The sequence below is a fragment of the Streptomyces sp. NPDC046931 genome, assembly GCF_040644655.1.
Taxonomy (GTDB): Bacteria; Actinomycetota; Actinomycetes; order Streptomycetales; family Streptomycetaceae; genus Streptomyces.
This window is the reverse complement of record NZ_JBEYWX010000029.1, coordinates 1-53,599: the sequence shown is the minus strand read 5'-3', so window position 1 is coordinate 53,599 and position 53,599 is coordinate 1. Positions and strand designations below refer to the sequence as shown.

Sequence of the window (53,599 nt, the reverse complement as noted above, 5' to 3'; positions counted from 1 at the left end):
GGTATGCGCCGTGGCTCACGGCACGGCTGCGCGGCCGCTGCGCCGACCCCGGGGTCGTGGACGACGTCGTGCAGGAGACGTTCCTGGCGGTCTGGCACGGCACCGCGCGGTACCGCGAGGACGGCGACGTGGCCGGCTGGCTCTGGCGCATCGGCGCCCGACGGCTGGTGGACGCGCTGCGCGGCGACGGCGCACGCGGCCGGCTGCGTCAGACGCTGGCACGGCTGCGCCACCGGCACGAGGCCTCCGCGGAGGAGCGGGTCCTGGCCGGAGTGGAGCACGGCGACCTGGCGGGAGCACTGATACGGCTCTCGCCCGAGCTGAGGGCCGTTCTCCAGGCGACGGTGATCGACGGACTCACGACCAGGGAGGCGGCCGTCCTGCTCGGCATTCCCCCCGGCACGGTCAAGACACGGGCGCTGCGGGCGCGCAAGCGGTTGCGGGAGGAGCTGGCATGAGGGATGCGAAGAGCGACGGCGCCACATGGCACGCGGATGCCGAGGACCTCCGCGCCTATGCGCGCGGAGAGCTGGAGGCGCCCCGGCTGTGGTCCGTGGACACGCACCTGGCCGCCTGCGCACTCTGCCGCCAGGCACTCGCCGAGGCCGGCGACCCGCTCGCCCTGGACCTCGGCTGGGAGCGGCTCGACGCCGAGCTGGACGCACCCCGGCCGGGCCTCTTCGAGGCGCTGCTGACCCGGTTCGGGGTGGCCGACCACATCGCGCGGCTGCTCGCCGCGACCCCCGTGCTGCGCGCCTCCTGGCTCGGCGCGGTCATGCTGGTCCTGGTCATGACCGTGGCGAGTGTGTACGCGATGGACTCGCCGACGGTGTTCCTCGCCCTGGCACCGCTGCTCCCTCTCGCGGGCGTCGCCCTGTCGTACGGGCCGGCTCTCGACCCGACCTACGAGATGACGGTGGTCGCCCCGCTGCACGGCTTCCGCCTGCTGATGATCCGCACGGTCGCGGTGCTGGTGGCGAGCCTCGGGCTGAACGGCCTGGCGACGCTCGCCCTCCCGGTCTACGGAGTGCGTGCCCTGTCCTGGCTGCTGCCCGGCCTCGCCCTGACCGCGACGGGGCTCGCGCTGACCGCCCGGCTGGGTCCGGTCCTTGCCCCGGCCCTGGTCAGCGGCGCCTGGGTCGCCCTGCTGGTGGTGGCCGAGGCGACCGTTCACGGGACGCCCCTGCCGTTCACGGCTCCGGGCCAGGGGGTGGCCGCGGTGGTCGCGGTCGTCTCGGCCGTCCTGCTGCACCGCCTGCGTGACCGCTTCGACGCCTCGCCGGCCCACGCCCCGTTCACCGACTTCGCCCACAGGAGCACCCCATGACGACCGCACCCACCGTCTCGGCCGCCGGCCTTACCGTGCGCTACGGCGGCACGGCCGCTCTGGACGACGTCTCCCTGCGCCTCCATGAGGGCGTCACCGGCCTGCTCGGGCCCAACGGCGCGGGCAAGACGACCCTGCTGCGGGTGCTCGCCACCGCCGTGCCCGCCGACCGCGGCGCGTTCACCGTCCTCGGGCACGACCCGGGCACGGCAGCCGGCCGTCAGGAGGTGCGGCGCCGGCTCGGCTATCTGCCGCAGACCCCGGGTTTCCACCCGGACTTCACGGCCTTCGCGTTCGTCGACTACGTGGCGATCCTCAAGGAGCTCACGGACCGGGCCGGACGGCACCGGGAGGTGCGGCGCGTGATCGAGGCCGTCGGTCTCTCGGATGTACGGGGCAGACGCATCAAGCGCTTGTCCGGCGGTATGCGCCAGCGCGTCGCCCTGGCCGCGGCGCTCGTCGGCGACCCGCGCCTGCTGCTCCTCGACGAACCGACCGTCGGTCTCGACCCCGAACAACGCATGCGCTTCAGGGAGGTGATCGCCGTGGCGGGTGAGGGCCGGACGGTGCTGCTGTCCACCCATCAGACCGATGACGTGGCGATGCTCTGCCACCGCGTGATCGTGATGGCTCACGGCCGGATCCGCTTCGAGGGCACCCCGGCCGAGCTGACCGCACGAGCCGCGGGCCGGGTGTGGAGCAGTACGGAGCGTGACCCGGGCGCCCGCGCCGGCTGGCGTACGGGCATGGGCACGTTCCGCAATGTCGGCGACCCGCCCAAGGGCGCCGACCTTCTCGAACCGACCCTGGAGGACGGCTACTTGCTGGTCCTCGACGGCGAGCCGGCGGAGGTGGCGTCCGTATGAGCACGGTCATCGACAAGGCCCCGGCGGTCGCCCCGCCCGTGCGGACCGGCCGCCACTCGGCCGCAGCCGTCCTGGCGCTCGCCCGGTTCGAGGCACGCGAACTCCTGCTCCAGATCCCGGTGTTCGTGTTCTTCCTGCTGTACATCGGGCACGCCCTGTGGAAGCTGTTCCTGCCCGGGGACGGCATGGACGACTATCCGGTCCTGCAGAGCACCGACCGTGGTTCCCAGTCCGTCCTGCCCTTCCTGGCCGTCGCGGTCCTCATGTGTGTGAACGTCGCCGCCCTGCGCTCCCGGCGCCACGGAACGGACCGGCACTTCGACGTCCTGGTCATGGAGCCCTGGCGGCGTACGGTGGCGCACGCCCTGTCCGTGGTGCCCTTCGCGGCGGTCACCGCGCTGGTCGTCGCCGTCCAGTTCGGCCGGGCGGCCCTGAAGCCGGGGGCGGCGGGTCATGGATCGGTGGCGGAACTGGCGGTGGGACCGCTGGTGGTGCTGCTGGCCGGGGTGCTGGGGGTGCTGATCGCGCGCCTCTGCCCCAGCATCGTCGGGGGTCCGCTGTTCATAGTCGTCGGATTCGCCGGGCTCCTGGTCGCCTCCGCGGTCACGGGGGAGAAGGAGCACTGGCTGAACTGGTTGTACCCGGTCGTCTCCGAGAACGGCGCCGATCCGATCCCCTCCGATCTCCTGGGCCGTCCGGCCGCCTGGCACGCTCTGTACCTGGCGGGTCTTACCGCGCTGCTGCTGTGTGCCGCCGCGCTGGTGAGCGGGGGACGCACTCGCCTGCTGAAGGCGCTCACGGTGGTCGCGCTCGGCGCCACGGCCGTGGGGATCGCCGGTCAGTCCCCGGGCCACGAGGCCGGGCTGACCGCGGCGCGCACGGAGGTGAACCGCACGCCGGCGCGGTTCCAGTCGTGCGTGGTGTACGGCCGCTCGACGTACTGCTCGTTCCCGGAGTGGACCGGCTGGCGGGACGACTGGGCGCGGGTCGCCGACCGTGTCCAGCGTCTCGCGGGCGGCGGCGCCGGCGGGGAACGGCTGACGGTCCGGCAGCGGATACCCCTGATCTACGACCTGAGCAGTGATGCCGCGCTGACGCCCCTGAGCACTCCGGGTGAGGTGACCGTCGGCACGCGGTGGGGCGGCAACCGGATCCCCGAGTTCGCCGTCGGTGTCGCGGCGGTCCTTGTCGCCGGGGACGAGCGGACGGTGTCCCGTATGTGCGACGCCCGCACGGTCACCGTCATGTGGCTGGCGCTGGCTGCTCAGGACGATCCGGCGGCCGCGTTCCGCGACGTCCGCCTGGGCGACAGCACGTCGGGCTCCGCTCTCGCGCTGGCCCTCACGGAACCGGTCTCCATGAGTGCCGAACAGACCCGGATCGTCCGGGAACTGCTCAAGCAGCCGCGCTACAGCGTCACGGCCAGGGTGAAGGCCCACTGGACGGAGCTGACGTCCCCGAAGACGTCGGAGGCCCGGGTGGCGGAACTGCTGGGTGTGCCGGGGGCGGCCGAAGGGGCTCGCAACGGGGCCGGCAAGGGTGCCGACGAAGGTGCCGGCAAGGGGGAGTGGTGTCAGGACTAGCCGACAGGTGCCGGCGGGTCCGGGTCCTTCTCCCGCCGGTGTGGCGCGCTCTGCCCTGGCGGGTGCTGGGTGTGGCGGCCGGGGCGGGCCTGGCTCCTGCCGCGGTCGCACGGCTGGTGCCCGGGGGGCACGACTCGGCGTTCGCCCTGGTCCTGCTGCGGTGCGCCGCGGTCGCCTTCGCGCTGGGCCTGGCGTTCCTGCTGGACGATCCGGCACGGCACGTCACCGCGGCAGTGCCGACCCGGCGGACGGTGCGGACCGGACTGAGGATGGCACTGGTCGTCCCGCTCGCCGCGGTGTGCTGGACGGTGGCCCTGCTGCTGATACCGGGCCGGATACGGCCCCCGGCCGGCGACGTCACGCTCGAGGCGGCGTTGCTCGCGGCGCTGGCGCTCGCCGGCGCCGCGGCCGCCGTGCGGTACACCGATGAGCCGCAGCCGGGAGCGGCCGTGGCGGTGACGCCGCTGGCCGGTGCGGCGCTCGCGTTTCTGCTTCCCGAGCGCTGGGCCCTGTTCGTCGCGGCGGCCTCCCCCGACTGGGCGGTGGCGCATCAGCGGTGGGCCGCACTGCTGGCACTGACCGTGGCGGCGGGGACGGCACTGCTGCCGGAACCCCTGCGCAGAGGGCGTCGGCCGGCACTCCGGCCCCGTCACTGAGCGGGTCACCCCCGGCAGGATCCCAGCTCCCCGGCCCACCCCACCGGCCCACCTCACCGGTCCCTGCGGCCCCTCGGGCCCCTCAGGTCTCCGTGCGGTACATCAGATCCGTCTCGTACGTAGAGAAGCCCAACCGCTCGTACACCGTGAGCGCGGCCGCGTTGTCCGCGTCGACGTAGAGCATGGCGGTCGGCAGGCCCTGGGCGGTCAGGTACCGCAGGCCGATCGTGGTCAGGGCACGGCCGAGGCCGCCGCCCTGTGCGCCGGGCCGGACGCCGAGGACGTACACCTCGCCGAGCTGTTCCTCGGCGTGGACCTTGGTCCAGTGGAAGCCGATGAGTTCGAGGCCGTGCTCGCCCTCGCGTTCCGCGAGGAAGAAGCCCCGAGGGTCGAACCACGGCTCGGCCTTGCGGTCGTCGAGATCGCGCTGGGTGAGGGAGCCCTGCTCGGGGTGGTGGGCGAAGGCCTCGGCGTTGACGGCGAGCCAGGCCGCGTCGTCCTGGCCGGGGACGAAGGTACGGACGGTGACACCGTCGGGCAGCTTCGGCTCGACCAGTTCGAGCTGGTCCAACGGGCGGCGCAGCTGGCGCAGTTCACGGAAGAGGGTGAGGCCGAGGACCTGGGCGAGGTGCCGGGCCGCCGAGTGGCCGCCGTGCGCCCATACCCGCAGCCGCTTGCCGGAAGCGGCCAGGAGCGCGGAGCCCAGCGCCCGGCCGTGCCCATGACCGCGGTGCGAGGGGTGCACGACCATTTCGGCGGCCGGGGCCTCCACCGGGTCGGTGTCCTCCAGCTGGGCGTATCCGACGAGTGTCTCCCCGACCGTCAGCAGCAGATGGGAGACGCCCTCACGCTCACCGCCGCGCAGTTGCAACCGCCCCTGCTCGGACACCGCCTGTTGTCCGTCGACCCGCGCGGCGTCGGCGAGCAGCTCTAGCACGGCCTCGGCCTGCGTGGGCGAGAGTGCGGTGACGGTCTCCATGGAGCGGGTCAGTGCCGGGCGGGCGGCGTCGTCGCTGGTCATGGATACGAGGGTAAGGGGCGGGCCGGGGGGAGGGGAGGAGATGGAGGAAGGGAGGAGATATCCATCGAAGGCGGAACCGGCCGAGGCGGGGAAGACCGGGGTGGTCGCCCGGTTCCGAGGACCCCTGGGCGGGTGAGGCCGGCCGTCTACCCGCCCGGACTCGGCGGCGGTGTCGGTGCCCCCGGCAGCCGTACCGTCGCCACCGTGCCCCCGCCCTCCGCCGGCCGCAGGGACACCTCGCCACCGGCCTGCTGGACCGTGCGGGCCACGATGGACAGGCCCAGGCCGGAGCCGGGCAGCGCGCGGGCCGAGGGGGAGCGCCAGAAGCGGTCGAAGACGTGCGGGAGTTCCTCGGCCGCGATGCCGGGGCCGTGGTCGCGGACCGTCAGCACGCCGTCCGTGAGGGCGACCTCGATCGTGCCGCCCGCGGGGCTGAACTTCACCGCGTTGTCGAGGATGTTCACGACCGCCCGTTCCAGCGCGGACGGCTCCGCCTGTACGTACCAGGGCTGGAGGCCCGCAGTGATCGTCAGCTCGGGACCGCGCAGCCGGGCGCGGCGCAGGGCGTTCTCGACGGTGTCCTGCAACTCCACCACCTGGGTCTTGCCGGCGTGCAGGCCCTTCTCGGGACGGGACAGCTCCTGAAGGTCACCGATCAGCGAGGCCAGTTCCGTCATCTGTGCCTTCACCGAGGCGAGGAGTGCTCTGCGGTCCTCCGCGGGCAGCGGACGGCCCGTCTCCTCGCTGCGGGTGAGGAGTTCGATGTTCGTCCGCAGGGAGGTGAGCGGCGTGCGCAGCTCGTGGCCCGCGTCCGCGATCAGCTGCTGCTGTAGTTCGCGGGAACTGGCGAGGGCCGAGGTCATCGAGTTGAAGGAGCGGGACAGACGGGCGATCTCGTCCTCGCTTTCCTCGTCCACCGGGATCCGTGTGGTCAGGTCCTCCGTGCGGGCGATGTGTTCGACGGCCTCCGTCAGCTTGTCGACGGGGCGCAGACCCGCGCGGGCCACGGCCAGACCGACGGCACCGGCGCCCACGACGCCGAGGCCGGAGACGATGAGGAGGATCACGGCGAGGTCGTTGAGCGTCTTGTTGGTGTCCTTCAGCGGGTACGCCAGGGTCAGGGCGTAGCCCTGGTAGACCGTCGGGTCGCCCGGAGTGTCGCCGAGCAGGGGCGTCGTCAGCACCCGTACCGGCTGGCCCTTGCTGTCGACGCTGTTGTGGAGGACGCCGCGGATCGGGTTCCGCGCGATCTCGGTGTCGTCGCGGGTGGGTCTGACGAGGCCGCTCGAGTTCGGAAAGATGCACACCTGGCCTTCGGCATTGACCACCTGCACATAGTGGGTGCTGAGCTCGGGGCCCCGGTCGTCCGGCGGGGAGGGCGTGGTCGAGCAGTCGCCCAGGACGCGCGCCAGGCCCCCCGGCCGGATCGGCCCGCTGGAATTCTTCAGGTCGCTGTCGACCTGGCCGTACAGCTTGCCCTGGACGATGAACCAGCAGCTCACCGACACCGCCGCCACCCCGAACGCCACCGCCGCCGCCACCAGCAGGGCGAGCCGGGAGCGCAGCGGCAGAGAGCGGAAACGCTTGATCACTCGGCGCCGCCCTGGCGCAGGACATACCCCACACCGCGCACCGTGTGCACCAGACGGGGTTCGCCGCCCGCCTCCGTCTTGCGGCGCAGGTACATGACGTACACGTCGAGGGAGTTCGACGACGGCTCGAAGTCGAAGCCCCAGACCGCCTTGAGGATCTGCTCACGGGTCAGCACCTGGCGCGGATGTGCCATGAACATCTCCAGCAGGGTGAATTCGGTGCGGGTCAGTTCCACGGCCCGCCCGCCGCGTGTGACCTCGCGTGTCGCCAGGTCCATCCGGAGGTCGGCGAAGGTCAGTGCCTCGTTGTCCGGGCTGCCGACCGCCGTGGCCGCGTAGGAGCTGCGGCGGAGCAGGGCGCGGATGCGGGCGAACAGCTCGTCCAGTTCGAACGGTTTGACCAGGTAGTCGTCGGCTCCGGCGTCGAGACCGGTGACACGGTCGCCGACCGTGTCACGGGCCGTGAGCATGAGGATGGGGGTGGTGGTGCCCGCCCCGCGCATCCGGCGGGCGGCGGTGAGACCGTCCATCCGGGGCATCTGGATGTCCAGGACGACCAGATCGGGCTGGTACGCCGTCGCCTTCTCCAGCGCGTCCGCGCCGTCCACGGCGACCTCGGTCTCGTAGCCCTCGAAGGCGAGGCTGCGCTGGAGTGCTTCCCGGACCGCCGGCTCGTCGTCGACGATCAGGATGCGCTGGAGTTCACGGTCGCCTTCGGCGGGGCTCATGGAGTGAGTTCCTAGGGGTGCGACGGGACGGGGGCTGAACGTCTTCAGCCTCGCACGTTTCCCGTCGGGGACGGAAAGGGCCGGACGGGTGCCGACGCCGGGTTCGTACGCCGTACGGATGGCCAGGGCCGGTACCGGGGCATGTGCTGCGTGTGTGGACAGGGCGGGTGTGGGTGGGGGTGGGGTTCGGCTGCGGGTGCGGTGGGGGTGGGGGTTCGGCTGCGGGTGCGGTGGGGGTGGGGGTTCGGCTGCGGGTGCGGTGGGGGTGGACCGGGCGGGTGCCGGCGCCGGGGGCTGTGCGGTGTGCGGGTCAGTTCAGTGCCAGGGTGAGACGGCTCAGCGGTACCACCTTGCTGCGGTGCGGGCGCACGGCGTTGGTGCGCCGCAGACCCATCAGCTGGGGGACCGGAACCACCGGGATCCGCGTGCCCGGTGCGCGCAGCTCGTACGTCTTCCACGCGGGCGCAGTGAAGCTCACGACGGTACGGAGCTCGTACGCCTCCGGGGCGGGGGCCGCCGGGGTGTGGAGTTCGAAGGCCACGGCCAGGGCCAGGGAGACCCCGGAGGGGCCGACGGGGGCGGTCGTCTCGTGGAGTACCTGCTTGATCATGTCGTGCTCCTTACCAGCCGCCCTACCGGGCGCCCGCTCAGCTCCGGGATCCGGAGCGGAGCGTCGCCAGGTCGGACTTGACGGTGTTGATCGGGATGGCGAAGCCGAGGCCCACGCTGCCGGCGCTCGACGAGGTGGAGTCCGAACCGGCGGAGTACATGGCCGAGTTGATGCCGATGACATTGCCGTTCATGTCGATGAGGGCGCCGCCGGAGTTGCCCGGGTTGAGGGACGCGTCCGTCTGGATCGCCTTGTACGTGGTGGTGGAGGGCCCGGTGTCGCCGTTGAACTGGCGGCCGCCGAACTCGAACGGCCACTGGCCGTTGCCCTGGCCCTGGTTCTCTTCGGTCGAGACGGTGACGTCGCGGTTGAGGGAGGAGACGATGCCGCTGGTGACCGTACCGGTGAGGCCCTCGGGGGAACCGATCGCCACGACCTGGTCGCCGACCTGGATGCCGTCGGAGTTGCCCAGCGTGGCGGCCTTCAGCTTCGAGGCGCCCCCCGCCTTGATGAGTGCGAGGTCCTTCTTGCTGTCGGTGCCGACGACCTGGGCGGTGTAGGACCTGCCGCTGCTCGTGGTCACCTTGATCGAGGACGCGCCGGCGATGACGTGGTTGTTGGTGATGATCTCGCCGTCGCCGGTGACGATCACGCCGGAGCCGGTCGACTCGCCGGTGTTGGAGGTGGCGCTGATCTCCACGATGCTCGGACTGACCGCGGAGGCCACTCCCGCCACCGTGCCCTTCTTGCTCGACGGCACGACGGTGGTGCTGGTCGAGCTCGAGGGGACGGTGTTCTTGCCGGTGAGTTCCTGGATGCCGTACGCCGTGCCGCCCCCGATGGCCGCGGCGACGATCGCCACGGCGGCGAGGAGGGCGAGCGGCCCCTTCGCACGCTTCCTCGGCGCGGCCGACGGGCCCGGCCCGAACGCCGGCGGGGGCGGCCACTCGGAGTTCACCGGGGAAGAGACGTGCTGCTGCCGGGGGTACGCGGACTGGTGCCCGTCACCCTGGGGGTACTGGTCCTCGCCGCTGCGGCGGAAGCTCTCGGTCATGTAAGAGAGAGTGTCCCGCGATCATGAGAGCCAGCTGAGTCGCCGCTGAGAAGCCCGACAGAACCGCGTATGCCCGTTATAAAGACGCCTCGGGGGTCGAGGGGCTAGGGGCGCCAGAGGGCTTAGGGGCCAGAGGGGCAAAGGAAACCTCAGGTGTCCCTGAGGCGAGGGTACGGGGAGCGGAGGCCGAACGTTTGTCTGAGGCGTGTGAGGCCGGTGTGCCGGAAGGGCGCCCAAGGCTACGATCACGGCCACCGGAGCGGGGCTCCGCGGTTTCGCCCGACTGTGCTGCGCGGTTTTCCTGCCGCGCCGCGTCGGGCCGGTGCGTCGTACGCCGTTCCCGGGCCCTTGCCTACGACACACCCAGGAGCCCTGAGTGTTACGTGCCCTGCGCGGCCGCGATGCTGGGCCGCTCCACCGACGGCACCCTGTGGCTGTACCGGGGAACCCAGCAGGAGCGCACCCCGTGGTCGACCAGGATCAAGGCGCGTACGGGCTGGAACTTCACCTCGAACGTCGCGAACGGCGATGTGACGGGCGACGGTATCGCCGACGTCATCACCCGCGACTCCGGCGGCACGCTGTGGCTGTACCCCGGCACCGACAGGCGTCCTCGTCCCCGTTCGGCTCGCGGATCAAGCTCGGCACCGACTACAACCAGTACAACCTGTTGTTCTGAGCAGCCTCGGCATCATCGCATGAGCGACGGCCCGCCGGCGATCCGGCGGGCCGCCGCCTTCCCGGCACCCGGCACCCGGCGCGGGGACGGGCTGCCTCGCGAGAACCGGCGGTCAAACCGGCCGTCCCCGGCCCTCGGGGTCAGGACGGGCCGTTTCCCGTGGTCCGGAGGCAGGCGGGCTCCCATGGTCCGGTGTCAGGGCCGGACGTCTCCCGGGGCAGGACCGGACGTCTCCGGGGCTGGTAGGCATGGTGTGCCGTCTCCCGGGGCCCGGAGGCAGGACGGGCTGTCATCCGAGGTGTGGGGGCCTGACCCGCCGTCCCCCGTGATCGGGCTGCTAGCCGTGGCAGCCGCAGGACCGGCGCACCACCAGCCGCGACGGGAACTGCTTGACCCGTTCGCGGCGTGAGCCGGCCACGCGCAGGCCGTCGTCGAGGACGAGGTCCACGGCCGCCCGGGCCATCGCCGACCGGTCCGAGGCCACCGTCGTCAGCGGCGGATCCGTGAGCGCCGCCTCCTTGACATCGTCGAAGCCCGCCACGGCCAGCTCGCCCGGCACGTCGATGCGCAGCTCGCGCGCCGCGCGCAGCACGCCGATCGCCTGGTCGTCGGTGGAGCAGAAGATGGCCGGCGGACGGTTCGGCCCGGACAGCAGCTCCAGGCCCACCTGGTACGCGTCGTAGCGGTTGTACGGCGCCTCGAACAGCCGGCCCTCCGTCGGAAGCCCGGCCTCCCGCATCGCTCGCCGCCAGCCCTCGACGTGATCGGAGACCGGGTCGCCGACCGCCGGGGTCTCCGCGGTGCCGCCCATACAGGCGACGTACTCATAGCCGTGCTCCAGCAGGTGGCGCACGGCGAGCTGGGCGCCGCCGAGGTCATCGGTGACGACGGCGACGTCGTCGATCGCCTCGGGCCGCTCGTGCAGCAGTACCACCCGGGCGTCCCAGGCGTCGATCTCGGCGGCGGCGTGGTCGTTGAGCGCGTGGCTGACCAGGATCAGCCCGGAGACGCGCATACCGAGGAAGGCCCGCAGATAGTGGACCTCGCGCTCGGCCACGTAGTCGGTGTTGCCGACCAGCACCATCTTTCCCCGCTCGGCGGCGGCCTGCTCGACCGCGTGCGTCATCTCGCCGAAGAAGGGCTGGCGCGCATCGGGGACGATCATGCCTATGAGGTCCGTGCGCCGCGACGCCATCGCCTGGGCGACCCGGTCGGGCCGGTACCCCAGTTCCTTGATCGCGGCGAGGACACGCTCGCGCGTGGCCGGGGCGACCGGCCGGGGTCCGTTGTTGATGACGTAGCTCACGACCGCCGTGGAAGTTCCAGCCAGCCGCGCCACATCGTCCCGAGTCACCTTGGCCACGCGCGGAGTCTACGCGGATGGAACGCCTCTGGGCAGGGCTTACGCGGTTCTATGCCTCAGCCGTGACCTCGGCCGCGGGCACGGCAGCCGTGTCGCCCGTGTCCGTGGCCTTCGCCCGGCCCGCCTTGGCCTTCGCCTCCTCGGCCGTGCGGTCCGCCTTCTCCGGAGTCACGAACCGGTAGCCGACGTTCCGGACGGTGCCGATCAGCGACTCGTGCTCGGGGCCGAGCTTGGCGCGCAGCCGTCGTACATGGACGTCGACCGTGCGCGTACCGCCGAAGTAGTCGTAGCCCCAGACCTCCTGGAGCAGCTGGGCACGGGTGAAGACGCGGCCCGGGTGCTGCGCGAGGTACTTCAGCAGCTCGAACTCCTTGAAGGTGAGGTCGAGCACCCGGCCCTTGAGCTTGGCGCTGTAGGTCGCCTCGTCCACGGACAGGTCGCCGTTGCGGATCTCCATCGGGGAGTCGTCGTTGACGATCTGCTGGCGGCCCATGGCCAGCCGCAGCCGCGCCTCCACCTCGGCCGGTCCCGCGGTGTCCAGCAGGACGTCGTCGATGCCCCAGTCGGCGGTGACCGCGGCGAGACCGCCCTCGGTGACGACGAGGACCAGGGGACAGCCGGGGCCGGTCGAGCGCAGCAGCTGGCACAGGCTGCGGACCTGCGGGAGGTCCCGTCGCCCGTCGACCAGGATCACGTCGGCGCCCGGGGTGTCGACGAGAGCAGGGCCTTCCGCGGGAGCCACTCGCACGTTGTGCAGGAGCAGGCCGAGCGCGGGAAGCACCTCCGTCGACGGCTGAAGTGCATTGGTCAGAAGCAGCAGAGCACTCATCGCGCCTCTCCCGCCTTGGTCGTCATACGTCCGTGCACGGTTCGCTCGCCCATAACGTCTGGTTCCTCCTCGGTCCCTTCGAGGACGTATGCGGCACTGCTTCGTACGGTGCGAGTCCCGCGCACTGGGGCCCGCTATGCGTTCGACAACCCGTACACCTGCGGTTTCCCGCTTCGTATACAACGCTTCCGAAAGCACAAAAGGACCCGGGGGCTACACTGCCCGAGTCCTCTGCCCAGCAGAATAGCCCACATGAGCACTGGTCGGGCAGGTCACACGGCACGATTCCGGGTCCGTCCGGACTCCGAGACGGCGCATCGACTGCCTTCGCGAACCTTTCTGCGCACGGTCGACGGGGTCTCGATCGATGCCGCACACAATCCGGGCTCCTCCGTATACGACTCCGGACGTACATCCGCCGGCCATCTGAAGGATCTTGTGTTCGTCGTCGCGCACGGCTTCACCGGCGATCTGGAGCGGCCTCATGTGCGCCGGATCTCGGGCGTCCTCGCCGGTCACGGAGCGGTGGTCACCTTCTCCTTCCGCGGGCACGGGGCGTCGGGGGGACGCTCGACGGTCGGCGACCGGGAGGTGCACGACCTCGCGGCCGCGGTGCGCTGGGCACGCGAGCTGGGGCACTCCCGGGTGGTCACCGTCGGCTTCTCGATGGGCGGATCGGTGGTGCTGCGGCACGCGGCGCAGCACCCGGAGGGCACGGAACCGGACGCGGTGGTGGCCGTCAGCGCCCCCGCCCGCTGGTACTACCGCGGTACGGCCCCCATGCGGCGGCTGCACTGGCTGGTGACCCGGCCCGCGGGCCGCCTGGTGGGCCGCTACGGCCTGCGTACCCGTATCCACCACCGGGACTGGGACCCGGTTCCGCTCTCCCCGGTGGAGTCCGTCCCGCTGATCGCGCCGACCCCGCTGCTGATCGTGCACGGCGACCGGGACGGCTATTTCCCCGTCGACCACCCGCGGATGCTGGCGAACGCCGCGCCCGGCCACGCCGAACTGTGGCTGGAGCCCGGCATGGGCCATGCCGAGCATGCCAGCGACGACGCCCTGATGGCCCGGATCGGGGCGTGGGCGGTCTCGCGCGCGGGCTAGCCTGACGGTGTTCACCACGACCGAGCTGAGGAAGCAGATGGCAAAGGGCACGGTGCGCTACTGGGCCGCCGCCAAGGCCGCGGCCGGCACCGCCGAGGAGCCGTACGACGCGACCACGCTCGCGGGGGCGCTCGACGCGGCCCGCGAGCGACACCCCGGCGAACTCGTCCGTGTCCTGCGGCGATGCTCCTTCCTCGTCGACGGTGACCCCGTCGGGACCCGCGCGCATGAGACGGTACGGCTGGCCGAGGGCGGCACGGTCGAGGTGCTCCCGCCGTTCGCAGGAGGATGAGCGATGAGCAACCAGCCCCATGAGGGGTACGACCCGGGCTACGACGCCTACGGGCAGCAGGGGCATCAGCAGCAGGGGCGTCAGCAGCAGGGCTATCCGCACCAGGCGCAGCAGCCGGGATACCAGCAGCAGGCGGGTCAGCAGCCGGGATATCAGCAGGAGGGATACCCCCAGCAGGCGCAGCAGCAGGGGTGGTACGACCCGAACGCGGCCGCGTATCCCCACCAGCAGCAGCCGTACCCGCAGCAGCAGCACCAGCAGCACCCTGAGCAGCAACCGCAGCAGCCGCAGCAGCAGCAGTGGGACGGACAGTGGCAGGGACCGGCCTACGGGCAGCCGCTGCCGCAGGAGGCGCCGGTGTACGAGTCCCACGGCTACGCGGTGCCCGACACCGGCGGTCACGCCGCCACGGCGACGGCCGCGCACCCCGCGGCCGTCGACCTCTCCGCGCTTCCCGCGAACCAGCGGGCCCGGCTCGAGGGCCGTTCGCCGATCATCGAGCCCGGACTCCAGCCCGCCGCGCTCACCGCGGGCCTCGCGGTGCTGATCGCCGGTGCCGCGGCTCTCGGGATCTACGCCCTCGTCGTACCGCTCGTGGTACTCCAGGCCGTGACGGCCGCCGGATGGTTCCGGCTGAACGGAATGTGGCCCGCCCGGCAGGGCATCGCTCTGGCGTTCCTCGGCGCGGTCACGGCGGACGTGGCGCTGCTCGTGGCGGGCCGGGAGAACGCGCCCGCCGCGATCCTGGGCACCCTCGGCGTCTGGGTGCTGCTGTCCCTCGTCCTGCAACTGCGGTCGCACGCCGATCCGGACACACGGATGTACGGCCTGATGGCGACGGTCGCCTCGGCCGCGCTGTCGATCGTCGCGGCCGGGCACCTCGCGGCCCCGCCGCACGCCGTCACGGTGAGCGCCCTCGCGGTCGCCGCCGCCGTTCTGGCGCGTGCGCTGCCGCTGCCGACCGCGGCCTCGGTGGTCGTGGCCCTGCTGGCGGCGGCGGGTGCCGGCATCGCGATGGGCGGGGCGACGGGCCTCGGCACATCCGGTGCCTTCCTGGGCCTCGGCGCGGGCGTCTGCGCCCTGATCGGCCACCGGGCCGCCTCCTACGACTACCCGTCCCGCTTCGTCCACTTCACGGCGGGCGTCGCCCTGCCGCTCACTGCGGCGGCACCGGTGGTCTGGGTGCTGGGGCGAGCTCTCGGCTAGCGGCACCTTCGGCAGGTGTCACAGGTGATCCACAATCCGGTGGCCGCCGCAGCGCGCGGGGTTACAGTCGCGTTCGGCGGCCACCCGGTCGTCAGTGACCTGTCGTGGACGACTGCCGAGGTGGGGGAAAACCGAGCATGCGCGCACTGCGAATACTGCTGATCGTCGCCGTGATCCTGGGAGGGCTCTTCACGATCGTGGACCGGGTGGCGGTCCACTTCGCCGAGGGGAAGGTGGCCGACAAGCTGAAGACCACCGAGAACCTGGCCACCACCCCGGACGTGTCCATCAACGGCTTTCCCTTCCTGACCCAGGTCGCCGACGGGGAGCTGGACGACGTCGAGATCGGCATCAAGGACTACGAGGCGGCCACCGGCAACGGCGGCGAGCGGGTCCGTATAGACGACCTCCACGCGGACATGAAGGGTGTCAGGTTCTCCGGCGACTACAGCTCCGCCACCGCGGCCGACGCCACCGGTACGGCGCTCATCACCTACGACGAGCTGCTCAGGAAGGCCAAGCCGCAGCCCACCGACGTGGGGCTCGGCGTGATGGCCCGGGTGACCGGTCTGTCGGACGGCGGCAACGGCAAGATCAAGGTGACGCTCACGTTCCAGGCCCCCGGCGACAAGACGTCGAAGCCCATCTCCGTGCTCAGCTCGGCCACGGTCCGCGGCAACACCGTCCAGGTGCACGCGGACGGGCTGCCCCAGCTCCCCGGGATCCAGCTCCTCGAGAACCGGTTCCGTACCGTCGCCGACTTCCAGCAGGGGATCGCCCGGCTGCCCGGCGGTATCCGCCTCGACCGGGTGCAGGCGACCAAGGACGGCGTGGAGATCACGGCGAAGGGTTCGGACGTCAGTCTGGCGGGGTAGCACGAAGACGGCTCCGGCCCGAAGGGCGAGGGGCCCCAGGGCAAGGGGCCCAGGTCGGGAGGCCCATGCAGAGGGGCCCAGGGAGGCCCATACAGAGGGGCCCAGGCCGAGGGTCCCGGCTCCAGGTGCCCGGACCGGGGGTGTCCGAGGAGCGAGACGGTTCGTCCGTACCGCAGATGACGTGACGGGCGCGGGCGGCCGGGAGTCGCCCGAAGGCCGTCGGATCACACATCGTTTCCCACATCCCGGACGATCGCATCTCAGAATACGACACGCCGGTGACACGCCCGGCGATCCGTCCCTACGATCGACCCCATGCAGCGACAGGCGGATCTCACGAAGCGGCGGGCAGTAGACCTGTGCCGCGTCGCCGCCATGCTCTGTCGCCCCTTCTGAGCGGGAACCCCTTCCCGTAATCACCGGCCCCGCGCCCGAACCCGGGGCCATCCCGCGCCGCGTACGCCCCAGCTTGGCCGCGTACCCGCGCCCTTCGCACCCGCACCACCCGCCGCAACTGCCCCGGAGGAGAAAGCGCATGAGCCGCAGCGACGTCCTGGTCGACGCCGACTGGCTTCAGGACCACCTGGACGACCCGACCATCGCGATCGTCGAGGTGGACGAGGACACGTCCGCCTACGAGAAGAACCACATCAAGAACGCGATCCGCATCGACTGGACGAAGGACCTCCAGGATCCGGTCCGCCGCGACTTCGTCGACCAGGCCGGCTTCGAGAAGCTCCTGTCGGAGAAGGGCATCGCCAACGACCACACGGTGGTCCTCTACGGCGGCAACAACAACTGGTTCGCGTCGTACGCCTACTGGTACTTCAAGCTGTACGGCCACGAGAACGTGAAGCTGCTCGACGGCGGCCGCAAGAAGTGGGAGCTGGACGCCCGCGAGCTGGTCGACGGCACCGACGTGCCCGAGCGCCCGGCCACCGAGTACAAGGCCAAGCCGCAGGACACGTCCATCCGCGCCTTCCGCGACGACGTCGTCGCCGCGATCGGCGCGCAGAACCTGGTCGACGTCCGCTCGCCCGACGAGTTCTCCGGCAAGCTGCTCGCCCCGGCCCACCTGCCGCAGGAGCAGTCGCAGCGTCCGGGCCACATTCCGAGCGCCCGCAACATCCCGTGGTCGAAGAACGCCAACGACGACGGCACGTTCAAGTCGGACGAGGAGCTCAAGAAGCTCTACGTCGAGGAGAACGTCGACCTCGCCAAGGACACCATCGCCTACTGCCGCATCGGTGAGCGCTCCGCGCTGACCTGGTTCGTCCTGCACGAGCTGCTCGAGGTCACGAACGTCAAGAACTACGACGGCTCCTGGACCGAGTACGGCTCCCTCGTCGGTGTCCCGATCGAGCTGGGCGCCGCCAAGTAATCCCGGACCCCGGACCTACCCGAAGGAAGAACCATGTGTGGAGCGAAGGCCGGCGGCCCCGACGCCTCGACGATCAAGCCCGGTGAGACCACCATCCAGGGCCAGGTGACCCGCGACGGCGAGCCCGTCGTCGGCTACGTGCGCCTGCTGGACTCGACCGGCGAGTTCACCGCCGAGGTCCCCACCTCGGCGACCGGACAGTTCCGCTTCTACGCGGCCGAGGGCACCTGGACGGTACGCGCCCTGGTGCCGGGTGGCACCGCGGACCGTACGGTCGTTGCCCAGCACGGCGGTCTCGCGGAGGTCGCGATCGCCGTCTGAGCGGGACCGGCACGGCCGGAAGGGCCGCACTCTCGGGTTGGACGCCTCGGGTGCGGTCCTTCCGCATGCCCGGGGGCATAGTGAAGATATGTACGCACGACGACGTCACGTGTACTTCGCCATGATGGGCACCTGCCTGGTGCTCTTCGTCCTGGCCTGGGGAGTCGTGCGTCTGTGGTCCGTTCCGGCGGCCGTGGCGATGTGCGTGGTAGCCATGGTGATCCCCCCGCTGGCGGCGGTGGTGGCGAACCGGCGCGGCCCCGACGACCGCTGGTGGGACGACCCGTCCGGGGACCCGAAGTCCGACGAGTGGTGGGACGAGCTGGACGGGAAGAAACGGCACTAGGGCCGCGTCTCGGTGGCCTGGTCTCAGTACACGAGTGCCTGCGTGCCGTCCGCCAGCGCCTCCTGGACGAACACCTGCGAGCCCGCGATCCGTACGCCCTCGATGACGTCCTTCTCCGTGATCTCGCGGCGGGCCGCGCACTGTGTGCACAGGGTGATCCGCCCGGCCGCCAGGACCGAGTCGATCAGATCCGGCAGCGGCGCCGCGTGCGGCAACTCGAACTCGGCGGCACGTCCCGGCAGCGCGAACCAGGACGACTCCCCGGTCAGCCAGAGCGACACGTCCACGCCGCTGGCCACCGCCACGGCCGCCACGGTGAACGCCTGCGAGCAGCGCTCCGGGGCGTCCGCCCCGGCCGTCACCTTGATCACGAGCTTCTTCGCCATGCCCGCAGCCTAGCCCCGCGGGGTCATGAGCGGTGCTTCTGGTTGTGGTGGCGCCGCAGCAGGACGTTGACGTCCGTTTCCGCGCTGCCGTCGCACTCCGCCCGCGCGGCCTCCCGCAGTCCGTCCAGCTCCGTGCACAGGGCACAGCCACGGACCGGAAGCGGCGGGCGGCTCGTGTCGCCGGCCGACCGGGTGCGCTGGTTCGCCGCCGTCACTCCGGCGCTGAGCCGCTCCCCGGCCGTGGCCGGGCGGAGCGTGGCGGGGTCGGCCTGCCACTCCCGGCCCCCGCCGACCGGGCGGAGCATCGCATACGGCCCCGACCGGTCCTGGTACGCGCCGACCTTGCCCGTCGCCGGGTCGTAGAGGAGCGCTCCGCGCTCGGGGGACTCCGTGTTCATGGGGTGCCGTTCCTTTCCGCCCAAGGCCTGCGCATGGCGTGACAGTTGGACTACGCTGCGTGTTCCGGACAGTACGAGCATGGCCGCTGAGCAGGGCCGGAACGCCGTGGACGGGATCTCCTTCGCCGCTGCTCGGCACTCCTTCCACACCTTCCACAGCCGTCCTTCACGACAGGAGCGCGATGCCACCGCGACGGGTGATCACTGGACGCAGCCAGGAGCCGAGGAAGCGGCTCGCCGAGGAGCTCCGGTTACTGCGCACCGAGCGGGGCGACAGCCTGCGGAAGCTCGGCGAGGTGCTGGGCTGGGACTGGTCCCTGTTCGGAAAGATGGAGAGCGGACAGACCCTGGGCAGCCCCGAGGTGGTCCAGGCGCTGGACCAGCACTACGGGACTCCGGGACTGCTGCTGGCCCTGTGGGAACTGGCGGTGGGGGACCCGACGCAGTTCAAGGAGCAGTACCGGCGGTACATGATGCTTGAGGCGGAGGCGGTGAGCCTGTGGCAGTACTCGGTGAGCATCATTCCGGGTCTGCTCCAGACGGAGGGGTACGCCCGAGAGGTCCTCGCACTGGGCGGCGCCAAGGGCAAGGTGCTGGACCAGCAGGTCGAAGCCCGTACTGGGCGGCGGAAGCTGTTGGAGGGGGACAAGACCCCGCCGTTCCGTGCTCTCCTTGCCGAGGCGGTGCTGCGCACCCCCCAGCGCGACGTGGAGGAGTGGCGGGAGCAACTGGAGTACCTGTTGGAGGCGTCGGAGGAACCGAACATCACGATCCAGGTCCTGCCGCAGGAGACTGGGCTGCACGGCCTGGTCGGCACCGACGTGATGTTCCTGCGACTGCTGGACGGCAAGACGGTGGCGTACACGGAGAACGCCCACCGTGGTGAACTGGTGGAGGAAAACAGCTCAGTTGAACTGCTGCAACGTGCGTACGATGCGATGCGCGACCTGGCTCTGAATCCGGCCGAGTCGCGGAAGTTCGTCCTGCGGATGTTGGAGGAAGTGCCGTGCGAGCCATCGACCTGAGCACCGCGACCTGGCGCAAGAGCAGCTACAGCAATCCGGACGGCGGCGCCTGCGTCGAGGTCTCAGACGATTTCCTGAGCACCGCGACCTGGCGCAAGAGCAGCTACAGCAACCCGGACGGCGGCAACTGCGTCGAAGTCGCCCAGAACCTCCCCTCCGTCGTCCCCGTCCGTGACAGCAAGGACCCCGCCCGTGGCACCCTCCTCTTCGAGGCGGCCGCATGGTCCCGCTTCATCGACGAGGTCAAGCGCTGAGCCCGGGGGAGTGCCCCTCGCCGAGAACCCCGGGGCCCTGCCCCGTAAGCTTGGAGCCGGCTCTGTGTACCCACCCTCGCTCACCAAGGAGCACCCCGTGGAGATCTTCTTCGAAACCCTGCTGGTCCTGGTCTGCGTCGGCGTGCTCGCCTTCGCCGGGCTGGCCGTGAAGAAGCTGTACGAGGGCCAGCGCTGATCCCCGCATCCCCGACTGACACGACGAAAAGCAGCTCATGATCGAGATCCCGTCCGACCTCCACAAGGACCTCGTCCCGCTCGCCTTCCTGCTCGGCAACTGGGCGGGTGCGGGCGTACACGACTTCCCCGGCTCCGAGAAGTGCAACTTCGGGCAGGAGGTCTCCTTCACCCACGACGGCCGGGACTTCCTGGAGTACCACTCCCACAGCTGGGTGCTGGACGGCGACGGGAACAAGGTCAGGCCGCTGGAGTCCGAGTCCGGCTTCTGGCGGATCGACAAGGACCGCAAGGTCGAGGTCACCATGGTCCGCGACGACGGGGTCGTCGAGGTCTGGTACGGCGAGCTGGCCGAGAAGAAGCCGCAGGTCGACATCGCCACGGACGCCGTGGCCCGGACGGCGGCCTCGGGCCCCTACACCGGCGGCAAGCGGCTGTACGGGTACGTCAACAGCGACCTGATGTGGGTCGGCGAGAAGCAGACCCCCGAGGTCCCGCTGCGCCCCTACATGTCGGCGCACCTGAAGAAGGTCGTCACTCCGGAGGACGTCGAACGCTGGGCCAAGGCCCTTCCGGAGGACCTCCCGGACGACGGGATCGCCTTCTTCAAGTAGGCCGGGCTCACGACGCCGGTCCTACACTGGGTGCTGTGGTGAGCACCGACTGGAAAAGCGATCTGCGGCAGCGTGGCTACCGGCTGACCCCGCAGCGGCAACTTGTGCTCGAAGCCGTGGACACCCTGGAACACGCGACCCCCGACGACATCCTCGTGGAAGTGAGGAAGACGGCGTCGGGGGTCAACATTTCCACCGTCTACCGCACCCTGGAGCTCCTGGAGGAGCTGGGGCTGGTCAGCCACGCCCATCTGGGGCACGGTGCGCCGACGTACCACCTCGCGGACCGGCACCGTCACATCCACCTGGTCTGCCGCGACTGCACGAATGTGATCGAGGCCGACCTCGACATCGCCGCCGAGTTCACCGCCAAGCTGCGCGAGACGTTCGGCTTCGACACGGATCTGAAGCACTTCGCGATCTTCGGCCGATGCGAGGACTGTTCCCTCAAGAGTTCAAATACCGCGTCGTAGGCTTGGGTCCATGAAGAGTCCTCTGCTGTCCCTGCCCGGCGCCGTCCCCGCCGAGGGCGTGGACGAAGGTGTCGCCGCCCACTACGGCGAACTGTTCCGCGAGCAGCGCGCCCTCGCCGACGGCTCCGGATTCGTGGACCTCTCGCACCGCGGTGTGGTCACCGTCAGCGGCGAGGACCGGCTGAGCTGGCTGCATCTGCTGCTCACCCAGCACGTCAGCGAACTGCCCCCGCACCAGGCCACCGAGGCCCTCGTGCTGTCCGCGCACGGGCACATCGAGCACGCGCTGTACCTGGTCGACGACGGCGAAAGGGTCTGGGCGCATGTGGAGCCCGGCACCCAGGGCGCGCTGATCGCGTACCTGGAGTCGATGAAGTTCTTCTACCGCGTCGAAGTCGCCGACCGTACGGACGAGTTCGCCGTGGTGCACCTGCCCGCCGGTTCGATCGCCGAGGCCCCCGAGGGCGTCATGGTCCGCGAGACGCCGTACGGCCGGGACCTCTTCCTGCCGCGCGCGGACCTGGAGCCCTACGCCGGGAAGAACGGCCCCGCGGCCGGGCTGCTGGCGTACGAGGCGCTGCGCGTGGAGCAGCACCGACCCCGTCTCGGCTTCGAGACCGACCACCGCACCATCCCGCACGAGCTGGGCTGGATCGGCTCGGCCGTGCACCTCCAGAAGGGCTGCTACCGCGGTCAGGAGACGGTCGCCCGTGTCCAGAATCTGGGCAAGCCGCCGCGCCGTCTGGTCTTCCTGCACCTCGACGGCAGCGAGGTGCATCTGCCGCCGCACGGCACGGAGCTCCGCCTCGCGGACGAAGGCCCGGAAGGCCGCAAGATCGGGTTCGTGACGACGTCGGTGCGCCACCACGAACTGGGCCCTGTCGCCCTCGCCCTGGTCAAGCGGAACGTGCCGGTCGACGCCCGCCTCATGGCCGACTCGACGGCGGCGGCGCAGGAGGTCGTCGTATCGCCGTAGGGCTCGTACCGCCCGGGGCCTCAGATCTCCAGGAGCACGGTGAACGGGCCGTCGTTCGTCAGCGACACGCGCATCTGCGCACCGAACCGGCCCGTCGCCACCGTCGCGCCCAGCGCGCGCAGCTGCGCGACCACCTCCTCGACGAGGGGCTCGGCGACATCGCCCGGTGCGGCCGCGTTCCAGGTGGGCCGGCGGCCCTTGCGGGCGTCGCCGTAGAGCGTGAACTGGCTGATCACCAGCAGTGGCGCGTCGATGTCCGAGCAGGACCTCTCGTCGTGCAGCATGCGGATCGACCACAGCTTGCGGGCGAGCTGGGCGGCCTTCTCCTTGGTGTCCTCGTGCGTGACCCCGACGAGCACGCACAGCCCCTCGCCGCTGATCTCGCCGACCGTCTCGCCGTCCACGACGACACTCGCGCCGTCCACTCTCTGCACCACCGCACGCATGGTGTCCATGATGCCGTGCGGCCGGAACGCCCTCGCGGGCGCCCGCTCGAGCGTCCCGGGACCCGCGGCTGACCGGACCGGTGATCTCTTATGAGGGCATTCTTATTGCCCCTTAACACCTCCATCCGGGGCAGATCGGTGGCACTCGGTCACGCGACGGCCGTGCGGGGTGGCACGATGCGTCTGTCGCGGCCCATCCGTGGGGGGTGCCGCGCCGGTCGAGGGGACGGTAGAGGTACATGAGCACATCGAGTACCGGGCGGCCGCCCGGGGTTGTCGGGCCCGCCCTGTCGGGAGTCCTGGAGCAGCACCGGCCGCCCGTGCAGCGCACGGACAGCCCCCTGGCCGCCGATCCGCCCGGGCACGACCTGCCCGCGCTGCGGCTCACCGAGCTGCGTGCGCTGCGCCGGGACGCCCAGCGGGACGAGGCCGATCTCAGCTACGTACGGCGGCTGCTCCAGGGCCGTATCGACATCCTCCGGGCGGAGCTGGCCCGGCGTGGCGGCCGGGCGGCCCCCGAGGACGTCATGGAACGGCTCGCGGAGATCCTCAAGGACGAGCCCGCCCGCCATCGCTCCTCCGCCCGCCATGTGACAGTCGGCACACCGCACGGAGAGGAGTACCGGCGGCTGGCGTCCCGGATGCTGGGCGAGGTCGAGCTGTCGGACCTCAAGGCGCGCACGGACGAGGAGTTGGGCGCGGGGATGATCCGGCTCGTGGGGTACGAGCGGCAGGTCTCCCGGAGGCGGCAGCAGTTGCAGCGCACGGCGGACGATTGCAGTGCCGAGATCGCGCGCAGGTACCGTGAAGGAGAAGCACAAGTAGACGACCTGCTCATGTGACGCGAGGGTCCCGGCGAACCCGGGGCCCCGGGTGTGCACGGCGCCGGTCCGGAGACCCTCCGGGCCGGGCGTCGCCGGGGCGGGTCCCCGTCCCGGAGGCCACCGCCCCATGCCGACGTCAGCCCAGCCCACCCTGTCCGCTCCGTCTTCCGCGCACCCGGTGCTCGCCGAGGTGGTGCGCTCCGGGTTCGTCGAGGGGCGGCATCGCGGCAGCCTCGTACTGCTGGCCGCGGACGGTTCCGTGGAACTGGCCCTCGGTGATGTGCGGGCGCCGGTCTTCCCGCGGTCGTCCAACAAGCCGATGCAGGCGGCCGGTGTGCTGCGCGCGGGCCTGGAGCTGGCGGGCGAGCGCCTGGCGCTCGCCGCCGCGAGCCACTCGGGCGAGGCGTTCCACCGGGAGCTGGTGCGGCGGATGCTGTCGGAGCACGACCTGAGCGCCGAACGGCTCCAGTGCCCGCCCGATCTGCCGCTGGACCCGATGGAGGCGGAGGCGTACCTGGCGTCGGGTGCCATGCGGGAGCGGATCACCATGAACTGCTCCGGCAAGCACACGGCGATGCTGGCGGCGTGCGTGCTGCGGGGCTGGCCGCTGGACTCCTACCTCGATCCCGCGCACCCGTTGCAGCACCTGATCCACTCGGTGGTGGAGGAGGCGGCCGGCGAGCCGGTCGCGGCGGTGGGCACGGACGGCTGCGGGGCCCCGCTCATGGCGATCAGCCTCGTCGGCCTGGCCCGCGCCTTCCGCTCCTTCGTTCTCGCGGCTCCGGGCACGGCGGAACGCCGGGTGGCGGACGCGATGCGGGCGCATCCGGAGTACGTGGCCGGTACCCGCCGCCCCGACACCTGGCTGATGCGGGAGATTCCCGGCGCCCTGTCGAAGATGGGAGCGGAGGCGGTCCAGGCGGTGGCGCTGCCCGACGGCCGGGCCCTCGCCTTCAAGGTGGACGACGGCGGTACCCGCACGCTGGGCCCGGTACTGGCCCGGGCCCTGACCTTGATGGGCGTCGAGGCCCCGGTGGTGACCCGGATCGGCCGGGCACCGCTGCTGGGCGGTGGCCGCGAGGTCGGCGCGATACGCGCGGCTTTCTAGCCGCCGGCCGAGGGGATGGGCGCGCGGCTTTCCGGTCGGGTGATCTTCCGGTCGGTCCGGTTGGCGGGTACGCGTGCGGTCTCCCGGTCCGGGCGGTGGGTGGGACAAGCGTGTGTTCTTCCGTTCCGTCGGCCGCGGACACGCGTGCGGCTTTCCCGTCTGCTGGTGGGTGGGACAGGCGTGATGTGGTCCGCCGGTCCGCCGGTCCGCCGGTCGTAGGACGGGGGCGTGATCTTCCGCTCCGGCGGTTGCGGATGGGCGTGCGGTCTTCCGGCTCGCCGCTTGCGGACACGCGTGCGGCCGTCGGGTCCGCCGATCCGGCCCCCGCAACAGCCGTAAATTGGCACGACACGCCGGGTGCCGCCCCCTAGCGTGTGCGCATGAGGTGCCCCGAGCACATCGACGTACGTGCCATCTCCGAGTCCGAGATCAAGGAGTGGAGCCGCGCTCTCAGCACCGGCTTCCTCCGCCCCGGAGAGATGTCGGACCACGACGTCGCGGACCTCGCCGCGCACCTCATCCCCTCCCGCACCCTCGCAGCCTTCGACGACGGCGTCCCCCGCTCCGGCGGCGGGGCCCCCATCGTCGCCACCTTCCGCTCCTTTCCCCAGGAGCTGACCGTGGTCGGCGGCACTCCCGTCCCCGCCGACGCGATCACCAACGTCTCCGTCACGGCCACCCACCGCCGCCGCGGCCTGCTGAGCCGCATGATGGCCCTGGACCTCGCCGCCGCGAAGGAGCGCGGCGACGTCGTCGCCACGCTCATCGCCGCCGAGTACCCGATCTACGGCCGCTTCGGTTTCGGTCCCGCCACCCACACCGCGCAGTGGGCCGTCGACGTGCCCCGCACCGGCCTCGACCGCCACCGCCCCGTCCCGGACGACGGCGGCCGCATCGACCTCGTCGACGGCGCCGACGTCCGCACGCTGGGCCCCGCACTGCACGAGCGACTGCGTCGCGGCCAGGCCGGTGCCGTCAACCGCACCGAGCGCTGGTGGCAGCTCGCCACGGGCGCGATACGCCCGGACGCCCGGCCCTATGCCGAGCGGTTCCACGCCGTCTACCGCGGGCCCTCCGGTGAGGCCGAGGGTCTGGTCTCCTACGTGTGTGACGACCGGTGGGGGGACGACGCCGAGCGCGCCCTGTGGCGCTATCTCTGCTCGATCGACTGGGTCACGACGGTACGGACGGGTCACCGAGCCCCGGACGATCTGCTGCCGCACTTCCTGCCGGACCCCCGCGCCGCTCGCCTCGTCATGTACGCGGACTGGCTGTGGGTGCGGATCCTGGACGTCGTACGGGCCCTGGAGGCACGGACGTACGGTACCGCCGGCACGCTCGTCCTGGAGGTCGTGGACGAGGCCGGGCCGGCCGGCGGCCGCTACCGGCTGGAGGCCGGACCGGACGGCGTGCAGTGCACGCCCACCGACCGGGATGCCCAGCTGACCCTGCCGGTGGGCGAGTTGGCGACCCTGTGGCTGGGTGACGAGTCCGCCGTGCGGCTCGCGGCGCTCGGGCGCGCGCGGGAACAGCAGCAGGGCGCCGCCTCCGTGGCCGACGCCCTGCTGCGTACGTCCAGGCGGCCGTGGTGCCCGGACATCTTCTGAGCCGTCTCAGGCTCGGGATGGCGCTCCTTCCGTGCGGGTGGTGGCTGCCGTGCTGTGCTGCTGCGCATCCGTAGCTATGCAGTTGTGGGTGCCTTTCCGAGGTGCGGACCGACCGGGCTCCCGGCTCCCCTCCGGAAGGGAACCCGGTCAGCAGCGTCACGAGGTCACGGTGACCGACCTTTTCAAAGGTGTGACCATGTTGTTCAAGAACGCTCAGACTTGCTCAACTTCGAGCGAAGTTGGCGACCAACTTCACCTCAGTTATCTCCACTTGGAGTCGCCTCATAACCACCTTTCGCTGAACTGCCGGAAGTTGACGTGAAGTTGCGCTGCTCGGCCTTGGCGGCGGAACACGCGGCCACCAACGGGCGGACGAGGTCACGACGATCGGCGCCCTGCGCCCGGCCTCGGTTTCTCGGCGCATAAAACCGGCCAGATCACACGGCGTTCGTGGAGCCGTGGCAGCTGGGGTCCAACGCCCTCTGGGAAACGATCGGCACGGACCCGACACTCTCCTGGTGACCTCTGACACGACGCGGACCACGCCGGTGACGGCAGAGACCGAGAGACTGCGCGAGCTGGTCGAGGGCGCACGCGTCGTGCTCTTCGACTTCGACGGACCGATCTGCCGGCTGTTCGCGGGCCGCAAGGCCACGGACGTCGCCCGGGAACTGGAGAGGTGGCTGGAGCGGCAGGGGATGTCCGCGCTGCTGACCGAGGAGGAGAGAGGACGGCCCGACCCCCAGGTGGCACTGCGCGCGGTCGACCGGCGGCACCCGGGGAGCGACCTCGCGGCCGAACTGGAGGAACTGCTCACCCAGCAGGAGCTGGGGGCCGTGCCCAGCGCCATGCCCACCCCGTACGCCGACCCGGTCGTCCGCACCTGGACAGCGCTCGGCGCACGGCTCGCGATCATCACTAACAACTCGGCGCGCACGGCCTTCGCATATCTGGCCGGCCGGGGGCTCGTCGACTGTTTCACCCCGCACATCTACGGCCGTACGCCCGACCTCCACCGGCTGAAGCCGGATCCGTACCACCTGAACCGGGCTCTGCGGGCGATGGGAGCGGCCGCAGAGCACGCTCTGATGATCGGGGACACCCCGTCGGACCTTCAGGCCGCCGCGCGGTCCGGGGTGCCGTTTCTCGGGTACGCGCGCAACGAGGACAAGGAGCAGCGCCTGCGTCAGGCGGGCGCCGAGGTGATCGTGCGGTCACTGGAGTCGGTGCTGCGGGTCCTGCGGGACCTGCGAAGGTGACCGGTTGAGGTGACCGGCTGAGGGTGGTACGTGAGGAGAGGCAGACTTGCCGCCAACTCTGCTATGTCGCTGCCAACTTTTCTGTCGTCAGACCTAGTTGGTCGCGGTCATCGAACAAGTCTTAAACAACTGCCCATAGATGGAGCCTGGTTGTAACGTTTGGTCGTGACCCAGGAGCAGGCCGCAGTCAACGGCACCAGAAGGTCCTCGTCTCAGGAGATCGCCGACGCGTTGCGGGCCCGCATCCGCACCGGCGAGCTGAAGGCGGGCGACCGGCTGCCCACGCAGGCCGAACTGGCGAAGGAGTTCGGGGTGGAGCGGGGCGCGGTCCGCCAGGCCCTGCGCGCGCTCCATGAGGACGGCCTGCTCAGCAACGTCACCAAGGGCAGCCCGCCCCGGGTCGCCGAGGCCCAGCCGGTCAGGGACGAGCCGCAGCCGACGATGGTCGGACTGGCGCAGCGGCTCACCCAGGCGTTCGCGGCGCCCCACGTCCGTATCGACGCGGCCTGCCTGACCGCCGAGACGCTGATGCTTGCCCTCGGTGAACCGGTGCGGCTGATCCACGAAGGCCGTATCCGGCCCCGGTCGATCGACGTGCGCATCCTTCTGCCGTCCCGGGAGATCAACCTCGCGTTCCCGATCTCCGTCAACAGCCCCGGGGACGAGGACCCGGTCCACAGACGCTGGCTCGAGCAGCGCAACGCCCAGGGACACGTCCTGCGCCACAACCTCCAGGCTCTGCGCGCCTCCCACCACATCGACGTCCGTGTGACCTTCCGCGCACTGCCCTTCACCCCGCCGGTGAAGCTCTACCTCCTCAACGGGGCGGAGGCCCTGATCGCGTACTACATGCTCACCAAGCGGGAGGAGGAGGTGGAGAGCGAGACCCTGGAGCTGTACGACACCCTGGGCGCCAAGTCGCTCCTCTTCTCCTTCGAGCAGCGGTCGGGCAGACGGGACGCCGCGTTCGTGGAGCAGTCCCAGAAGTGGTTCGATGCCCTCTGGGAAACCATCACCACGGACCTGACACTCTCCTAGTGACCTCTGATACGACACAGAATGATCAAAATGTGGAAGAGATCGGCCAGTTGCGGGAATTAATCGGAACCGTACGGTGCGTGCTCTTCGATTTCGACGGTCCGGTCTGCCGCCTGTTCGCGGGACACTCGGCCGAGGCCGTGGCGCAGGATCTGGCCGAGTGGCTGGAGGGACAGGGGCTCCAGGGCCTGCTGACGGAGGAGGAACGCGTCCACCCGGATCCCATGGTCGTCCTGCACGCGGTGAACCGCCGGCGCCCGCGCAGCGACCTGGTGGCGGAGCTGGAGGAACGGCTCACCCGGCAGGAGCTCAAGGCGGTGGTCTCCGCCTGGCCCACCGCCTACGCGGATCCGCTGATACGGACCTGGACCGCCCGTGGGGCGAGGCTGGCCATCGCGACGAACAACTCGGCTCGGACCGCCGTGAGCTACCTCGACGACCGCCACCTGACCGGCTGTTTCGCCCCCAACGTCTATGGCCGCACCCGTGATCTGCACCGTCTGAAGCCGGATCCGCACTGCCTCAACCGTGCCCTCAGCGCGATGGGCGCCTCGCCGCCCTCGGCCCTGATGATCGGCGACACCCCCTCCGATCTGGAGGCGGCCCGGCAGGCCGGAGTGCCGTTCCTGGGGTACGCGGGCAGCAGCCACCAGGAGAAGGCGCTACGGGAGGCGGGAGCCGAGTGCGTGCTGACCTCGCTCGAGCCGGTCCTGCGGATCCTGCGCGAGCGGCCCTGACAGGCCACGGCAACGCTCCCGTGGCGCCGCGCGGGGCGGGTGATCCTTCCGGGTGCCGAGGGCGCCCGGATCCGCAGGGGGATGCCGAGTCCGCCTCTCGGCGCGGAGTCCCATGCCCTAGGGTGTGCGCACCTCGTTCGCGGCGCATGAACATCGAGAGTGCCGCACAGTCATGCAGGAGTCACCGTTGGGCGGTCCGCCAGTGCCTGACCACCGTGCTCGGAAGCGGCCGGCGGACGATGCGTACCAACGGTTTCTGCGCTATGCCCGGGCGCTGGGCTCCTTCGACCGCGGCCACCACCATCTGAACTACACGGTGCGACCGCTGACGGAACGGGACCGCCGTCTGATGGCCTGTGACGACGGGGCGCCGGTCACGGTCCGCCGGCGGATCCCGTCGGCGCTGCCCGTGGTCATCAGGACCTGGCAGGACGAGTCGGAGATCCTCGACGCCATCCGGGGCGTCCTGCCGCACGTTCCCCGTTGTCTGGCCCGGCATCAGGACACCGTCGTCCTCGGTCCTGTCGAGGGTGTGCCCCTTTCGCGCATCCGCCCCGACGGCACCCCGCTGGAGTCCGGCGTCATCACCGCGCTGGCGGGCCTGCTCGCGGACATGACCCAGGTACGGCGACGGCACCTGCCGCCGCTGCCCGCGTCCCGGCCGCGTTCCCACCGGGACGGCAGGGCGTTTCTGCGCGCCCTCGCCTACGCGGCGGAGGAGCAGATCAGAGCGCGCAACTGGGCCCGGTTCGGTGGCCTGTTCACGGTGCTGGGCGTTCCGGAGGACGCCATGGTCCGCTTCGCGGAACGGGTCCCGGCGCTCATCAGCCGCCCCTTCAGCCTGCTCCACACGGACCTGCACCGGGACAACGTCATCGTGTCCTCCCACGGTCGTTGGCCGCTGACCTGCGTCGGCTGGGAGCTGGCGACATACGGCGACCCCCTGCACGACCTCGCCAACCACCTGGTGCGGATGCGGTACCCCCGGGACCAGTGGGACGAGGTCGTCGAAGCCTGGAGCACCGTCATGGGGGAGCGGCGCAGCCAGGCCGTCCACGGACTGGACCGGGACCTGAAGCACTATCTGGCCTTCGAGCGCGCCCAGTCCGTCTATCCGGACGTGATGCGCGCGGCCGCATCGCTGGGCGACCCCGTCGGCCGACCGGACCTGGACGCGGCTGCGCAGACGGTGCACCGTTCGCTGGTGGCGGCGGAGGAGCCGCTGGGCCTGAAGAAGGTGCCGGGCGAGCGGGAGATCGAACGCATCCTCTTCCGGTGGAACGAGTCCCACGGTGTCGGGCCCGGCCGGGAACGCACCATGTTCCCGATCGTCTGGGAGCGTGACGGGCGGGTTTCCATCCGCCCGGACTTTCCCGTCTGGGCGGTGAGCCGCGCGCTGTTCGAGGAAGGGGCCGCGTCGCCGGACCGGGTCTTCAAGGGCACCGCCCATCTCAACACGGCCGTGCGTGTGGAGGGCGTCGGCTTCCCGGTCATGGTGCGCAGAAAGGCGGGATCGTCGAGCCCCCTGGAGCGGCGCTTCCTGAACGAGCACGTCGTGCTGGGCGTGATCGAACGGACCGGGGTCCGCGTGCGGGCGCCACGGGTACTGGCCCTGGGGACCAGCGGACTGGACGAGCCGTTCACCATCCACACCTACGAGGGGCCGGCGGACGGCATCCGGCCGCCCGCCCACCCCGCGTACGGGCTGCTGCCGCACGAGGCGGACGACCTCGTCGACCAGCTCGCCGAGCTGACGACCGTCCCCTGTGAGCGGATCGACCGCGCCCGGACCGACCCCCTCTTCCCGGACACGGACTTCTCCTCCTGGCTGCGGGCCGAACTGGTCCGCATGGTCGGCGAGCTGCCCAAGGCCACCCGGGACCTGGCCCGGGACCTGGGGCTTCCGGACAGTGTCCGGCTGGCCGAGATCCTCACCCGCCACATGCTGGCCCCACGCCGGCCGGTGCTCCTGCACGGCGACCTCAACCCATGGAACCTCGTACGCCGGGCGGACGGCGGCCTGACCCTCATCGACTGGGAGATGGCCGTGATCGGGGACCCGTTGTACGACCTGGTCCGCCATATGCATCTGACGCCCACCCGGCCCGACATCCGCAGGCGCCTGCTGAGCCGCTGGGCGCGCCGGCTGCCGGACGACTGCACGAAGGGCTGGCAGGAGGACTGGCGCGTCTACCGGTGGATCGAGATCATCCGGTCCGCGTACGTGGACCTCGACCGCCTGGTGACGGGCGACAGCCCGGCAGCCCCGAACGTACGCCGGGCGTTCGACACCTACGCGATGACCCTGGTGGAGGCCAGGGCCGCGCTGGGCCTGCGGGACAGGTCCGCTGCCGATCCGTACCTCGTCCGGGCGCTGCCGCACGGGGGCGCACCGGGCGGTGGGGGCCGCGCCGCACGCCTGACCCGCCCGGCCCGGCACCGGCCGGGCGGCCCCGGTCACGTCCGAAACACACCGATCTCCCCGGAGGTGTCATGCCCCCGCACATGAAGCTGGCCGCGATAACGCTCGACTGCCCTGATCCGCCGGGCCTGGCGGCGTTCTATCAGCAGGCCACCGGCCTTGAACCGCACCCGGAGTCGAACGCCGACTTCGCCGGTCTCAACGGTGAGCACGGACTCTTCATCGGCTTTCAACGGGTCGACGACCATCGGGCTCCGAGCTGGCCCGACCCAACCGTTCCCCAGCAGCTTCACCTCTGCTTCGAGGTCCCGGACCTCGAGGAGGCCGAGGCCCGGCTGCTGGAGCTGGGCGCGGGCAAGCCGGCTCATCAGCCGCATGAGGACAGGTGGCGGGTCCTCACCGATCCGGCTGGGCATCCCTTCTGCATCGTCAGAGGCTGATCGGGGCACAAGAGGCTTTGCGGTCGGGCCACGGGGCCCGTTCCGCGGCGCGGCGCACAATTGCAAGCGGTGCGCTTGCAATTGTTAGCGCAGCGCGGCACAGTGGAGTCATGGCATCGCTCAACGTCGGCAACCTCGGTGAGTATCTGCGTGAACAGCGGCGCAACGCGCAGCTGTCGCTCAGGCAGCTCGCCGAAGCCGCCGGGGTGTCCAATCCGTATCTGAGCCAGATCGAGCGCGGGCTGCGCAAGCCGAGCGCGGAGGTGCTCCAGCAGGTCGCCAAGGCGCTGCGGATCTCCGCCGAGACGCTGTATGTGCGGGCCGGCATCCTCGACGCCGAGCGCGACAAGGAGGAGTGCCGGCGGGAAGGCGCGACGCGCGCCGTCCTCCTCGCCGATCCCTCGCTCACCGAGCGGCAGAAGCAGGTGCTGCTCCAGATCTACGAGTCCTTCCGCAAGGAGAACGGCTTCGAGATCGCCCGGGCGAGCACGGCGGACGAGAACGGCCGGGTGGCCCACGAGGCTCCGGACACGGACGACGCCCAGAACACCGACACGCCCGGCCCCCGCACGGCCGACGGCAGCGATGCCGGTCCGCGGCGCGACGCCGACCGACCGGGCCGGCCGGAATGACCGGCCCGGCCAGGGCGGCCGGACGCCGACCGGCGGACCGCCCCAAACCCTCAGTCGAAAGCCGAACCGGGAGGACCGTTCCCATGGCCATCACCGACGACCTGCGCAAGACCCTCAGCGACCCGACCCCGCTCTACTTCGCCGCCGGCACCGCCGACCTGGCCATCCAGCAGGCCAAGAAGGTCCCCGGCCTGGTCGAGCAGCTGCGCACCGAGGCACCGGCCCGTATCGAGGCCGTGCGCAACACCGACCCGAAGGCGGTACAGGAGAAGGCCGCGGCCCGCGCCAAGGAGGCCGGTGCCCGGGTGAAGGTGACGCAGGAGACCATCCAGGCGAGGGTCGGTGAGTTCCTCAACTCGCTCGACTCGGACCTCAAGAAGTTCGGCAGCACCCTGGACGCCGACCTGAAGAAGCTCGGCGAGACCGCCCAGGACATCGCCCTGCGCGGCGTCGGCGTCGCCGCCGAGTACGCCGTCAAGGCACGCGAGACCTACGAGAAGGTCGCCGAGCACGGCGAGCAGGCCGTGCGGACCTGGCGCGGCGAGGCCGCCGAGGAGATCGAGGACCTCGCCGTCGCCGTCGAGGGCAAGCTGGAGCCCGTCGAGGTCAAGGACGAGCAGAAGCCGGCCGAGTCCAAGGGCGCGCAGGCCGAGAACAGGTCCGCGGCGAAGAAGGCGGCGCCGGTGCGCAAGCCGGTGGCGAAGAAGACCCCGCCGCCGGCCAAGTGAGCACTTTCGCACCGGGCCCGCGTACGGCGGGCCATCGGTGACGGGCCGGGCACTTCGCTGGTGCCCGGCCCGTTGTACGGACACACGGCGGCCGGACACGGGTACGGTGGCCGTACACAGGACTCGACCCGGGTGGTGGGCATTGTGCTGATGACGGCATTCGGCGGCTTCTTGTCGCTGCTCTATCTCGCCATGCTGGTGCTCGCCGTGGCGGCACTGGCGATGGCCGCGCTGTACCGAGACGACGCCTACCGCGCCGCCGACAAGCAGAACAAGGGCTTCTGGCTGATCATCCTCGGTATCGCGGTCGCCGTGAACCTGCTGGTGCCGATGCTCTTCCTCCAGCTGGCCGGCCTGGTCGCCAGCATCGTGTTCTTCGTGGATGTCCGGCCCGCGCTCAAGCAGGTCTCGGGCGGCGGCTGGGGCCGTCGCCGCCGCGGAAGCAGCAGCGACGGTCCCTACGGCCCGTACAACGGCGGACGGTAGCCCGCGGGCGGTTACGGCGCGCGGTCGAGCAGGACGACCGCGACGTCGTCCGTCAGCTCCCCGCCGTTGAGATCGCGGACCTCGCTGACCGTCGCGCGCAGCAGCTCCTCGCCGGTCAGGCCCTCGGCCAGCCGGCGGCGGACGAGTGCGACCATGCCGTCCTGGCCGAGGCGTTCCCCGTCTTCGCCGGCGCGCCCCTCGATGAGGCCGTCCGTGTAGAGCATCAGGCTCCAGGCCGCTCCCAGCTCCACCTGCGTCCGCGGCCAGCGGGCGTGCGGCAGCAGGCCGAGCGCCGGGCCGTTGTTGTCGTACGGCAGCAGCTCGGCAGGCTTGTTCGGGCGTGCGATCAGCGGGGACGGATGACCGGCCAGGCACAGCCCGGCGCGGCGGCCGTCCGGTGCGATGTCCACCGTGCACAGCGTCGCGAAGATCTCGTCGTTGTCCCGCTCGTGTTCCAGGACCTGCTGGAGCGTGGACAGCAGCTCGTCGCCGCACAGGCCCGCCAGCGTCAGTGCGCGCCAGGCGATGCGCAGCTCCACCCCGAGCGCGGCCTCGTCCGGGCCGTGCCCGCAGACGTCGCCGATCATCGCGTGCACCGTGCCGTCCGGCGTACGCACCGTGTCGTAGAAGTCACCGCCGAGCAGCGCGCGCGAGCGGCCGGGGCGGTAGCGGGCGGCGAAGCGCAGCGAGGAGCCGTCGAGCAGCGGGGTGGGCAGCAGACCGCGCTCCAGACGGGCGTTCTCCTGCGCCCGCAGCCTGGACTCCGTCAGCCGCCGCTCGGCCGTGTCGGAGCGCTTGCGCTCCACCGCGTAGCGGATCGCGCGGCTCAGCAGGCGTCCGTCGAGTTCGTCGCGGAACAGGTAGTCCTGGGCGCCGACGCGCACGGCCTCGGCGCCGCGCTCGGCGTCGCCGGACGCGGTGAGGGCGAGCACGGCATGGCGGGGCGCGAGCTGGAGCACATGCCGCAGCACGGCCAGCTCGTCGTCCTCCTTGGCGGCACGGCCGGGGGCGGGCAGCGCGAGGTCCAGCAGGATGCAGTGGACGTCGTCGGTGAGCAGCCGCTCGGCCTCGGTGAGGTTGCGGGCGGTGCGCAGCCGGATGGGGCGGCCCGCCGGGTCGAGCATCTCGGGCAGGATCGGCGCGCGGGTCGGATCGTCCTCGATCACCAGCAGGGTGAGCGTGTCGGCCGCGGTCTTTCCACGCGCCGGCCCCGGTGCGGCCTGGGCCCCGGGCAGGGACGCGGCTTGAGCCTGACCACTCTCCACGGCCGGGATCACTCTCTGCCGCGGTACGGGTACGGGCATCGTCTCGGTTCCTTCCCTCCCCCCGAGGGCACGGGCGGGGCGAGGGACCTCGACCCACCGACCGGGACCATAGCGGTAGCCGAGGCCGCAACGGAATGCCCGACGACGTGGTGTTGGGCAACGGGCCGCCGTCATATGCCGCATCAGTACCGCAGTTGGACACGGGTGACATCACCAGGGATGACGTACGTCACGTCGGGTGCGGGTTTGAAGCGGAGGGTGGCGTGCGCGGCGTCACGTGGGGCCCGTCACGTGGGATGCGCGGGCGTCTCAGGTCCGGTCCGGGCGCACCACTCCCAGAATCGGCATCGAGCCCGCGCCCGCGATCGTCACCGACCGCCCCGGGCGCGGGGCGTGGACGATCGCGCCGTCGCCGACGTACATCGCCACATGGCTGGCGTCCCGGAAGTAGATGATCAGATCGCCGGGGCGCATGTCCTTGATGCCGACGTGCCGGAGCTGCTTCCACTGCTCCTGCGAAGTGCGCGGGATGGTGGTTCCGGCCGCCGCCCAGGCCTGGGACGTCAGCCCCGAGCAGTCGTAGGACTTCGGACCCTCGGCGCCCCATTCATACGGTTTGCCGATCTGGCCGGTCGCGAACCGTACGGCCTTACGGCCCTCCGTCGAGGCCTTGCTGCTGATGTCGTCGAGTATGCCGGTGTCGAGCCAGGCCGTCTGTGCCTGGTTCGCGGCCTGCTCCTCCAGCTTCCGCAGCCGCTCCCGCTCCTGCTTCCGCAGCCGGGACTGGAGTTTCTCGGCGGTGGCGATCTCCTTCTCGATCCTCTTCTTGGCCTCGGCCTTGGCCTTGCGGTGGGTGTCCAGTCTCTTCCACTGGTCGGCGGCGTCGCGCGCGTACTGCTTCAAGTCCTCCTGCGTACGCGTCATCTCGGCGAGCAGCCCCCTGGCCGCGTGTTCGCCCTGGCGGACCCGGCCCGCTTCGTCGAGGAACTCCTGCGGGTCGCGGCTCAGCCAGAGCCTGACCTCGGGCGGCAGCCCTCCGCCGCGGTACTGGGCGCGGGCCGCGGCGCCCGCCCGGTCCTTCAATTCGGCCAGCTTCTCCTGGCCCTTGACGATCTCCCGGGCCAGCTCGACGATCCGCGTCGATTGCTGCTCGGTCTGCTCCGCGGCCGCGTTGTACGCGTCCGTGGCGACCGCGGCGTCGTGGTACAGCTTGTCCAGCTTGCGCCGGACCGCGTCGAGGTCCTTGTCGGCCGACGGAGCCGGCCGGCCGGGCGGAGTGGGCGTCGGGGCCGGCCGGCCCAGGCTCGCATAGGCGGCGCCCGGTGTGCCCAGCACGGTGACCGCGCAGACCAGGGCGATGGCCGCCGTGGTCATGGCCCGCTTCCCGGATCCCATACTTCGCCCCCAAATCTGGTTTACCGTCAGTAACTTGCGACGTCTGGGGATCGTGCCACGTCGACGGGCAAAGCGACAGAGGCGGGACTTATCCGCACAAAAAACTCCCTCGCCTGCCGCACCTGGTACGACGATCTCCCTGCCCGGTCGGTCGCCCTCGTACGGCGATCGGCCGCGAATGTGACGAAGGACGCGGGAAGATCGTTCCCCGCAGGTCGGACGGGGTTTTACGCGCGAGGCGCCAAGGCTCCCCAGGCGACCGTGACTTCCCCCTGGCGCCAGCGCGCCGGGCCGTCGGTCACCGGCCAGTCCGCCGTCAGCCGGCGGACCGTGCGTATCCAGCGCTGGCGGGCGCCGTAGGACGCGTAGGGCGCGGCGGCGGCCCAGGCGCGGTCGAAGTCGCGCAGGAAGGTGTGCACGGGCTCACCCGGGACATTGCGGTGGATCAGTGCCTTCGGCAGCCGCTCGGCCAGGTCGGACGGGCGGTCCAGGGAGCCGAGCCGGGTGGCGAAGGTGACCGTGCGCGGCCCTTCGGGGCCGAGGGCGACCCATACGTGCCGGCGGCCGATCTCGTCGCACGTGCCTTCGACGAGCAGCCCGCCGCGCGAGCCGGTCGCAGGGTCGGCGGGGGAGAGGCGGGCGCACAGCCGTTCCCAGGCGTCGGCGACCTCCCCCTCCTCGTACTGCCGCAGGACGTTCGCGGCGCGGATGAGGCAGGGGCGACCGGGCACCGGCACCTCGAAGCCGCCGTGCCGGAAGACCAGGCCCTCCCGGGTGTACGGCCGCGCGGCCGCGACCCGGGCGGGCTCGATCTCCACCCCGACCACACGGGTGCGGGGCGCGGTGGTGCGCAGTCTGTGCAGCAGCTCCACCGCGGTCCAGGGGGCGGCGCCGTACCCGAGGTCGACGGCCACGGGGTCCGCCGTGCGGCGCAGTTCGGCGCCGTGGACGGCGGCGATCCAGCGGTCCATCCGGCGCAGCCGGTTCGGATTGGTCGTCCCGCGCGTCACCGAACCCACGGGGCGGGACGCGGCGCGGGTTGACATGCGTACGAGAGTAAGCGGCCGGGCGGGGTGGCGGGCCGGCCTGTGGACAACGGCGCGGCCGGCCTGTCGACAACTGCGGACAACGGTGCGGTCGAACGGTTGATCGGAATGCGGTAATGATTCGGTAAAGCGGCCTGCGGGGGAAATGGAGCGCCCCCTCCTGACGTTCGCACCCGTGAGGGGTGGGCGCACCCTCGTGCAAGGCATGGCCGCAGCTAGGAGGAACGCCACGTGAGCCAGTACGTCAGCAGGCTCGGGCGTCGTTCGGCGGCTGCCCCCCGCCTCCGGCTGCCGCACCGCAGGCCCCGTCGCGTGGCCATGCTCTCCGTGCACACCTCCCCGCTCCACCAGCCCGGCACGGGCGACGCCGGAGGCATGAACGTCTACATCGTGGAGCTGGCCCAGCGGCTGGCCGCGATCAACATCGAGGTCGAGATCTTCACCCGGGCCACCACGGCCGCCCTCCCGCCGGCCGTCGAGCTCGCCCCCGGCGTCCTCGTCCGGCACGTCGACGCCGGACCCTACGAAGGGCTCGCCAAGGAGGACCTGCCCGCCCAGCTGTGCGCCTTCACCCACGGCGTGATGCAGGCCTGGGCCGGTCACCGCCCCGGCTACTACGACCTCGTGCACTCCCACTACTGGCTCTCCGGGCACGTCGGATGGCTGGCCGCCGAGCGCTGGGGCGCCCCGCTGGTGCACGCCATGCACACCATGGCCAAGGTCAAGAACGCCTCGCTCGCCGAGGGCGACACCCCGGAACCCGCCGCCCGCGTGATCGGCGAGACCCAGATCGTGGCCGCCGCCGACCGGCTCATCGCCAACACCTCCGAGGAGGCCGACGAACTCGTACAGCACTACGCAGCCGACCCCGGCAAGGTCGCCGTCGTCCACCCGGGTGTCAATCTGGAGCGCTTCCGGCCCGCCGACGGCCGCGCCGCCGCCCGCGCCCGGCTCGGACTGCCGCAGGACGCGCTGATCCCTCTCTTCGCGGGCCGCATACAGCCCCTCAAGGCGCCCGACGTGCTGCTGCGCGCCGTCGCCCTCCTCCTCGACGACCGCCCCGAGCTGCGCTCCCGCATCGTCGTGCCGGTCGTGGGCGGCCCCAGCGGCAGCGGTCTCGCCAAGCCGGAGGGGTTGCAGAAGCTCGCCGCCCGGCTCGGCATAGCCGACGTCGTACGGTTCCGGCCGCCCGTAGGCCAGGACCAGCTCGCCGACTGGTTCCGCGCGGCCTCCGTCCTGGTGATGCCGTCGTACAGCGAGTCCTTCGGGCTCGTCGCCATCGAGGCACAGGCAGCCGGTACCCCGGTGCTGGCGGCCGCGGTCGGCGGACTGCCCGTCGCCGTCCGGGACCAGGTGACCGGATTCCTGGTCCAGGGGCACGACCCCGCCGCATACGCGCGCGTACTGCGCGACTTCGCGGACGACCCGCAGCTGTGCACCCGTCTGGGCGGGGCCGCGGCCCGGCACGCCGAGTCCTTCGGCTGGGACACGGCGGCCTCGGCCACGGCGGCCGTGTACACGGCCGCCATGGGTGCGCACCGGCGCCGGGTGCGCGCGCACCACGGCTGACGCCCGTCGCGTACGCTGCCCGCATGGCTGAGGAACAGCGGGCGGCACAGGTCATCGAAGGGGTCCTCAAGGACGCCGAACTGGAGTGGGAGAGCCCGCAGTCGGGCTCCTACGTGGTGAAGCTCCCCGGGACGCGCAAGCTGTCGACGACCGTCTCACTGATCGTCGGCAAGCACTCCCTGTCCCTCAACGCCTTCGTGATCCGCCACCCCGACGAGAACGAGTCCGCGGTCCACCGCTGGCTGCTGGAGCGCAACCTCAAGCTGTACGGCGTGAGTTATGCCGTGGACCCGCTCGGCGACATCTATCTGACGGGCAGGCTGTCGCTGGCCGCGGTCACCCCCGAGGAGGTGGACCGGCTGCTCGGCTCGGTCCTGGAGGCGGCGGACGGCAGTTTCAACACCCTTCTGGAACTGGGCTTCGCCTCCGCGATCCGCAAGGAGTACGCCTGGCGGGTGGCGCGCGGCGAGTCGACGCGGAATCTGGACGCGTTCAGCCATCTGACCAAGCGCGCGGAGGACTGACTCTCCGGGCGCTGCCCATCAATCGCTGCACGACTCCTTCTCTGACGAGGGAGCCCGTGGCATGCTCACCGCTGACGCACATCTGAACGTCGTTCACATGCATGGAAGCTCTTCTCTCGAAGGTCCTGAGAGTCCTGGGGAGGCGGTCCGGACATGGGCATGGGGCACGCGGACATCGGCAGACGGGGTCTGATCGGCGGTGCCATCGCCGTGGCGGCCGTCGCCGGGACCGGAACACCGGTGACGGCCGCCGCACCAAACGGGCCGAAGGGCGAAGTCCCGGCTCTCTGGCGGGAGTTCGCCCGCACCCCCTTCACCCACCCGCAGATCCCGTACGTCGCCCGGGCCGGCTACCGCCGCGGGGCGGCGCGCTTACCCCGCCGCCCCGTGGTCGCCGACGTCACCGCGTACGGAGCCGTGGCGGACAGCACGACCGACTGCGCCCCGGCCATCAACCGTGCGATCGCCGCCGCCGGAAGGGCCGGCGGCGGCACCGTCCTCGTCCCGCCCGGAACGCTCCGCATCGACGGCCTCATACGCATCGGCTACGACAACGTCGTCCTGCGGGGCGGGGGAGGGGCGCTGAGGCCGGCCCCGGAGGGGCGCCTCGTACACCGTCGGGCCGGGCCCTCACACCGGGCCCTCATACGGGGCCCTCAGGCGTGCCCTCAGGCCGCGCCGACCTCCGCGCCGGCGGTCTCCGTCCGCGTCCCCGCCGTCGTCTCCCGGGCGGGGACGCGGCGCATCAGCGCCCCGTACCCGGCCGCGGCGACCATGCCGACCACCGCGCACAGCGCCCACAACCACTCTGCGCCGAGCCGGTCGATGACGAGACCGGACATCAGCGGGGCGACCAGGGCGGCCACCGACCACGACATCGTGTACATGCCCTGGTAGCGGCCGCGTCCGCGCACCGGGGAGAGACGCACGACGAGGCCCGTCTGCGTGGGCGCGTTGACGATCTCCGCGAGCGTCCACACGCACACCGTCAGCGCGAAGGCGCCGACCGACCCCGCGAAGGCGGTGAGACCGAAGCCGTATCCCGCCAGCAGGGACGAGGCCACCAGCAGCAGACGCGGGTCACGGTGCTCGATGAACCGGGTGACCGGGATCTGGAGCGCGACGATCAGCACGCCGTTGACGGCGATGGCAAGGCCGTAGTCCGCGGGCGTGAACCCGGCCCGGCCCATCGCCACCGGCAGGCCCACCGATCCCTGCTGGAAGACGAGCGCGACCAGGAAAGACAGCCCGACCACGCTCATGAAACGGCCGTCGCGCAGCACGGTCCCGAGCCGCACATCGTCCTCGCCCCCCTCGGACAGCGGCGCCGGCTTCGATTCGGGCAGCTTCACGAAGACGACGATCGCGCAGATCATCGTCATCCCCGCCTCGATCAGGAACCCGGCCAGATAGCTGAACTCGGCGATGAGCCCCGCGGCCATGGAGGAGACGGCGAAGCCCAGGTTGATCGCCCAGTAGTTGAGGGAGAAGGCGCGGAGCCGGTCCTCGGGGCGGATGATGTCGGCCATCATCGCCTGCACGGCCGGACGGGAGGCGTTGGAGGCCATGCCGACGACGAAGGCGACGGCGGCGATGGCGACCGGATCGCGCATGAAGCCGAGCAGGGCAACGGACACGGCCGTGGAGGACTGGGCGACGAGCAGGGTCGGCCGGCGCCCGAGCCGATCGGCCATCACCCCCGCGGCGAGGGAGGAGACGACTCCGCCGAGCCCGTGCAGCGACGCCACGAGACCGGCGTAGGAGGCGGAGTAGCCGCGGTCCAGGGTGAGGTAGAGAGCCATGAAGGTGGCCACGAAGGCGCCGAGCCGGTTGACGAGCGTGCTCGTCCACAGCCACCAGAACTCCCGGGGGAGCCCGGAGACGGTCTCCCGGCCGGCGCGTCTGAGGCTGGCGAGTGACATGCGTGATCCCCCATGGATGTAAGTGGCTCGAGAAGTGAGCACAACTTACGAGGACGGGGCTCGGGAAGGCCACCGAATTAACAGATGACGTCAACTGACGTGCGGACGAGGGGCCGGCCGTCCGCCCTGCGGGCGGCCACGCGGGGCGGCTAATGCGTGGATTACGCTCTGAGGCATGGCCGACGCACCGTACAAGCTGATCCTCCTCCGCCACGGCGAGAGCGAGTGGAACGCGAAGAACCTGTTCACCGGCTGGGTGGACGTCAATCTGAACGAGAAGGGCGAGAAGGAGGCGGTCCGCGGCGGTGAGCTGCTGAAGGACGCCGGCCTGCTCCCCGACGTGGTCCACACCTCCGTCCAGAAGCGCGCGATCCGCACCGCCCAGCTCGCGCTGGAGGCGGCGGACCGCCACTGGATCCCCGTCCACCGCTCCTGGCGCCTGAACGAGCGCCATTACGGCGCCCTGCAGGGCAAGGACAAGGCGCAGACGCTCGAGGAGTTCGGCGAGGAGCAGTTCATGCTGTGGCGCCGCTCCTACGACGTCCCGCCGCCGCCGCTCGAGGACGACTCCGAGTTCTCCCAGGCGCACGACCCGCGCTACGCGGTGCTTCCGCCGGAGCTGCGCCCGAAGACGGAGTGCCTGAAGGACGTCGTCTTCCGCATGCTCCCGTACTGGTACGACGGCATCGTCCCGGACCTGCTGACCGGCCGCACGGTCCTGGTCGCGGCCCACGGCAACAGCCTGCGGGCCCTGGTCAAGCACCTCGACGGCATCTCGGACGCCGACATCGCGGGCCTGAACATCCCGACGGGCATCCCCCTCTTCTACGAGCTCGACGCCGACTTCAAGCCGCTCACCCCGGGCGGCAGGTACCTCGACCCGGAGGCGGCCGCGGCGGCGATCGAGGCGGTCAAGAACCAGGGCAAGAAAAAGTAAGCCATATTGAGCAGGCTCCTGCCGGAGGATTCTCCGTCGGCAGGAGCCTGCTTATATCCCGGATCTGACGGATTCACCGTCCGAAGCGAATTCCGAGGGTCTTAGGCCCGCCCGGACACGTATCCGATGGTCAGCGGAACGCTCGGGCGCTCGTCCTTCCCGTGCGCCCCCTCGCGGGCCGACGTCGCGAACGTCACCGCGTAGTTGCTGCCCTCCGGGAAGCCGTAATCGCACCAGGTGAAACCGCTTCCGGCGCCGTCGGCGTCCGTGCACTCACCCGTCCGGCCCTTCTGGGGAGCGTTGATGAGAGTCCACGTCAGCACCACTCGCTTGCCGTCGGCGATGTAGTCCTCGACCGCGAACTTGTCGCCGTCCGAGTAGCAGCCCCCGTAACCCGTGGTGCCCTGCATGAGCGTGCAGAATTTGGTCGTAGCGGCCTGCGCGGGGTTGACCACGCCGAACGCACACGCAACGAAGGGCAAGAAATGGCTGCAACCGGGTTCTTGGCATTCTGAGGAAGACTTGAGCCGGGCGTCCCATTTGCCACGGTAAGAGCCGGGCATACCAAGACGCGCGATTGGGTCGTCGTGGGCTCCTCGTCGCCGTGTTGATCATTGCTTGACCGTTGGACAACCGGCTCATGACCAACCCGTCATCGCTTCATGACCTGCGGCGACGCGCCTTTGACAGGGGGTCCGGCGGGCTTGTAGACGTGTGTGGCTGCCGGGGCTCCCAGGGCGCCGGCCGATTCCCGGGATCAAGCATCACTCGCTCATCGATCCGTGAAGGACAAACGTGTCCCTTTCTCATCACGCCGCCAGAGCGGCACGTGTCATAGGCACGTCGGCCGCCGCGGCCGCGCTCTGCCTGGGTGCCGCTCACACGGCACTCGCATGCAGCATCAGCGACTTCTCCGCCGCGGCCGTCTGCGACGGCAACGGCAAAGGCGTCATCCGCGTCACCGACAAGGACGCCTCCGGCACCCCGGCCACCGTCACCCTGAACGTCGTCCTCAACCAGCCGATCAACAACGAACGAATCCTCGACACCAAGACCATCGAGCACCCCACCGCGCAGGGCACCACGGTCGACCTGGTCCCCCTCGACTGGTACGCCGGGGAAACGTTCCGGGTCCATGTGAAGGCGGGCGACCGGGTCGACGACTACATCGAGCCCCCCGTCGTCCTGGCCGACACCTGCAAACCGTCCGGCACACCCTCGGCTCCCGTGACCCCGCCCGCGCACCCCTCCACGGCACAGGCCTCCGCCTCGCCGTCCTCCGCGGCACCGACGCAACCCCCCTCCGCGGCCGCCGCGCCGAGCGCGAGCAACGCCCCCTCGCCCGCGGGCGGTGGCTCCGGCCTTGCCGAGACCGGGGCGAGCAGCAGCACTCCGGTGATCGCCGGCGTGGCAGTGGCGCTGGTCCTCGCCGGTGGTGGCACCGTCATCGGGCTGCGCCGCCGAACGGCACGCCGCTCCCACTGACGCATCTCATCCCCTCGGCGGCGTCCCTCTGGCGTGCCCGGTCGGAGGCGCGCCGGGGGCCGGCCCGGCCGCTGCACCCCAGGCGTGCTGTGGGGGAGCGTTCTAGCCTGGGAGGGGCGTGGCAGGCGGGTGACGAGACATGACCTGGAATCTGAGCGGCACTTATCTGGAGAGCTGTAACTGCGACGTCGTGTGTCCGTGCACCACCTCCGGCCTCACCGCACCCGCCGACCGGGAGCGCTGCCAGGTGACGTTCGCGTTCCACGTCGAACGGGGCGAGATCGACGGCGTGGACGTGTCCGACCGCAGCGTCGTCGTCTTCGCCGACACGCCCCGGGTGATGGCGGACGGCGGCTGGCAGGTGGCGCTGTATGTGGACGCCTCGGCCGACGACCGCCAGGCGGACGTGCTGGGCAAGGTCTTCTCCGGGCAGGCCGGCGGGCCGATGGCGGCACTCGCCCCTCTCGTCGGAGAGATCCTCGGCGTCGAACGCGTCCCCATCGGCTACCACGACGACGGTCGCCGCCACACCGCGCGGGTGTCGGACGTCATCGACATCGAGATCGAGGACCAGGTGGCCCCGCAGTTCGGCGAGGGCGGTCCGGTGATGGGGCTGACGGGCATGTTCCACCCCGCGAGCAGCACGCTGACCATCGCCCGCTCCACCAGGGCGATCGGCAAGGACGTGCACGGTCGCTCGTGGGACTTCACCGGCCGCAACGGGCACGCGGCGCGGTTCTCGTGGGCGGTGTGACCAGGACGGCGGTCACGGTCCGCCGCACGGGCCGCCACACCGGGCCGGTGCTGGTGACGGCGGCCGCCGCGTGGGTCTGGTTGGCGCTGCACGGGGGCGGTATGGGGTCCCCGACGACGGCCGGGGCCGGGGACCTGCTCGCCTTCGTGGGCGTCTGGACGGTGATGATGGCCGCGATGATGCTGCCCGGCACGGCGCCCGTCGCCTCGCTGTACGCCCGGACGGTCACCGCGCACAGGGCGCCGCGCATGATCGCGTTCACCGTCGGCTATGTGCTGGTGTGGGCGGCGGCCGGGTTGCCCGCGTACGCCCTGGCGGTGAGCGCGGACCGGGTCGCGACCGCGCATGCCACGACGGGGACGGCGGTGGCCTCCGCGCTGTTCGCGGTCAACGGTGTCTACCAGCTCAGCAATCTCAAGGACCGCTGCCTGGCCAAGTGCCGCTCACCGATCGGTCTGATGCTGCGCTACGCGTCGTACCGCGGGCCCACCCGCCATCTGCGGGCCGGGGCGCATCACGGCGCGTACTGCCTGGGATGCTGCTGGTCCCTGATGCTGCTGTTCGCGGCGTTCGGTGTGATGAACCTCTGGGCGATGGTGGGCCTCGCCACCGTCGTCGCCGCCGAGAAGCGCATGCCGGGCGGCTTTCTGGTGGCCCGGGCCGCAGGAGTCGCATCCCTCACGCTCGCCGTCGCAGTCTTCTGGGTGCCCGCGCTTGCTCCCAACCTCACCAGCGGCGGCATGGGTGGCATGAGCGGCCTGGGCGGGATGCACGTCGGATAGGCCATCTGACCGGTCCGGGCCGGTCACCGTGGCCGGTTGGCGGATGGACTCACCAGATGGACAGCGGAACCGCGTAGACCTCGTCGGGTGCGTGGCCGGCGCGTTCGTGGACACGGCGGACCGCGTCGGCCGAGGGGGCCTCGGAGAGGCAGTACACCGTGCCCGACTCCGGGTCGGCCCAGGCCCGCTCGAAGTGCACGCCCTCTTCCTTCTCTATGGCGAGGTCGGCCCGGTGCGCCTGCTTCAGCTGCTCGTCCGTGATGCCCTGCATGCCGTGGTGGACGTCCATGAACTGGGTCATGGCCTCGCACCTCCCTTTTCCGGTGCGTTCGCCCTGCTCCCCTCCATGCTGCGCCCGTACGGCCATGGGTGTCACGAAAGGCATGGAGGTGAGGGGCCCGCGTCCTGCCGGCCCCTCACCTCCTCGTGCTCTCTGTGCGGTTATGACGTAAGAGCGTGCGTGCCGTGCGTCGTCAGCCGCACTGGCAGGGCGCGCCGGACTGGCACCCGCACCCGCAGCCGGAGCCGCAGCCGCATGCGCCGACCAGGGGCAGGCTCTTGATCTCGATGGGCTGCTGGGTCTCGCGCTCCTGCGTGGGGTCGGGCGTGCTGGGGGCCTCGGCCATGGGGTCCCTCCTCGATTCAGACGAGTCAGACGAGACTGTGCCTGTGCACCTATTTCATGCCCGTTCCGGCAGGCGCATCAACGGCGCACGGAGGCTCGCCCACGCCCCGGCCGGGCTCCTTCGAGCCCGGCTCGGGCTCTGACGCCTGGCCGGTCCACCTGGTGGTCAGGCGCCTTCCACGCCCGTCACCGGCGGGATGTCCTGCTGGAGGTCGTCCGCGTGCTCACCGGTCACCAGGTACACCACCCGCTTCGCCACCGCCACCGCGTGGTCGGCGTAGCGCTCGTAGTAACGGCCCAGCAGGGTGACGTCCACGGCCGTCTCTATGCCGTGCTTCCAGCGGTCGTCGATCAGGTGCTGGAAGAGCGTGCGGTGCAGGAGGTCCATCTCGTCGTCGTCCTGCTCCAGCTGGAGCGCCAGGTCGACGTCCTTCGTGATGATGACCTCCGCGGCCTTCGCCATCAGGCGCTGCGCGAGCTGGCCCATCTCCAGGATCGTCGCGTGCAGGTCCTGCGGGACGGCGCGATCCGGGAAGCGCAGCCGGGCCAGCTTCGCGACGTGCTGGGCGAGGTCGCCCGAGCGCTCGAGGTCGGCGCTCATCCGAAGCGACGTGACGACGATGCGCAGGTCCGTCGCCACCGGCTGCTGGCGGGCGAGGAGGGCTATAGCGCGTGCCTCCAGGTCGTGCTGAAGATCGTCGACCTTCTTGTCGCCCTCGATCACGGCTTCCGCCAGCTTGAGGTCGGAGTCGAGGATCGCCGTCGTGGCGCGCCCGACCGCCGACCCGACGAGCCGGGCCATTTCGACCAGACCCTCGCCGATCGAGTCAAGTTCCTCGTGGTACGCGTCCCGCATCAGGGGTTCCCTCTCTTATGTCTGTTCCGGGGGGCCGGGGGCCGGGGCCCCGGAATCACCATGGCGAACACGGCGGACACGGCGCCCTTCGGTCCCCACGCTCCCACGTTCCGGTTCGTACGCGACCGTTTCCGGCATCCCAAATGAACCAATACTGGCTCCAAGGTGAACTCTGGGCGACGAGTGGTCGAGGTCGCACTCCGATGGCTGTGGGCAAGCCTCACGACGTGCCTAACCTGGGTGCATGGACGTGAACGCGGCGGTCGCCGCAGCGGCAGCGATCGCCGGAGTGCTCACCGGCGTCATCGCCATGCTGGCGTTCCGCTGGAGCGAGCGCGACCAGAAGCGCCCGACCCGCACCTCCCTGCACACCGACCCCGTGCTTCCGCCGGGCGTGGACACGGTGCTGTCCGTGCTGGGGTCCTCGGCCGTCGTACTCGACGAGTCCGACGCCGTCGTCAAGGCCAGCTCCGCAGCCTATGCCCTCGGCCTCGTACGCGGCGGCAAACTCGCGGTCGAGCCGATGCTCCAGATGGCACGTGACACCCGACGGGACGGCGAGATACGCCAGGTCGAGCTGGACCTGCCGCGCCGCGGCACCGGACGCGGAGAGGCCCTCGCCGTCTCCGCGCGCGTGGCACCGCTCGGCTCCCGGCTGGTGCTGCTGCTGGTCGAGGACCTCACCGAGGCCCGGCGGATAGAGGCGGTGCGCCGCGACTTCGTGGCGAACGTCAGCCATGAGCTGAAGACACCGGTCGGCGCCCTGTCGCTGCTCTCCGAGGCCGTGATGGACGCCTCCGACGACCCCGAGGCCGTGGAGCGCTTCGCGGGCCGTATGCAGATCGAGGCCACCCGGCTGACCAATCTGGTCCAGGAGCTCATCGACCTGTCGCGGGTGCAGAACGACGACCCCCTCGAGGACGCCGAACCCGTGCGCGTGGACGAACTCGTCGCCGAGGCCATCGACCGCTGCCGCCACCAGGCCGGCGCCAAGCAGATCACCATGGCCGCCGGAGGCACCGCCGACCTGCACGTGTGGGGCCACCGCGGCCAGATCGCCGCCGCCCTGGGCAACCTGGTCGAGAACGCCGTCAACTACTCGCCCGCCCGTACCCGCGTCGGTATCGCCGCCCGCAGGGTGTCGGTGACCGGCGGAGACATGATCGAACTGGCCGTGACCGACCAGGGCATCGGCATCTCCGACAAGGACAAGGAGCGCATCTTCGAGCGCTTCTACCGCGTCGACCCGGCCCGCTCCCGTGCCACGGGCGGCACGGGCCTGGGGCTCGCGATCGTCAAGCATGTGGCCGCCTCGCACGGCGGGGAGGTCACGGTGTGGAGCTCGGAGGGACAGGGCTCCACGTTCACCCTGCGGCTGCCGGAGGCGGGTGTGGCCCGTGACCGCGCGACCGACCATCCGTCCGACCTCGATGAAGAGGACGGCCGGCCCGACGGGACGACCACCGTCTCATTCCCGTACGAACCGCTTCCCGCCCCGGAGGTCCTTCCGTGACCCGAGTGCTCGTCGTCGAGGACGAGGAGTCCTTCTCCGACGCCCTGTCCTACATGCTCCGCAAGGAGGGCTTCGAGGTCGCCATCGCGACCACCGGGCCCGACGGTCTCGACGAGTTCGAGCGCAACGGCGCCGATCTCGTCCTGCTCGACCTGATGCTGCCCGGTCTGCCCGGCACGGAGGTCTGCCGCCAGCTGCGCGGCCGCTCCAACGTCCCGGTGATCATGGTGACCGCCAAGGACAGCGAGATCGACAAGGTGGTCGGCCTGGAGATAGGGGCCGACGACTACGTCACCAAGCCGTTCTCCTCGCGTGAGCTGGTCGCCCGTATCCGGGCCGTCCTGCGTCGCCGCGGCGAGCCGGAGGAGGTGACGCCGGCCGCGCTGGAGGCCGGCCCGGTGCGCATGGACGTCGACCGCCACGTGGTCACGGTCTCCGGCTCGAAGGTCGACCTGCCGCTGAAGGAGTTCGACCTCCTGGAGATGCTGCTGCGCAACGCGGGCCGCGTCCTGACCCGTATGCAGCTCATCGACCGCGTCTGGGGCGCCGACTACGTGGGCGACACCAAGACCCTGGATGTCCACGTCAAGCGGCTGCGCGCCAAGATCGAGCCGGACCCGGGTGCCCCGCGCTACCTGGTCACGGTCCGTGGTCTCGGCTACAAGTTCGAGCCGTAAGCCGTCGAGCGGTCCGCAGGGGCGCGTATGACCGTGGTCGTACGCCTGTGACGTACGACCACGATGTGACGCGGACGTATCCCACACGGTGGTGTTCACAAGGGCCTCCGTACGACGAAGGGCGGCACCCCCAGCTGGGGGTGCCGCCCTTCGTCGTACGGACGTGCCGACACACGGACGAGGCCCTCGGCCCCGCCCCGGTGTCAGTGGCCGGCGGAGCCGGACGCGGTTGCCGTCGCCTTCGACGACCCCTCGCCCCCGGGAGTGCCGGACGAACCCGCCGCGGGCGAGCCCGACGCCGGCTTCGAGGGCTTGGCGCCGGCGCTCCGCGACGGCGAGGCGGAGGCGCTCGGCGTGGGGATGTTGCTCGGGCCCCACTTGCTGAAGTAGCTCTCGGCCGGCACCACGAACGCCCGCAGGCTCACATCGCCGGTCTTGCTGAAGCTGAACGTGATCTTCTGCGCATTGCCGTTCTTGACGCCGGAACCCGGGTTGTCCAGGACGGCGGAGGCATGGTCCTTGCCCCCGATGACGACGGAGCCGTGGGCCGGGACGGTCACCTTGCCCTTGCCCTTGGCGGGCGAGAGGACGGCGGTGCCGTCACCGTCCACGCTGATCGAGTCCAGCGTCTGGTCGGTGGTGCCGACGTTGAAGACGGTCGCCGAGATCACCGCGGGACCGGTGGCCTTCGGGTCGGGCTGGGTGATGACGACAGCGTTCTGGACCTTGATGTCGCCGACGCTGGTCGCGGCGTTGTCCGGCTTGATCTCGAGCGTCTGGCTGTTGTTGCCGGCGCCGCATGCGGCGAGCGAGGCGATCGAGAACGCGATGGCGGCGGCGGCGAGGGCGCCGCGTCGAAGGCTGCTGCTCACGGCGGCGGCAACTCCTTGAACGTGGGCGGAGCAGGGCGACTCCCTGATAAAGCCGCCCTAAGTGTCTGTCAGCGGCCTTAGGTTACCGAGCCGTTCCCCGGCCGCCTCACCCGACCCTCCCCAAGGCCCCGACTTCGTTCGGTATCGGGGGGTCCGAGAGGGTTCCCGGAGGGGCAGGGCGCCGGTCGTCGGGGCACCCGGCGAGGACCCCGGAAGCCGCCTCTCGAGCCCGACCTGGCCGCGAGGCCCAGATGTTCCCGCCGGCCCCACCAGTCCCATCAGCCCCTTTGACCTTGCTTGGTCTGTCATTCACATAACCGCCCGGGTTCCGGTCGGGGATTTCCGGTAAGGAATGCATGGCGGTGCCGAAAATCGATCACGAGCACAACAGCCGGGGATCGCCGCCCGCCTTGATCAATTCCGGATTCGGCGCGTACGCGACGACAGGCACCGAACGGAGTAGCGGAAGTCGAAGGCTTGGAGCCGGACAAATAGGGATGTTCAGGCGCTGGCCGGAGGGCTCCGGCGCGTGTAACGTACGGGTTTCTCTCTGCCCGCAGAGGCGCTCCGACCTGCGAATACCCTCTTCCGCTCCCCCCTCGAAGCACGTTCCTGTCGCGGTTGTCAAGCCCCGAGATATGCCCTGACCTGCGAAAACGCCATTCAGAAGACGCGGTTTCCGTGTTACCCTGGATAGCCACGGAAGGGGTACCTGTCACATGACGTTCAAGGTTGGCGACACCGTGGTCTATCCCCATCACGGGGCCGCGCTGATCGAGGCCATCGAAACTCGCCAGATCAAAGGCGTGGACAAGACCTACTTGGTGCTGAAGGTCGCCCAGGGCGACCTGACGGTGCGTGTGCCAGCGGACAATGCGGAGTTCGTCGGCGTGCGTGATGTGGTCGGTCAGGACGGGCTGGACCGGGTCTTCGAGGTGCTGCGCGCACCGTACGCCGAGGAGCCCACGAACTGGTCGCGTCGTTACAAGGCAAATCTGGAGAAGCTCGCCTCCGGCGATGTCATCAAGGTCGCGGAAGTCGTGCGTGACCTGTGGCGTCGCGAGCGCGAGCGCGGACTGTCCGCGGGTGAGAAGCGGATGCTCGCCAAGGCCCGGCAGATTCTGGTGAGCGAGCTCGCCCTCGCGGAGAACACGAACGAGGACAAGGCCGAGGCACTGCTCGACGAGGTCCTCGCGTCCTGACGCCCCCATCTCCATGCCGCGGTGCCCGATGACGCAGTAGCTGTCGCCGGGCGCTGCGGCATGTCCGCGCCCGGAGGCATGCTGTATGTCGTGCCCGGAGGCCTGTCCGAGGTACGGAGCCCTGCTGTCGTACGTCCGAGGGAAACCCGGATACTTGGCGTGCCGGGCCCGGGCAGCTGGCTCGACCAGAGGTCACGGAAGGGTCCGGTCAAGGCGTCGCGCCCGGCACGGTGTGGCCATACCCACTCCGGCCGAGCACACAAACCTGACAGGAACCGATGTCTGACGATTCGCGCCCTTCACCCACCGCGCCTCGTACGGCCGCGGTGATTCCGGCCGCCGGCCGGGGAGTTCGCCTCGGCCCGGGCGCCCCCAAGGCGCTGCGCGCGCTGAACGGCACCCCCATGCTCGTTCACGCGGTGCGCGCGATGGCCGCGTCCCGCGCCGTCTCCCTGGTGATCGTCGTGGCCCCGCCGGACGGCGCCGCGGAGGTCAAGTCGTTGCTGGACGCGCACGCGCTGCCCGAGAGAACGGACTTCCTGGTCGTCCCCGGCGGCGACACACGCCAGGAGTCCGTGAAACTGGGCCTCGACGCGCTGCCGCCGGAGTACGGGATCGTCCTCGTCCACGACGCGGCCCGCCCGCTCGTTCCGGTGGACACGGTGGACACGGTGATCGAGGCCGTACGGGAAGGCGCGCCGGCCGTGGTGCCGGCGCTGCCGCTCGCCGACACGGTCAAGGAGGTCCGGCCCGCCGACACTCCCGGCGAGCCGGAGCCGGTCGTCGCCACCCCGGAGCGAGCCCGGCTGCGCGCGGTGCAGACCCCCCAGGGCTTCGACCGCGCCACGCTGGTGCGGGCGCACGAGACGGTGACGGACAACGTCACGGACGACGCGAGCATGGTGGAGCAGCTGGGGCTGCCGGTCGTGGTCGTGCCCGGCCACGAGGAGGCCTTCAAGGTGACGCGGCCCCTGGACCTGGTGCTGGCGGAGGCGGTCCTGGCGCGCAGGAGGCTGAACGATGGCTTCTGACGCGCCTCCCCCAAGCTCTCGGCTTCGCTCGAGCAGGGGGCACCCCCATCTGCCGCAGGTGGGCATCGGCACCGACATCCACGCCTTCGAAGAGGGGCGGGAGCTGTGGTGCGCGGGCCTGAAGTGGGAGGGCGAGGGGCCGGGCCTCGCGGGCCACTCGGACGCGGACGTGGTCGCGCACGCCGCGTGCAACGCGCTGTTCTCCGCGGCCGGACTCGGTGACCTGGGACAGCACTTCGGCACGGGCCGGCCCGAGTGGTCGGGCGCCTCGGGCGTCACGCTCCTGACGGAGGCGGCGCGGATCGTCCGCTCGGCGGGGTTCCGGGTCGGGAACATCGCGGTACAGGTCGTCGGGCCCCGCCCGAAGATCGGCAAGCGCCGCGACGAGGCGCAGAAGGTCCTCTCCGAGGCGGCGGGTGCCCCCGTGTCGGTCTCGGGCGCGACGACGGACGGCCTCGGCTTCCCGGGACGCGACGAAGGGCTGATGGCGGTGGCGACGGCGCTCGTGGTGCGGGTGGACTGAGGGCGGTCGCGGCGCCTCCCGGTGACGGGCTGAGCCGATGGCGGTGGCGACGGCGCCCGTGGTGCGGGTGAGCCCGGGGCGTGCGAGGGTACCCGAGGAGTCCCCAGTGACCGAGGTCCCGGAGGTGCCCCATGCCAGCCGCCGTCCTGTCCGACCGGCTCAAGTCCCTGCTCGACCGTCCCGTCTTCGTCGTCCTCGGCACGATCCAGCCCGACGGCAGCCCGCAGCTGTCACCGGTGTGGGTCAAGCGGGACGGTGATCACCTCCTCGTCTCCACCACCGTCGACCGGCGCAAGAAGAAGAACCTGGACCGCGACCCCCGGGTGAGCGTCGTAGTCCAGGACCCCGACTCGCCCTACGAGTACGCGGAGATCAGGGGCACTGCGGAGCTGTCGACGGAGGGCGCGCGAGAACTCATCGACGAGCTGTCGGTGAAGTACACGGGCAAGAAGTACGCGGAGTTCAACCCCGCCTCGGTCCAGGACGCGGAGCGGGTGGTGGTACGGATCGTGCCGCGCAAGGTGGTCGGGGTGCTGTGACCGCGGCGGCCCGGCGCGCTTGAGGTTGGTCACGAATGCGTGGCCCTCGGCGGCAAGGGGCGCGAGGCAGTCCCCGCGGCCCACTACCCTGGAGCACGTGACTATTCGCCTGTACGACACCAGTGCCCGGCAGATCCGTGACTTCGCCCCGCTCCGGCCGGGTTGTGTCTCGATCTACCTGTGTGGCGCGACCGTGCA

General features: G+C 71.0%; 61 protein-coding genes and 1 pseudogene (1 of these 62 cut by a window edge). 42 read left to right on the top strand and 20 right to left on the bottom strand.

Annotated features, from left to right (window positions below):
- The 5 genes in view from ABZ876_RS33625 to ABZ876_RS33605 are tightly spaced (each overlapping or abutting the next) and all read left to right on the top strand, a layout consistent with a single transcriptional unit that may run on beyond the window.
- Window positions 1-458: the 3' portion of an RNA polymerase sigma factor gene (locus ABZ876_RS33625; protein ID WP_361788905.1), read on the top strand. It extends 82 nt beyond the left edge of the window; only the last 458 of its 540 coding nucleotides appear in the window; its start codon lies off the left edge, out of view; the stop codon is at window positions 456-458.
- Entirely contained in the window at window positions 455-1,327 is an 873-nt protein-coding gene (locus tag ABZ876_RS33620) for a zf-HC2 domain-containing protein (RefSeq protein ID WP_361788904.1), read from the top strand. Before ABZ876_RS33625 ends, ABZ876_RS33620 begins: the two co-directional genes overlap by 4 nt.
- On the top strand, window positions 1,324-2,193 hold the full coding sequence (locus ABZ876_RS33615; protein WP_361788903.1) for an ABC transporter ATP-binding protein: 870 nt from the start codon (window positions 1,324-1,326) through the stop codon (window positions 2,191-2,193). Before ABZ876_RS33620 ends, ABZ876_RS33615 begins: the two co-directional genes overlap by 4 nt.
- Window positions 2,190-3,776: an ABC transporter permease gene (locus ABZ876_RS33610; RefSeq protein ID WP_361788902.1), complete on the top strand. Its 1,587-nt coding sequence runs from the start codon at window positions 2,190-2,192 to the stop codon at window positions 3,774-3,776. The genes ABZ876_RS33615 and ABZ876_RS33610 overlap by 4 nt, the downstream gene beginning before the upstream one ends.
- Window positions 3,764-4,432, top strand: coding sequence for an ABC transporter (locus ABZ876_RS33605; protein ID WP_361788901.1), 669 nt, complete (start codon window positions 3,764-3,766; stop codon window positions 4,430-4,432). The genes ABZ876_RS33610 and ABZ876_RS33605 overlap by 13 nt, the downstream gene beginning before the upstream one ends.
- An 82-nt stretch (window positions 4,433-4,514) precedes the next feature.
- On the opposite strand, the gene mshD is transcribed toward ABZ876_RS33605, so the two are convergent.
- The 8 genes from mshD to ABZ876_RS33565 all read right to left on the bottom strand — a co-directional run bounded on the left by mshD (window position 4,515) and on the right by ABZ876_RS33565 (window position 12,308).
- Entirely contained in the window at window positions 4,515-5,453 is a 939-nt protein-coding gene (mshD, locus tag ABZ876_RS33600) for a mycothiol synthase (protein ID WP_361788900.1), read from the bottom strand.
- A 146-nt stretch (window positions 5,454-5,599) separates the two neighbouring features.
- Window positions 5,600-7,045 (bottom strand): HAMP domain-containing sensor histidine kinase, encoded by a 1,446-nt coding sequence (locus tag ABZ876_RS33595; RefSeq protein WP_361788899.1) that lies wholly within the window; start codon window positions 7,043-7,045, stop codon window positions 5,600-5,602.
- Complete coding sequence (locus tag ABZ876_RS33590) at window positions 7,042-7,773, bottom strand: response regulator transcription factor (protein ID WP_361788898.1); 732 nt, start codon at window positions 7,771-7,773, stop codon at window positions 7,042-7,044. The genes ABZ876_RS33595 and ABZ876_RS33590 overlap by 4 nt, the downstream gene beginning before the upstream one ends.
- 310 nt (window positions 7,774-8,083) lie before the next feature.
- Window positions 8,084-8,383, bottom strand: coding sequence for a hypothetical protein (locus tag ABZ876_RS33585; RefSeq protein ID WP_361788897.1), 300 nt, complete (start codon window positions 8,381-8,383; stop codon window positions 8,084-8,086).
- Window positions 8,384-8,420: 37 nt separating this feature from the next.
- Window positions 8,421-9,437: a trypsin-like peptidase domain-containing protein gene (locus ABZ876_RS33580; RefSeq protein WP_361788896.1), complete on the bottom strand. Its 1,017-nt coding sequence runs from the start codon at window positions 9,435-9,437 to the stop codon at window positions 8,421-8,423.
- A 379-nt stretch (window positions 9,438-9,816) separates the two neighbouring features.
- Window positions 9,817-9,996: a hypothetical protein gene (locus ABZ876_RS33575; RefSeq protein WP_361788895.1), complete on the bottom strand. Its 180-nt coding sequence runs from the start codon at window positions 9,994-9,996 to the stop codon at window positions 9,817-9,819.
- Window positions 9,997-10,453: 457 nt separating this feature from the next.
- A complete protein-coding gene (locus ABZ876_RS33570; RefSeq protein WP_361788894.1) occupies window positions 10,454-11,479 on the bottom strand; it encodes a LacI family DNA-binding transcriptional regulator in 1,026 nt (341 codons plus the stop codon).
- A 49-nt stretch (window positions 11,480-11,528) separates the two neighbouring features.
- Window positions 11,529-12,308: a response regulator transcription factor gene (locus ABZ876_RS33565; protein ID WP_361788893.1), complete on the bottom strand. Its 780-nt coding sequence runs from the start codon at window positions 12,306-12,308 to the stop codon at window positions 11,529-11,531.
- Window positions 12,309-12,560: 252 nt separating this feature from the next.
- On the opposite strand from ABZ876_RS33565, the gene ABZ876_RS33560 reads away from it, so the two are divergent.
- The 8 genes from ABZ876_RS33560 (at window position 12,561) to ABZ876_RS33525 (ending at window position 17,836) form a co-directional block, all read left to right on the top strand.
- Window positions 12,561-13,415 (top strand): alpha/beta fold hydrolase, encoded by an 855-nt coding sequence (locus tag ABZ876_RS33560; protein WP_361788892.1) that lies wholly within the window; start codon window positions 12,561-12,563, stop codon window positions 13,413-13,415.
- 37 nt (window positions 13,416-13,452) lie between these two features.
- Entirely contained in the window at window positions 13,453-13,707 is a 255-nt protein-coding gene (locus ABZ876_RS33555) for a MoaD/ThiS family protein (protein WP_361788950.1), read from the top strand.
- Between the two features lie 3 nt (window positions 13,708-13,710).
- A complete protein-coding gene (locus tag ABZ876_RS33550) occupies window positions 13,711-14,913 on the top strand; it encodes a hypothetical protein (protein ID WP_361788891.1) in 1,203 nt (400 codons plus the stop codon).
- A gap of 137 nt (window positions 14,914-15,050) precedes the next feature.
- Window positions 15,051-15,788, top strand: a complete 738-nt coding sequence (locus tag ABZ876_RS33545) for a DUF2993 domain-containing protein (RefSeq protein ID WP_361788890.1) — start codon at window positions 15,051-15,053, stop codon at window positions 15,786-15,788.
- A 315-nt stretch (window positions 15,789-16,103) separates the two neighbouring features.
- On the top strand, window positions 16,104-16,184 hold the full coding sequence (locus ABZ876_RS33540; RefSeq protein ID WP_351335063.1) for an Ms5788A family Cys-rich leader peptide: 81 nt from the start codon (window positions 16,104-16,106) through the stop codon (window positions 16,182-16,184).
- Window positions 16,185-16,323: 139 nt separating this feature from the next.
- A complete protein-coding gene (locus ABZ876_RS33535) occupies window positions 16,324-17,169 on the top strand; it encodes a sulfurtransferase (protein ID WP_361788889.1) in 846 nt (281 codons plus the stop codon).
- Between the two features lie 33 nt (window positions 17,170-17,202).
- On the top strand, window positions 17,203-17,490 hold the full coding sequence (locus ABZ876_RS33530; RefSeq protein WP_030318169.1) for a DUF1416 domain-containing protein: 288 nt from the start codon (window positions 17,203-17,205) through the stop codon (window positions 17,488-17,490).
- A 37-nt stretch (window positions 17,491-17,527) separates the two neighbouring features.
- Window positions 17,528-17,836, top strand: coding sequence for a DUF3099 domain-containing protein (locus tag ABZ876_RS33525; RefSeq protein ID WP_361788888.1), 309 nt, complete (start codon window positions 17,528-17,530; stop codon window positions 17,834-17,836).
- Window positions 17,837-17,859: 23 nt separating this feature from the next.
- On the opposite strand, the gene ABZ876_RS33520 is transcribed toward ABZ876_RS33525, so the two are convergent.
- On the bottom strand, window positions 17,860-18,222 hold the full coding sequence (locus ABZ876_RS33520) for a DsrE family protein (RefSeq protein WP_361788887.1): 363 nt from the start codon (window positions 18,220-18,222) through the stop codon (window positions 17,860-17,862).
- Between the two features lie 23 nt (window positions 18,223-18,245).
- Entirely contained in the window at window positions 18,246-18,620 is a 375-nt protein-coding gene (locus tag ABZ876_RS33515; protein WP_361788886.1) for a hypothetical protein, read from the bottom strand.
- Between the two features lie 182 nt (window positions 18,621-18,802).
- On the opposite strand from ABZ876_RS33515, the gene ABZ876_RS33510 reads away from it, so the two are divergent.
- The 5 genes from ABZ876_RS33510 (at window position 18,803) to ABZ876_RS33490 (ending at window position 22,157) form a co-directional block, all read left to right on the top strand.
- Window positions 18,803-19,645 (top strand): helix-turn-helix transcriptional regulator, encoded by an 843-nt coding sequence (locus tag ABZ876_RS33510; protein ID WP_361788885.1) that lies wholly within the window; start codon window positions 18,803-18,805, stop codon window positions 19,643-19,645.
- Window positions 19,627-19,899 (top strand): DUF397 domain-containing protein, encoded by a 273-nt coding sequence (locus ABZ876_RS33505; RefSeq protein ID WP_361788884.1) that lies wholly within the window; start codon window positions 19,627-19,629, stop codon window positions 19,897-19,899. Before ABZ876_RS33510 ends, ABZ876_RS33505 begins: the two co-directional genes overlap by 19 nt.
- A gap of 233 nt (window positions 19,900-20,132) precedes the next feature.
- The gene (locus ABZ876_RS33500; RefSeq protein ID WP_361788883.1) at window positions 20,133-20,708 is read left to right on the top strand and encodes an FABP family protein; all 576 of its coding nucleotides are present in this window, start codon (window positions 20,133-20,135) and stop codon (window positions 20,706-20,708) included.
- A gap of 35 nt (window positions 20,709-20,743) precedes the next feature.
- Window positions 20,744-21,181 (top strand): transcriptional repressor, encoded by a 438-nt coding sequence (locus ABZ876_RS33495; RefSeq protein WP_361788882.1) that lies wholly within the window; start codon window positions 20,744-20,746, stop codon window positions 21,179-21,181.
- Window positions 21,182-21,191: 10 nt separating this feature from the next.
- Window positions 21,192-22,157 (top strand): folate-binding protein, encoded by a 966-nt coding sequence (locus ABZ876_RS33490; RefSeq protein WP_361788881.1) that lies wholly within the window; start codon window positions 21,192-21,194, stop codon window positions 22,155-22,157.
- Between the two features lie 20 nt (window positions 22,158-22,177).
- Here the strand turns inward: ABZ876_RS33490 and dtd are convergent, their stop codons facing one another.
- On the bottom strand, window positions 22,178-22,603 hold the full coding sequence (gene dtd, locus ABZ876_RS33485) for a D-aminoacyl-tRNA deacylase (RefSeq protein ID WP_132804411.1): 426 nt from the start codon (window positions 22,601-22,603) through the stop codon (window positions 22,178-22,180).
- Between the two features lie 239 nt (window positions 22,604-22,842).
- Here dtd and ABZ876_RS33480 point away from each other — a divergent pair, with 239 nt between their 5' ends.
- From ABZ876_RS33480 to ABZ876_RS33430, 11 genes are all read left to right on the top strand, one after another.
- Entirely contained in the window at window positions 22,843-23,445 is a 603-nt protein-coding gene (locus ABZ876_RS33480; protein ID WP_361788880.1) for an AmfC protein, read from the top strand.
- A gap of 109 nt (window positions 23,446-23,554) precedes the next feature.
- A complete protein-coding gene (locus ABZ876_RS33475; RefSeq protein WP_361788879.1) occupies window positions 23,555-24,535 on the top strand; it encodes an asparaginase in 981 nt (326 codons plus the stop codon).
- 380 nt (window positions 24,536-24,915) lie between these two features.
- A complete protein-coding gene (locus ABZ876_RS33470) occupies window positions 24,916-26,142 on the top strand; it encodes a GNAT family N-acetyltransferase (RefSeq protein WP_361788878.1) in 1,227 nt (408 codons plus the stop codon).
- Window positions 26,143-26,660: 518 nt separating this feature from the next.
- The gene (locus tag ABZ876_RS33465; RefSeq protein WP_361788877.1) at window positions 26,661-27,401 is read left to right on the top strand and encodes an HAD family hydrolase; all 741 of its coding nucleotides are present in this window, start codon (window positions 26,661-26,663) and stop codon (window positions 27,399-27,401) included.
- 159 nt (window positions 27,402-27,560) lie between these two features.
- Window positions 27,561-28,439 carry a winged helix-turn-helix domain-containing protein gene (locus ABZ876_RS33460; RefSeq protein WP_361788876.1) on the top strand — a complete coding sequence of 293 codons (879 nt, stop codon included), beginning with the start codon at window positions 27,561-27,563 and terminating at the stop codon, window positions 28,437-28,439.
- A gap of 32 nt (window positions 28,440-28,471) precedes the next feature.
- Complete coding sequence (locus ABZ876_RS33455) at window positions 28,472-29,176, top strand: HAD-IA family hydrolase (RefSeq protein ID WP_361788875.1); 705 nt, start codon at window positions 28,472-28,474, stop codon at window positions 29,174-29,176.
- Window positions 29,177-29,378: 202 nt separating this feature from the next.
- A complete protein-coding gene (locus tag ABZ876_RS33450; RefSeq protein WP_361788874.1) occupies window positions 29,379-31,685 on the top strand; it encodes an aminoglycoside phosphotransferase family protein in 2,307 nt (768 codons plus the stop codon).
- Window positions 31,670-32,038, top strand: coding sequence for a VOC family protein (locus ABZ876_RS33445; RefSeq protein WP_361788873.1), 369 nt, complete (start codon window positions 31,670-31,672; stop codon window positions 32,036-32,038). Before ABZ876_RS33450 ends, ABZ876_RS33445 begins: the two co-directional genes overlap by 16 nt.
- Window positions 32,039-32,148: 110 nt before the next feature.
- Window positions 32,149-32,670, top strand: coding sequence for a helix-turn-helix transcriptional regulator (locus ABZ876_RS33440; protein ID WP_361788872.1), 522 nt, complete (start codon window positions 32,149-32,151; stop codon window positions 32,668-32,670).
- An 83-nt stretch (window positions 32,671-32,753) separates the two neighbouring features.
- The gene (locus ABZ876_RS33435) at window positions 32,754-33,398 is read left to right on the top strand and encodes a hypothetical protein (RefSeq protein WP_361788871.1); all 645 of its coding nucleotides are present in this window, start codon (window positions 32,754-32,756) and stop codon (window positions 33,396-33,398) included.
- Window positions 33,399-33,542: 144 nt separating this feature from the next.
- Window positions 33,543-33,884: a DUF2516 family protein gene (locus tag ABZ876_RS33430; protein ID WP_361788948.1), complete on the top strand. Its 342-nt coding sequence runs from the start codon at window positions 33,543-33,545 to the stop codon at window positions 33,882-33,884.
- An 11-nt stretch (window positions 33,885-33,895) separates the two neighbouring features.
- On the opposite strand, the gene ABZ876_RS33425 is transcribed toward ABZ876_RS33430, so the two are convergent.
- From ABZ876_RS33425 to ABZ876_RS33415, 3 genes are all read right to left on the bottom strand, one after another.
- Window positions 33,896-35,188 carry a SpoIIE family protein phosphatase gene (locus ABZ876_RS33425; RefSeq protein ID WP_361788870.1) on the bottom strand — a complete coding sequence of 431 codons (1,293 nt, stop codon included), beginning with the start codon at window positions 35,186-35,188 and terminating at the stop codon, window positions 33,896-33,898.
- 270 nt (window positions 35,189-35,458) lie between these two features.
- Window positions 35,459-36,544, bottom strand: coding sequence for an NlpC/P60 family protein (locus tag ABZ876_RS33420; protein WP_361788869.1), 1,086 nt, complete (start codon window positions 36,542-36,544; stop codon window positions 35,459-35,461).
- A gap of 227 nt (window positions 36,545-36,771) precedes the next feature.
- Window positions 36,772-37,590 carry a class I SAM-dependent methyltransferase gene (locus ABZ876_RS33415; protein ID WP_361788868.1) on the bottom strand — a complete coding sequence of 273 codons (819 nt, stop codon included), beginning with the start codon at window positions 37,588-37,590 and terminating at the stop codon, window positions 36,772-36,774.
- A 231-nt stretch (window positions 37,591-37,821) separates the two neighbouring features.
- Between ABZ876_RS33415 and mshA the strand changes: the two genes are divergently transcribed.
- The 3 genes and pseudogenes from mshA to ABZ876_RS33400 all read left to right on the top strand — a co-directional run.
- Window positions 37,822-39,159 (top strand): D-inositol-3-phosphate glycosyltransferase, encoded by a 1,338-nt coding sequence (gene mshA / locus ABZ876_RS33410; RefSeq protein WP_361788867.1) that lies wholly within the window; start codon window positions 37,822-37,824, stop codon window positions 39,157-39,159.
- Window positions 39,160-39,182: 23 nt separating this feature from the next.
- Window positions 39,183-39,683: a YbjN domain-containing protein gene (locus ABZ876_RS33405; RefSeq protein WP_361788866.1), complete on the top strand. Its 501-nt coding sequence runs from the start codon at window positions 39,183-39,185 to the stop codon at window positions 39,681-39,683.
- A gap of 153 nt (window positions 39,684-39,836) precedes the next feature.
- Window positions 39,837-40,202: pseudogene (locus ABZ876_RS33400) on the top strand (glycosyl hydrolase family 28-related protein); the annotation flags it as partial.
- Window positions 40,203-40,351: 149 nt separating this feature from the next.
- Here ABZ876_RS33400 and ABZ876_RS33395 read toward each other — a convergent pair.
- Window positions 40,352-41,605, bottom strand: a complete 1,254-nt coding sequence (locus ABZ876_RS33395) for an MFS transporter (RefSeq protein WP_361788865.1) — start codon at window positions 41,603-41,605, stop codon at window positions 40,352-40,354.
- 175 nt (window positions 41,606-41,780) lie between these two features.
- On the opposite strand from ABZ876_RS33395, the gene ABZ876_RS33390 reads away from it, so the two are divergent.
- Window positions 41,781-42,542, top strand: coding sequence for a phosphoglyceromutase (locus ABZ876_RS33390; RefSeq protein ID WP_234518223.1), 762 nt, complete (start codon window positions 41,781-41,783; stop codon window positions 42,540-42,542).
- Between the two features lie 101 nt (window positions 42,543-42,643).
- Here ABZ876_RS33390 and ABZ876_RS33385 read toward each other — a convergent pair whose 3' ends face one another.
- Entirely contained in the window at window positions 42,644-42,952 is a 309-nt protein-coding gene (locus tag ABZ876_RS33385; RefSeq protein WP_361788864.1) for a hypothetical protein, read from the bottom strand.
- Between the two features lie 385 nt (window positions 42,953-43,337).
- On the opposite strand from ABZ876_RS33385, the gene ABZ876_RS33380 reads away from it, so the two are divergent.
- From ABZ876_RS33380 to ABZ876_RS33370, 3 genes are all read left to right on the top strand, one after another.
- Window positions 43,338-44,027 (top strand): LAETG motif-containing sortase-dependent surface protein, encoded by a 690-nt coding sequence (locus ABZ876_RS33380; RefSeq protein WP_361788863.1) that lies wholly within the window; start codon window positions 43,338-43,340, stop codon window positions 44,025-44,027.
- 139 nt (window positions 44,028-44,166) lie between these two features.
- Window positions 44,167-44,781, top strand: a complete 615-nt coding sequence (locus ABZ876_RS33375; protein WP_361788862.1) for a DUF1326 domain-containing protein — start codon at window positions 44,167-44,169, stop codon at window positions 44,779-44,781.
- Window positions 44,778-45,563, top strand: coding sequence for a DUF2182 domain-containing protein (locus ABZ876_RS33370; RefSeq protein WP_361788861.1), 786 nt, complete (start codon window positions 44,778-44,780; stop codon window positions 45,561-45,563). Before ABZ876_RS33375 ends, ABZ876_RS33370 begins: the two co-directional genes overlap by 4 nt.
- 49 nt (window positions 45,564-45,612) lie before the next feature.
- On the opposite strand, the gene ABZ876_RS33365 is transcribed toward ABZ876_RS33370, so the two are convergent.
- The 3 genes from ABZ876_RS33365 to phoU all read right to left on the bottom strand — a co-directional run bounded on the left by ABZ876_RS33365 (window position 45,613) and on the right by phoU (window position 47,044).
- Entirely contained in the window at window positions 45,613-45,864 is a 252-nt protein-coding gene (locus ABZ876_RS33365) for an SCO4226 family nickel-binding protein (RefSeq protein ID WP_234518234.1), read from the bottom strand.
- Between the two features lie 172 nt (window positions 45,865-46,036).
- Window positions 46,037-46,189 (bottom strand): hypothetical protein, encoded by a 153-nt coding sequence (locus tag ABZ876_RS33360; protein ID WP_234518236.1) that lies wholly within the window; start codon window positions 46,187-46,189, stop codon window positions 46,037-46,039.
- A gap of 165 nt (window positions 46,190-46,354) precedes the next feature.
- Entirely contained in the window at window positions 46,355-47,044 is a 690-nt protein-coding gene (gene phoU / locus ABZ876_RS33355; RefSeq protein WP_361788860.1) for a phosphate signaling complex protein PhoU, read from the bottom strand.
- Window positions 47,045-47,288: 244 nt separating this feature from the next.
- Here phoU and ABZ876_RS33350 point away from each other — a divergent pair, with 244 nt between their 5' ends.
- On the top strand, window positions 47,289-48,557 hold the full coding sequence (locus ABZ876_RS33350; protein WP_361788859.1) for an ATP-binding protein: 1,269 nt from the start codon (window positions 47,289-47,291) through the stop codon (window positions 48,555-48,557).
- Window positions 48,554-49,234, top strand: coding sequence for a response regulator transcription factor (locus tag ABZ876_RS33345; protein ID WP_009340348.1), 681 nt, complete (start codon window positions 48,554-48,556; stop codon window positions 49,232-49,234). Before ABZ876_RS33350 ends, ABZ876_RS33345 begins: the two co-directional genes overlap by 4 nt.
- Window positions 49,235-49,437: 203 nt before the next feature.
- Here the strand turns inward: ABZ876_RS33345 and ABZ876_RS33340 are convergent, their stop codons facing one another.
- On the bottom strand, window positions 49,438-50,106 hold the full coding sequence (locus ABZ876_RS33340) for a DUF461 domain-containing protein (RefSeq protein ID WP_361788858.1): 669 nt from the start codon (window positions 50,104-50,106) through the stop codon (window positions 49,438-49,440).
- A 719-nt stretch (window positions 50,107-50,825) separates the two neighbouring features.
- Here ABZ876_RS33340 and ABZ876_RS33335 point away from each other — a divergent pair.
- The 4 genes from ABZ876_RS33335 to ABZ876_RS33320 all read left to right on the top strand — a co-directional run bounded on the left by ABZ876_RS33335 (window position 50,826) and on the right by ABZ876_RS33320 (window position 53,401).
- Entirely contained in the window at window positions 50,826-51,308 is a 483-nt protein-coding gene (locus ABZ876_RS33335; RefSeq protein WP_003953493.1) for a CarD family transcriptional regulator, read from the top strand.
- A gap of 278 nt (window positions 51,309-51,586) precedes the next feature.
- Window positions 51,587-52,339, top strand: coding sequence for a 2-C-methyl-D-erythritol 4-phosphate cytidylyltransferase (ispD, locus tag ABZ876_RS33330; RefSeq protein ID WP_361788857.1), 753 nt, complete (start codon window positions 51,587-51,589; stop codon window positions 52,337-52,339).
- A complete protein-coding gene (gene ispF, locus ABZ876_RS33325; protein WP_361788856.1) occupies window positions 52,329-52,862 on the top strand; it encodes a 2-C-methyl-D-erythritol 2,4-cyclodiphosphate synthase in 534 nt (177 codons plus the stop codon). Before ispD ends, ispF begins: the two co-directional genes overlap by 11 nt.
- A gap of 131 nt (window positions 52,863-52,993) precedes the next feature.
- Complete coding sequence (locus tag ABZ876_RS33320) at window positions 52,994-53,401, top strand: PPOX class F420-dependent oxidoreductase (protein ID WP_361788855.1); 408 nt, start codon at window positions 52,994-52,996, stop codon at window positions 53,399-53,401.
- Window positions 53,402-53,599 lie beyond the last annotated feature (198 nt).

Excerpts from the sequence above, each read along its gene's own strand:
- ABZ876_RS33620 (WP_361788904.1), top strand. The coding sequence starts at position 455 with ATGAGGGATGCGAAGAGCGACGGCGCCACATGGCACGCGGATGCCGAG.
- ABZ876_RS33615 (WP_361788903.1), top strand. The coding sequence starts at position 1,324 with ATGACGACCGCACCCACCGTCTCGGCCGCCGGCCTTACCGTGCGCTAC.
- ABZ876_RS33610 (WP_361788902.1), top strand. The coding sequence starts at position 2,190 with ATGAGCACGGTCATCGACAAGGCCCCGGCGGTCGCCCCGCCCGTGCGG.
- mshD (WP_361788900.1), bottom strand. The coding sequence starts at position 5,453 with ATGACCAGCGACGACGCCGCCCGCCCGGCACTGACCCGCTCCATGGAG.
- ABZ876_RS33590 (WP_361788898.1), bottom strand. The coding sequence starts at position 7,773 with ATGAGCCCCGCCGAAGGCGACCGTGAACTCCAGCGCATCCTGATCGTC.
- ABZ876_RS33585 (WP_361788897.1), bottom strand. The coding sequence starts at position 8,383 with ATGATCAAGCAGGTACTCCACGAGACGACCGCCCCCGTCGGCCCCTCC.
- ABZ876_RS33580 (WP_361788896.1), bottom strand. The coding sequence starts at position 9,437 with ATGACCGAGAGCTTCCGCCGCAGCGGCGAGGACCAGTACCCCCAGGGT.
- ABZ876_RS33575 (WP_361788895.1), bottom strand. The coding sequence starts at position 9,996 with ATGACGTCGGCGATACCGTCGCCCGTCACATCGCCGTTCGCGACGTTC.
- ABZ876_RS33565 (WP_361788893.1), bottom strand. The coding sequence starts at position 12,308 with ATGAGTGCTCTGCTGCTTCTGACCAATGCACTTCAGCCGTCGACGGAG.
- ABZ876_RS33560 (WP_361788892.1), top strand. The coding sequence starts at position 12,561 with ATGAGCACTGGTCGGGCAGGTCACACGGCACGATTCCGGGTCCGTCCG.
- ABZ876_RS33555 (WP_361788950.1), top strand. The coding sequence starts at position 13,453 with ATGGCAAAGGGCACGGTGCGCTACTGGGCCGCCGCCAAGGCCGCGGCC.
- ABZ876_RS33550 (WP_361788891.1), top strand. The coding sequence starts at position 13,711 with ATGAGCAACCAGCCCCATGAGGGGTACGACCCGGGCTACGACGCCTAC.
- ABZ876_RS33545 (WP_361788890.1), top strand. The coding sequence starts at position 15,051 with ATGCGCGCACTGCGAATACTGCTGATCGTCGCCGTGATCCTGGGAGGG.
- ABZ876_RS33540 (WP_351335063.1), top strand. The coding sequence starts at position 16,104 with ATGCAGCGACAGGCGGATCTCACGAAGCGGCGGGCAGTAGACCTGTGC.
- ABZ876_RS33535 (WP_361788889.1), top strand. The coding sequence starts at position 16,324 with ATGAGCCGCAGCGACGTCCTGGTCGACGCCGACTGGCTTCAGGACCAC.
- ABZ876_RS33530 (WP_030318169.1), top strand. The coding sequence starts at position 17,203 with ATGTGTGGAGCGAAGGCCGGCGGCCCCGACGCCTCGACGATCAAGCCC.
- ABZ876_RS33520 (WP_361788887.1), bottom strand. The coding sequence starts at position 18,222 with ATGGCGAAGAAGCTCGTGATCAAGGTGACGGCCGGGGCGGACGCCCCG.
- ABZ876_RS33515 (WP_361788886.1), bottom strand. The coding sequence starts at position 18,620 with ATGAACACGGAGTCCCCCGAGCGCGGAGCGCTCCTCTACGACCCGGCG.
- ABZ876_RS33510 (WP_361788885.1), top strand. The coding sequence starts at position 18,803 with ATGCCACCGCGACGGGTGATCACTGGACGCAGCCAGGAGCCGAGGAAG.
- ABZ876_RS33500 (WP_361788883.1), top strand. The coding sequence starts at position 20,133 with ATGATCGAGATCCCGTCCGACCTCCACAAGGACCTCGTCCCGCTCGCC.
- ABZ876_RS33490 (WP_361788881.1), top strand. The coding sequence starts at position 21,192 with ATGAAGAGTCCTCTGCTGTCCCTGCCCGGCGCCGTCCCCGCCGAGGGC.
- dtd (WP_132804411.1), bottom strand. The coding sequence starts at position 22,603 with ATGCGTGCGGTGGTGCAGAGAGTGGACGGCGCGAGTGTCGTCGTGGAC.
- ABZ876_RS33480 (WP_361788880.1), top strand. The coding sequence starts at position 22,843 with ATGAGCACATCGAGTACCGGGCGGCCGCCCGGGGTTGTCGGGCCCGCC.
- ABZ876_RS33475 (WP_361788879.1), top strand. The coding sequence starts at position 23,555 with ATGCCGACGTCAGCCCAGCCCACCCTGTCCGCTCCGTCTTCCGCGCAC.
- ABZ876_RS33470 (WP_361788878.1), top strand. The coding sequence starts at position 24,916 with ATGAGGTGCCCCGAGCACATCGACGTACGTGCCATCTCCGAGTCCGAG.
- ABZ876_RS33445 (WP_361788873.1), top strand. The coding sequence starts at position 31,670 with ATGCCCCCGCACATGAAGCTGGCCGCGATAACGCTCGACTGCCCTGAT.
- ABZ876_RS33440 (WP_361788872.1), top strand. The coding sequence starts at position 32,149 with ATGGCATCGCTCAACGTCGGCAACCTCGGTGAGTATCTGCGTGAACAG.
- ABZ876_RS33435 (WP_361788871.1), top strand. The coding sequence starts at position 32,754 with ATGGCCATCACCGACGACCTGCGCAAGACCCTCAGCGACCCGACCCCG.
- ABZ876_RS33425 (WP_361788870.1), bottom strand. The coding sequence starts at position 35,188 with ATGCCCGTACCCGTACCGCGGCAGAGAGTGATCCCGGCCGTGGAGAGT.
- ABZ876_RS33420 (WP_361788869.1), bottom strand. The coding sequence starts at position 36,544 with ATGGGATCCGGGAAGCGGGCCATGACCACGGCGGCCATCGCCCTGGTC.
- ABZ876_RS33415 (WP_361788868.1), bottom strand. The coding sequence starts at position 37,590 with ATGTCAACCCGCGCCGCGTCCCGCCCCGTGGGTTCGGTGACGCGCGGG.
- ABZ876_RS33405 (WP_361788866.1), top strand. The coding sequence starts at position 39,183 with ATGGCTGAGGAACAGCGGGCGGCACAGGTCATCGAAGGGGTCCTCAAG.
- ABZ876_RS33395 (WP_361788865.1), bottom strand. The coding sequence starts at position 41,605 with ATGTCACTCGCCAGCCTCAGACGCGCCGGCCGGGAGACCGTCTCCGGG.
- ABZ876_RS33390 (WP_234518223.1), top strand. The coding sequence starts at position 41,781 with ATGGCCGACGCACCGTACAAGCTGATCCTCCTCCGCCACGGCGAGAGC.
- ABZ876_RS33385 (WP_361788864.1), bottom strand. The coding sequence starts at position 42,952 with ATGCAGGGCACCACGGGTTACGGGGGCTGCTACTCGGACGGCGACAAG.
- ABZ876_RS33375 (WP_361788862.1), top strand. The coding sequence starts at position 44,167 with ATGACCTGGAATCTGAGCGGCACTTATCTGGAGAGCTGTAACTGCGAC.
- ABZ876_RS33365 (WP_234518234.1), bottom strand. The coding sequence starts at position 45,864 with ATGACCCAGTTCATGGACGTCCACCACGGCATGCAGGGCATCACGGAC.
- ABZ876_RS33360 (WP_234518236.1), bottom strand. The coding sequence starts at position 46,189 with ATGGCCGAGGCCCCCAGCACGCCCGACCCCACGCAGGAGCGCGAGACC.
- phoU (WP_361788860.1), bottom strand. The coding sequence starts at position 47,044 with ATGCGGGACGCGTACCACGAGGAACTTGACTCGATCGGCGAGGGTCTG.
- ABZ876_RS33350 (WP_361788859.1), top strand. The coding sequence starts at position 47,289 with ATGGACGTGAACGCGGCGGTCGCCGCAGCGGCAGCGATCGCCGGAGTG.
- ABZ876_RS33335 (WP_003953493.1), top strand. The coding sequence starts at position 50,826 with ATGACGTTCAAGGTTGGCGACACCGTGGTCTATCCCCATCACGGGGCC.
- ispD (WP_361788857.1), top strand. The coding sequence starts at position 51,587 with ATGTCTGACGATTCGCGCCCTTCACCCACCGCGCCTCGTACGGCCGCG.
- ispF (WP_361788856.1), top strand. The coding sequence starts at position 52,329 with ATGGCTTCTGACGCGCCTCCCCCAAGCTCTCGGCTTCGCTCGAGCAGG.
- ABZ876_RS33320 (WP_361788855.1), top strand. The coding sequence starts at position 52,994 with ATGCCAGCCGCCGTCCTGTCCGACCGGCTCAAGTCCCTGCTCGACCGT.